Origin of the sequence: Ureaplasma ceti, from assembly GCF_040369755.1 — a bacterium.
GTDB classification, from domain to species: domain Bacteria; phylum Bacillota_I; class Bacilli_A; order Mycoplasmatales; family Mycoplasmoidaceae; genus Ureaplasma; species Ureaplasma ceti.
Window position 1 is genome coordinate 1 of the sequence record NZ_BAABQM010000002.1, and the last position, 57671, is coordinate 57671.

Annotated in this window: 44 protein-coding genes and 5 tRNA genes (1 of these 49 running past the window's edge); 13 read left to right on the forward strand and 36 right to left on the reverse strand. The window is 31.4% G+C overall.

Features of this window, described 5'->3' with window-relative positions; all coding sequences use genetic code 4:
- Positions 1–167: 167 nt before the first annotated feature.
- The 12 genes from ABWU82_RS01325 to ABWU82_RS01380 form a co-directional block, all read right to left on the reverse strand.
- Positions 168–482 carry a heavy metal-binding domain-containing protein gene (locus ABWU82_RS01325; RefSeq protein ID WP_353289715.1) on the reverse strand — a complete coding sequence of 105 codons (315 nt, stop codon included), beginning with the start codon at positions 480–482 and terminating at the stop codon, positions 168–170.
- A 189-nt stretch (positions 483–671) separates the two neighbouring features.
- Entirely contained in the window at positions 672–3035 is a 2364-nt protein-coding gene (gene pheT / locus ABWU82_RS01330; RefSeq protein WP_353289716.1) for a phenylalanine--tRNA ligase subunit beta, read from the reverse strand.
- Between the two features lie 14 nt (positions 3036–3049).
- Complete coding sequence (locus ABWU82_RS01335) at positions 3050–4054, reverse strand: tRNA ligase subunit PheS family protein (RefSeq protein ID WP_353289717.1); 1005 nt, start codon at positions 4052–4054, stop codon at positions 3050–3052.
- Between the two features lie 316 nt (positions 4055–4370).
- Entirely contained in the window at positions 4371–5114 is a 744-nt protein-coding gene (gene nadE, locus ABWU82_RS01340) for an NAD(+) synthase (RefSeq protein ID WP_353289718.1), read from the reverse strand.
- A complete protein-coding gene (gene obgE / locus ABWU82_RS01345) occupies positions 5104–6393 on the reverse strand; it encodes a GTPase ObgE (protein WP_353289719.1) in 1290 nt (429 codons plus the stop codon). The genes nadE and obgE overlap by 11 nt, the downstream gene beginning before the upstream one ends.
- Before the next feature lie 146 nt (positions 6394–6539).
- Positions 6540–6625: transfer RNA gene (locus ABWU82_RS01350), tRNA-Leu, on the reverse strand.
- 33 nt (positions 6626–6658) lie between these two features.
- Positions 6659–6733: transfer RNA gene (locus tag ABWU82_RS01355), tRNA-Lys, on the reverse strand.
- A 98-nt stretch (positions 6734–6831) separates the two neighbouring features.
- Positions 6832–6906: transfer RNA gene (locus ABWU82_RS01360), tRNA-Gln, on the reverse strand.
- A 3-nt stretch (positions 6907–6909) separates the two neighbouring features.
- Positions 6910–6993: transfer RNA gene (locus tag ABWU82_RS01365), tRNA-Tyr, on the reverse strand.
- 165 nt (positions 6994–7158) lie between these two features.
- Complete coding sequence (greA, locus tag ABWU82_RS01370; RefSeq protein ID WP_353289720.1) at positions 7159–7641, reverse strand: transcription elongation factor GreA; 483 nt, start codon at positions 7639–7641, stop codon at positions 7159–7161.
- Positions 7642–7742: 101 nt separating this feature from the next.
- Positions 7743–8954 (reverse strand): peptidase U32 family protein, encoded by a 1212-nt coding sequence (locus ABWU82_RS01375; RefSeq protein ID WP_353289721.1) that lies wholly within the window; start codon positions 8952–8954, stop codon positions 7743–7745.
- Positions 8938–9867 (reverse strand): U32 family peptidase, encoded by a 930-nt coding sequence (locus tag ABWU82_RS01380; protein WP_353289722.1) that lies wholly within the window; start codon positions 9865–9867, stop codon positions 8938–8940. Before ABWU82_RS01380 ends, ABWU82_RS01375 begins: the two co-directional genes overlap by 17 nt.
- 98 nt (positions 9868–9965) lie before the next feature.
- Here ABWU82_RS01380 and ABWU82_RS01385 point away from each other — a divergent pair, with 98 nt between their 5' ends.
- Together ABWU82_RS01385 and ABWU82_RS01390 are read left to right on the forward strand one after the other, a co-directional pair.
- The gene (locus tag ABWU82_RS01385) at positions 9966–10820 is read left to right on the forward strand and encodes an alpha/beta fold hydrolase (protein WP_353289723.1); all 855 of its coding nucleotides are present in this window, start codon (positions 9966–9968) and stop codon (positions 10818–10820) included.
- A gap of 114 nt (positions 10821–10934) precedes the next feature.
- Positions 10935–14318, forward strand: a complete 3384-nt coding sequence (locus ABWU82_RS01390) for an AAA domain-containing protein (protein WP_353289724.1) — start codon at positions 10935–10937, stop codon at positions 14316–14318.
- Positions 14319–14362: 44 nt separating this feature from the next.
- Here the strand turns inward: ABWU82_RS01390 and ABWU82_RS01395 are convergent, their stop codons facing one another.
- The 4 genes from ABWU82_RS01395 to ABWU82_RS01410 all read right to left on the reverse strand — a co-directional run bounded on the left by ABWU82_RS01395 (position 14363) and on the right by ABWU82_RS01410 (position 16124).
- Positions 14363–14623 carry a NifU family protein gene (locus ABWU82_RS01395; RefSeq protein WP_353289725.1) on the reverse strand — a complete coding sequence of 87 codons (261 nt, stop codon included), beginning with the start codon at positions 14621–14623 and terminating at the stop codon, positions 14363–14365.
- A gap of 10 nt (positions 14624–14633) precedes the next feature.
- Positions 14634–14912 (reverse strand): hypothetical protein, encoded by a 279-nt coding sequence (locus tag ABWU82_RS01400; protein ID WP_353289726.1) that lies wholly within the window; start codon positions 14910–14912, stop codon positions 14634–14636.
- Positions 14913–15611, reverse strand: a complete 699-nt coding sequence (udk, locus tag ABWU82_RS01405; protein ID WP_353289884.1) for a uridine kinase — start codon at positions 15609–15611, stop codon at positions 14913–14915.
- A gap of 66 nt (positions 15612–15677) precedes the next feature.
- The gene (locus ABWU82_RS01410; protein WP_353289727.1) at positions 15678–16124 is read right to left on the reverse strand and encodes a hypothetical protein; all 447 of its coding nucleotides are present in this window, start codon (positions 16122–16124) and stop codon (positions 15678–15680) included.
- 246 nt (positions 16125–16370) lie between these two features.
- Here ABWU82_RS01410 and rpmF point away from each other — a divergent pair, with 246 nt between their 5' ends.
- From rpmF to ABWU82_RS01430, 4 genes are all read left to right on the forward strand, one after another.
- Positions 16371–16544: a 50S ribosomal protein L32 gene (rpmF, locus tag ABWU82_RS01415; protein WP_353289728.1), complete on the forward strand. Its 174-nt coding sequence runs from the start codon at positions 16371–16373 to the stop codon at positions 16542–16544.
- Positions 16545–16552: 8 nt separating this feature from the next.
- A complete protein-coding gene (locus tag ABWU82_RS01420) occupies positions 16553–16726 on the forward strand; it encodes a hypothetical protein (RefSeq protein WP_353289729.1) in 174 nt (57 codons plus the stop codon).
- A 28-nt stretch (positions 16727–16754) separates the two neighbouring features.
- Positions 16755–16840 (forward strand) — tRNA-Leu (locus ABWU82_RS01425).
- A 131-nt stretch (positions 16841–16971) separates the two neighbouring features.
- A complete protein-coding gene (locus ABWU82_RS01430) occupies positions 16972–18810 on the forward strand; it encodes an ion channel (RefSeq protein ID WP_353289730.1) in 1839 nt (612 codons plus the stop codon).
- A gap of 64 nt (positions 18811–18874) precedes the next feature.
- On the opposite strand, the gene ABWU82_RS01435 is transcribed toward ABWU82_RS01430, so the two are convergent.
- The 3 genes from ABWU82_RS01435 to dnaJ form a co-directional block, all read right to left on the reverse strand.
- On the reverse strand, positions 18875–21664 hold the full coding sequence (locus ABWU82_RS01435) for a DUF885 family protein (protein WP_353289731.1): 2790 nt from the start codon (positions 21662–21664) through the stop codon (positions 18875–18877).
- Between the two features lie 292 nt (positions 21665–21956).
- Positions 21957–22634: a nucleotide exchange factor GrpE gene (grpE, locus tag ABWU82_RS01440; RefSeq protein WP_353289732.1), complete on the reverse strand. Its 678-nt coding sequence runs from the start codon at positions 22632–22634 to the stop codon at positions 21957–21959.
- Positions 22618–23799, reverse strand: coding sequence for a molecular chaperone DnaJ (gene dnaJ / locus ABWU82_RS01445; protein WP_353289733.1), 1182 nt, complete (start codon positions 23797–23799; stop codon positions 22618–22620). Before dnaJ ends, grpE begins: the two co-directional genes overlap by 17 nt.
- A 158-nt stretch (positions 23800–23957) precedes the next feature.
- Between dnaJ and ABWU82_RS01450 the strand changes: the two genes are divergently transcribed.
- Positions 23958–24470, forward strand: a complete 513-nt coding sequence (locus tag ABWU82_RS01450; protein ID WP_353289734.1) for a ferritin-like domain-containing protein — start codon at positions 23958–23960, stop codon at positions 24468–24470.
- A 138-nt stretch (positions 24471–24608) separates the two neighbouring features.
- On the forward strand, positions 24609–25418 hold the full coding sequence (locus tag ABWU82_RS01455; RefSeq protein ID WP_353289735.1) for a transposase: 810 nt from the start codon (positions 24609–24611) through the stop codon (positions 25416–25418).
- 99 nt (positions 25419–25517) lie between these two features.
- Here the strand turns inward: ABWU82_RS01455 and ABWU82_RS01460 are convergent, their stop codons facing one another.
- The 10 genes from ABWU82_RS01460 to ABWU82_RS01505 form a co-directional block, all read right to left on the reverse strand.
- On the reverse strand, positions 25518–26384 hold the full coding sequence (locus ABWU82_RS01460; protein ID WP_353289736.1) for a hypothetical protein: 867 nt from the start codon (positions 26382–26384) through the stop codon (positions 25518–25520).
- Between the two features lie 33 nt (positions 26385–26417).
- Complete coding sequence (argS, locus tag ABWU82_RS01465) at positions 26418–28085, reverse strand: arginine--tRNA ligase (RefSeq protein ID WP_353289737.1); 1668 nt, start codon at positions 28083–28085, stop codon at positions 26418–26420.
- Between the two features lie 15 nt (positions 28086–28100).
- On the reverse strand, positions 28101–29021 hold the full coding sequence (gene zapE, locus ABWU82_RS01470; RefSeq protein ID WP_353289738.1) for an AFG1/ZapE family ATPase: 921 nt from the start codon (positions 29019–29021) through the stop codon (positions 28101–28103).
- Between the two features lie 2 nt (positions 29022–29023).
- On the reverse strand, positions 29024–30292 hold the full coding sequence (locus ABWU82_RS01475) for a replication initiation and membrane attachment family protein (protein WP_353289739.1): 1269 nt from the start codon (positions 30290–30292) through the stop codon (positions 29024–29026).
- A 306-nt stretch (positions 30293–30598) separates the two neighbouring features.
- Entirely contained in the window at positions 30599–31423 is an 825-nt protein-coding gene (gene mutM / locus ABWU82_RS01480; protein ID WP_353289740.1) for a DNA-formamidopyrimidine glycosylase, read from the reverse strand.
- A gap of 2 nt (positions 31424–31425) precedes the next feature.
- Positions 31426–32325, reverse strand: coding sequence for a 5'-3' exonuclease (locus tag ABWU82_RS01485; RefSeq protein ID WP_353289741.1), 900 nt, complete (start codon positions 32323–32325; stop codon positions 31426–31428).
- Positions 32326–35241 carry a DNA polymerase III subunit alpha gene (dnaE, locus tag ABWU82_RS01490; RefSeq protein WP_353289742.1) on the reverse strand — a complete coding sequence of 972 codons (2916 nt, stop codon included), beginning with the start codon at positions 35239–35241 and terminating at the stop codon, positions 32326–32328.
- Between the two features lies 1 nt (position 35242).
- A complete protein-coding gene (locus ABWU82_RS01495) occupies positions 35243–36211 on the reverse strand; it encodes a DHH family phosphoesterase (protein WP_353289743.1) in 969 nt (322 codons plus the stop codon).
- A complete protein-coding gene (gene thiI / locus ABWU82_RS01500) occupies positions 36183–37394 on the reverse strand; it encodes a tRNA uracil 4-sulfurtransferase ThiI (RefSeq protein WP_353289744.1) in 1212 nt (403 codons plus the stop codon). Before thiI ends, ABWU82_RS01495 begins: the two co-directional genes overlap by 29 nt.
- Positions 37394–38233 carry an MPN551 family DNA-binding protein gene (locus tag ABWU82_RS01505; RefSeq protein ID WP_353289745.1) on the reverse strand — a complete coding sequence of 280 codons (840 nt, stop codon included), beginning with the start codon at positions 38231–38233 and terminating at the stop codon, positions 37394–37396. The genes thiI and ABWU82_RS01505 overlap by 1 nt, the downstream gene beginning before the upstream one ends.
- Positions 38234–38296: 63 nt before the next feature.
- Between ABWU82_RS01505 and ABWU82_RS01510 the strand changes: the two genes are divergently transcribed.
- Entirely contained in the window at positions 38297–39256 is a 960-nt protein-coding gene (locus tag ABWU82_RS01510) for a DUF5378 family protein (RefSeq protein ID WP_353289746.1), read from the forward strand.
- A gap of 38 nt (positions 39257–39294) precedes the next feature.
- On the opposite strand, the gene ABWU82_RS01515 is transcribed toward ABWU82_RS01510, so the two are convergent.
- The 5 genes from ABWU82_RS01515 to holA form a co-directional block, all read right to left on the reverse strand.
- Entirely contained in the window at positions 39295–41037 is a 1743-nt protein-coding gene (locus ABWU82_RS01515; RefSeq protein ID WP_353289747.1) for an APC family permease, read from the reverse strand.
- Between the two features lie 221 nt (positions 41038–41258).
- Positions 41259–43046: an APC family permease gene (locus ABWU82_RS01520; protein WP_353289748.1), complete on the reverse strand. Its 1788-nt coding sequence runs from the start codon at positions 43044–43046 to the stop codon at positions 41259–41261.
- A 16-nt stretch (positions 43047–43062) separates the two neighbouring features.
- Positions 43063–44196 carry an ECF transporter S component gene (locus tag ABWU82_RS01525; protein ID WP_353289749.1) on the reverse strand — a complete coding sequence of 378 codons (1134 nt, stop codon included), beginning with the start codon at positions 44194–44196 and terminating at the stop codon, positions 43063–43065.
- 104 nt (positions 44197–44300) lie between these two features.
- Positions 44301–45662 (reverse strand): hypothetical protein, encoded by a 1362-nt coding sequence (locus tag ABWU82_RS01530; RefSeq protein ID WP_353289750.1) that lies wholly within the window; start codon positions 45660–45662, stop codon positions 44301–44303.
- Positions 45663–45671: 9 nt separating this feature from the next.
- Positions 45672–46583 carry a DNA polymerase III subunit delta gene (gene holA / locus ABWU82_RS01535; protein WP_353289751.1) on the reverse strand — a complete coding sequence of 304 codons (912 nt, stop codon included), beginning with the start codon at positions 46581–46583 and terminating at the stop codon, positions 45672–45674.
- A gap of 60 nt (positions 46584–46643) precedes the next feature.
- Between holA and ABWU82_RS01540 the strand changes: the two genes are divergently transcribed.
- From ABWU82_RS01540 to ABWU82_RS01550, 3 genes are all read left to right on the forward strand, one after another.
- Positions 46644–48158 carry an alpha/beta fold hydrolase gene (locus ABWU82_RS01540; RefSeq protein WP_353289752.1) on the forward strand — a complete coding sequence of 505 codons (1515 nt, stop codon included), beginning with the start codon at positions 46644–46646 and terminating at the stop codon, positions 48156–48158.
- A gap of 93 nt (positions 48159–48251) precedes the next feature.
- Entirely contained in the window at positions 48252–50228 is a 1977-nt protein-coding gene (locus tag ABWU82_RS01545; RefSeq protein ID WP_353289753.1) for an MFS transporter, read from the forward strand.
- 112 nt (positions 50229–50340) lie between these two features.
- Positions 50341–51459, forward strand: coding sequence for a restriction endonuclease subunit S (locus ABWU82_RS01550; RefSeq protein WP_353289754.1), 1119 nt, complete (start codon positions 50341–50343; stop codon positions 51457–51459).
- 15 nt (positions 51460–51474) lie between these two features.
- Here ABWU82_RS01550 and ABWU82_RS01555 read toward each other — a convergent pair whose 3' ends face one another.
- A complete protein-coding gene (locus ABWU82_RS01555) occupies positions 51475–52632 on the reverse strand; it encodes a restriction endonuclease subunit S (protein WP_353289755.1) in 1158 nt (385 codons plus the stop codon).
- A gap of 165 nt (positions 52633–52797) precedes the next feature.
- Between ABWU82_RS01555 and ABWU82_RS01560 the strand changes: the two genes are divergently transcribed.
- Entirely contained in the window at positions 52798–54759 is a 1962-nt protein-coding gene (locus tag ABWU82_RS01560; RefSeq protein ID WP_353289756.1) for an MFS transporter, read from the forward strand.
- A gap of 43 nt (positions 54760–54802) precedes the next feature.
- Here the strand turns inward: ABWU82_RS01560 and ABWU82_RS01565 are convergent, their stop codons facing one another.
- Positions 54803–57671 carry the 3' portion of an ABC transporter permease gene (locus ABWU82_RS01565; protein WP_353289757.1) on the reverse strand. The gene runs 1535 nt beyond the window's last position, so only the last 2869 of its 4404 coding nucleotides appear in the window; its start codon lies beyond the right edge, outside the window; its stop codon occupies positions 54803–54805.

The following is a 57671-nucleotide window of genomic DNA, read 5'->3' on the forward strand; positions in this document are numbered from 1 at the left end:
AATACATTAATTATTACAATAACAAACGTATACAGAAAAAACTCAACTGACTTTCGCCAATTGAGTTTAGTTCTTGTGTTAAAATTTAAAACCAATTAGTGTCCCATAATCGGTTCCCACTGTACATAAAGAAGGTGGATTTTTCTTGTTTATTAAAATAAGAACTTCTATTTGAATTTGATCATTGTACCGTAAGCTGTCATTCCTACAGCTTCAATAGCACCCATTTCGCTCACGTCGAATCTTACGCCGATAACAGCATCAGCCCCAGCTTTAGCAGCTGCTTCTTTTAAACCAGCAATCACTTCTTCACGTAGGGAGATGTATAATTTTTCTACCCCACCAATAGAGCCACCAAAGGTACTTTTGAAAGCAGATCCCATTTTAGAAATTACGTTTCTTGCTTTTACGGTTGAGTGAAAAACTAAATCAATAACTTCATATTCTTTACCAGGGAAATCCATAGTTGTTAATAATTTCATATTCTAATAATCCTTTTATTCTTAAATATGGATAGATCTTTTTTATCTATCACCCATATCATAACACCACTCGTAACTTTAGTTATAAAAAAACAAAGATGTTTTTACCTTAGTTTATGAGTTTGTCTTAATTATTAAAAATAAAAAAAAATTCTGTAATTTGAAAATTACAGAATTGAAAAAAGTTAATTAACGTAATTCTAATTGTGCGTTAGTTAAAATTGTTTTGACTTGAGTTAAGATTGCATCAATTTCTTCAGAACTTAAAGTTTTTTCCATTGCTTCAATTCTTAAAGAAATTGTGTATGACATTTGGTCATCTTTTTTGAAGGTATCAATTAAGTTGACTTCTTTCACATATTCAATAGTTTTTAAAGCTGTTCACACAGTATCTAAAGCTACTTTGTGAGGGTTAATGAAACTGAAGTCTTTATATACTGGGTTGAATTCACTTACAGCTGTAATCTTTGTTTTCTTGTCCGTATTTTCACTTAAGAACATGTCTAAGTTTAATGACAACGCTAATACAGGTTGCGTTAAACCGTATTCTTTAGCAATCGTTTTCTTGATTGTACCTAAGTAACCCATTACTTCATTGTTAGCATTTAAAATAGTTAAACTATTTTCAGCCGTTAAACCTTCCACGTTAACAGGAGCGTAACTGAATTGTACTTGTTTGTTTAAGTTTGATAATAAACCACAGAATAAGGCCTTTAAGCTCATCGCATCGCTTTTTACTTCAAGATGGTTTAATACATCAGTAAATCAAGGTTGTGCTAAAACTACTGTTAAGTTATTGAACGCGACTTCTTTATTAACTTGAATTTTTTGAATTTCAAAGATATTTCTTAAAGCTTCTTTATGGTTTAAGTTGTAAGTTAAGACTTCTAACATTTGGTTTAATAATGAGTGTCTTAAGAATTGTCTTTGGTTAGACAATGGGTTCACAATTTCAATTTCTTCTTCAATATTAAATCAGTTAAATAAGTTGACTTTTTCTTTTGAAGTTAAGTTGTAAGTCTTAGTTTCTAAGAATTGGTGGTGAACTAAGTATTGTCTAATTTTTTGTAAGTTTTCGTAAGCTTTATTTTTGTTAAAGCTTAACACTTCAGAATAAATTGGTTGTACTGTGAAGTGGTTAATGTCGATAGATTTTAAAATTTCTTCACAAATATCGGCCACGTTATTAATGTCTAAACGGTATGAAGGTACAGACACTGATGTGTTCATTCTTTCAAAACCAGTTAATCATAAAATATCAGCAATTTCTTGGTCAGATAATTGTAAGCCTAATAATTGGTTAATTTCAGCATTAGATACTGTTACTTTATTAGCTTCTCTTTTTTGTACTAAGTGAACTGGTTTTAAGCTTGTAGCTACAGATTGGAAAACCACTCCATGAAGTACTTGGTCAAACGCAACTGCTGTAATTGTTTCTGATAATGGTTTACTAAATAACACACTTGATGCACTACTAATTTTGTTTGTTTTTGCTAAGTTTCTGAAGTAATCTGAGTTTACATTAGCCACTTCTAATAAAACATTTTTAGTAGTTGCAGACACTGCGTGTTGCTTTGAACCCATTAAACCAATTGCGGCAACAATTTCATCACCACTCATAGTTACTAATGTTCCAGCAGCTAATTCGTATTCTTTATTGTCTAAACCTAAGAATTTAGTTTTAGCTTTTAATTCAGTAACTTGTAAAGTGTTGCTTACTAAATCTCTGTCAAATAAATGTACAGGGTTAGCGAATAATAATGTTAAGAAGTTACCGTAGTCAGCTAAAGTGTTAGTTACATGAATACCACTGTTTACTAAGTATTTCTTTAAGTTTCATCTTGTATAGTCATATTCATGAGCTAATGTCATTGCGATTAAACCGTATTGGTTTACTTTATCGGTGTTAATTTCAACATTGATGTCAGCTAAACCAGTTACTAATTCTGCTGGATTTAATAATTCGGTATTAAATCTAAAGTATGCGTTTAATTCGTATGCTAATCAGTAAGCCCCATTTAATTCGTTTCTATTTGATGGTAAAGATAAATCTAATACAGTATCGTTTAAACCTAAGAAATCGTATAGATCGGCATCAGTTAAATTAACTTCTGGATCGATTCTCACTAAACCCTCAACTTCTAATTTATCAATAGCATCTACGAATTGACTAGTGATTTCGTTGTAACCACACATCATTCCTTTAGAAACTACTCCTCTTAATTTTCTTTCGGCAATAACGAAATCTTCGCTAAATTTGTAACCAATAGGAGCTACTACGACTTTGTAACCTACAGGTAAATTAGGAGCACCACACACGATTTGTGTCATTTCTCCACCGCTTAATTCTACTTGACACACGTTTAAGTGGTCACTATCTGGGTGTTTTTCTGCACTAACAATTTTGCCTACTCTTAAACCAGGGTTAGTCTTGTGTGTAATAATTTCTTCAACTTCTACACCAATAGCGTTTAATCCTACAGTTAATTCTTCGTTACTTAAAGTCGCGAATTTAGGATTAATTTTGTTCAATAAATTTCTTGATAATAACATAAACGCCACACTCCTTATTTTTTAAATTGTTTGTTTACTGCGAAGTTGTTGTTGTACAAGTTTCTGATATCAGAAATACCATATTTTAACATGGCTAATCTTTCAATACCGATACCACCAGCAATACCTTTTTTACCGTGAATATTTGCAGCACTTAACACATTTTCGTGTAACATACCAGCACCTAACACTTCGATTCAACCAGTTTTCTTACAGATATTGCATCCGTGTCCATGACATTTGAAGCAAGTAACGTCTACTTCGAAACTTGGTTCAGTGAATGGGAAGAATGATAATCTATATCTTGTTTTTGATTCTTCACCAAATAAGTATTTAATGAATGAGTCAATTACTCACTTCAAGTTGGCTAAGTTTAAATTTTCTCTAATTCAAACAAAGTCAATTTGAGTAAATTGGTGACTGTGAGTTGCATCATCGTCATCTTTTCTATACACGTTACCATATGACAACACTCTAATATCATTGTTTTGGTTATTAGCAATGTTTTGTGCAGTCGTTACTGTACAGTGCGTTCTTAACATATATTCAGTATTAATGAAGAAAGAGTCTTGCATATTTCTAGCAGGGTGGTTTTCGGGAATATTTAATCTTTGGAAGTTGTATTCATCAGTTACCACTTCATTACCGCTAACAATGTCAAAGTTTAAAGTTTTAAAGAAGTTAATTGTATCGTTTAACACAATGTTCAATAAATGTTCATTACCAACATTTAAGAATGGATTATCTAAACTTAAATCGATTAATTCATCAGAACTTAAAGCATCGAAAGCTTGGTTTAAGCTTGCGATTTTTTGTTCTAACATGTCATCAATATTTTTCTTTAATTCGTTTAAAGCTTGGCCAAAAGCTCTTTTATCTTCTGCTTTACCAAGTTCTTTGTATAATGGAGCAACGTGTTTTTTACTAAAAATGTTTTTAATTTCGATTGCTTGTTTTTCGTTCTTAGCGTTGTTTAAATCATTTTCTAAAATCGCTAATAATTCAGAATAATTACTCATTCTCTTTCTCTCCTATATGAAGAATTTTTTTGGTTGTTGTTTTAATCTTGTTAAACATTTCCTTTCGATTAGATAGATAAATGAAAATGTTTAACAACGAGAAAATAAACGTAAAGCCACATATTCCAGTTAACAACCCACCTAAAATATATTCGTTATAACTACCATGGTGTGCGTCAGCGTAGCCTAAAATGCACGCTCCTCAAATCATTAAACCTAAGCAAACACCAATAAAAATGAAGGTTAAGATGACTAAAATTCATCTGACTTTCATTTTTTGACTTTCGTTTAAATTTTGAAATCATTTCGGCATAAATTAATCTCTTTTATACGGAAAATTTTCTAATAATCAATGATTTAAAACGTGTTTATGACGGTTTTTGTTGTGTCATTGTTGAATGATAACTTCAGCGTTAAGATTCACACTTTCATGTCTTAAATAACTATCGATTACAGGATAGTGAACACCAATTTCCTTTTCATCACTTTGACCAATTATTAAATCAGCAGAAGGAGTTTGATTAATAATATCTTTATGGATTCCTAGCGATGAACTTAAATCATAGATATCACTTTTCAATAAATTAATTAATGGAAATATATCAGCACTACCATCACCAGTTTTAGTGAAGTAGCCTAAATAATATTCGTCGTAATTAACATTACCCACAACAACGCCATTACATTCAAAGGCTTGGGCTGACAAAAATAAACTTCTAATTTTGGGTTTTTGGTTACTAATGTTATTTGCGTTTTGAATTTCTAGTTCATCAGTGATCATAGTTCATAATTGAGTTAAATCTACAGTATCAATATGAACACCACAGCATTCTTCTAATTTAGAAATTTCTTCAAACTTATTTTGAAATTCAATTGGTAAATAGTAGGCTTTGACTTTTTGTGGTCCTACTGCATTCACTAACATTTTTAAGGTTAAAGCACTATCAATTCCACCACTCACCCCAATAATATAGTAGTCTTTATGATTTTTATCTAAGAAGTCACGTAAATAATTTATTTCATACTCATAAACTTGTTGAGCTCATAAATTATTCTTCATATTCAATTTGAACACCATAAATATCAACCATATCTCCAGGTTCAGCGCCAGCTTCTCTTAATTTATCTTCAAGTTGAACTGTGGCTAATTTTTGGTTGAATCTAATTAAGTTGTCAGGAGTATTAATTGGAACTCTGTGAACTCAGTATTCTAAGAAATCACATTGTACTACTCACATTCCATCTTCGTTTTGAGTAAGAGTTAATTCTCTACTTAATTTACTGTCTCTTTCAACTCTACCTTGGTTTCAGTCTACAATTTCTTCTTGACTGAACGTTTCATAAGCTACTAAATCGTTGTATTCATTAATAATGAATTCTTTTAGTTCATCAATACCTTCGCCTTCTAGAGCTGAAGTGACGAATAATTGGTATTGTGGATAGTGTTTTTTGATTAAAGCTAAGTTTTCTTCAGCATCTAATGCGTCAGATTTGTTAGCGATTAAAATAATTTTCTTGTCGATTAATTTTTCGTTGTATTTCTTTAATTCGTTAAAGATTGTTTCGATTGAGTATAGTACGTCCGGATTATCATCACTGTCTAAAGAAATAACGTGTGCTAAAATCCGACATCTTTCGATATGTCTTAAGAATTCGTGACCTAATCCCACACCTTCAGATGCTCCTTCGATTAATCCAGGAATATCAGCGATGATAATTTTTTGATCACCATTATCAATAGCACCTAAAATTGGAATTAAAGTTGTAAATTGGTAGTTCGCAATTTTTGGTTTTGCGTTAGTTAATTTAGAAATTAATGTTGATTTACCAGCATTTGGCAATCCAATTAAACCAACGTCAGCCAATTCTTTCAGTTCTAACATTAATTCGAAGTCTTGGCCTTTTTCACCACATTCGTATAATGTTGGTGCTTTGTTATAACCAGATTTAAAGTGTGCGTTACCATGACCACCTAAACCACCTTCAGCGATTAAGTATTTTTTACCGTCAATAGTAATGTCTGCCAACACTTCTTTAGTTTTAGTGTTAGTTACTGTTGTTCCTAACGGAATTTTTACATACACGTCTTCTGCGTTACGACCGTGCATATTTTTAATGTCACCTTTTTCACCAGGTTTTGCTAAGATTTTTTTTGTATATTTTAAAAATTCTAAGCTTGTTTCGTTGTGGTCGCCGATAAAGTAGATGTTTCCACCGTTACCACCGTTACCACCGGCTGGTCCGCCCATTGGTACGTGGGCTTCACGTCTTCATGACACAATCCCGTCACCACCGTCACCAGCTTTTACGTATAATTTACATTTATCAATAAATCCCATAAATCCTCCTTCTTGATTTAAAAGATACATAATAATTAATTATAAATTAATTATTGCTTATAGATAGCACCATTTCTGCTTATCTGTTAATTCGTGTAAGCACAAAAAAACTTCTTATCATAAGCGATAAGAAGTTAGTTTTAAGATGGTGCTGGAAGAGGGACTTGAACCCTCACGTCCTCGCGGACACGGGATTTTAAGTCCCGTGCGTCTACCATTCCGCCACTCCAGCATACCTAAGAAATCTTAGGATTTTCTTAAAAGATGGTGCCCCATACAGGACTCGAACCTGTGACCCCTTCATTAAAAGTGAAATGCTCTACCACTGAGCTAATGAGGCATAACTTAGGGATAAACCCTAAATTAGAATAATTGTTTAGTTAATTTAAGGAATTGCACCTTATTAAGATGTTTTACTAAATAAACTAAATTAACATATGGCTGGCCTGGTAGGGATCGAACCTACGCGTGGAAGAATCAAAATCTTCTGCCTTACCGCTTGGCTACAGGCCATTATGGTGGACAGGGTTGGATTCGAACCAACGAAACCTGAGTGGCTGATTTACAGTCAGCTGCGTTTGGCCACTTCGCTACCTGTCCATTACATATTGCTGAATTAATTATAACACATTAAATTAATTTTTTTAAATTAATTTAAATTAATTTAATTTTGTTAATTAACAACAACAATATATATATTATCAAATAAAAATTAAAATTGCAAGACTTTTTTAAAAAATTTTTTAATTTTTTTAAATTAATGAATTATTTCTTAGAAATCTTCTTAACTTTAACTTTATAAGGCTTTTCAATACCTTTAACTTCAACAGTAGCACCTACTGTTAAACCTAAAATTGATTTGCCTAATGGTGAATCGTTTGAAATTTTTCATTGTTCAGGATCAGAACCTTCAGAACCAACGATAGTAAATGTGTATTCTTTATCATCGTCGTAATCATGAATTGTTACTTTTGTCCCAATTGACACTTTACTTGTATCAATTGCGTCCTCACTAATAATTTGAGCATTATCTAATTTTTCAGTAATAACTCTAATTTGTTCAGAGATACGACCTTGTTCTTCTTTAGCTGCACTATAGTCAGCATTTTCAGACAAGTCACCTTGAGCTCTCGCTTCTTGTAATTGTTTAATAATTTCAGGAAGAACATTATTTTTAAGATCATCTAATTGTTCTCTTAACTTATCGTAGTCTTCTTGAGTTAATAGTTCTTTTTCGTTAATTGCCATAAATTCACCTTTGAAATGTATTTACTTTACTTAAACTAAATTATTATATACAAAAACTAAAATATTGTATAGAAATATTTCATTTTTTTATAAAGTTCCGCTTAAAGTACAATTCTAGCAATATCTGGGTAGTCTAATTCCACATCTGTATCAAACTTCACTGTTAGTACGCTCATTGGTGTTGGACAAACTTCTAAAACTTCATTATTCTTTGTTTTCATTTCAGTAATGTAGCAGTAGACATTGTCGTGGTTTGGACCAATGATTTCTAAACGGTTAGATTTGGCTAAATGGTTTTTTGTTAAAATTTCGTAGTAACCATTGCCCAATTTCTTTTGGATAACAAAGACATAGTTTTGGGCTAATCTCTTTGTTTCATCGTGGTATAACATCTTTTCGTAACCTGGGTTACCATCCATTCATGCAGTATCTGTATCACGGTTGGCCGCTTTCTTTAATTCGTCGCTTAAAGCATCGATACTCATATCCATATTATTATAGTATCTGTCCATAGCCTTTCTGTAAGCGTTAACTACGGTTGCCACATAGTGCATTGATTTCATTCTTCCTTCAATTTTGAAAGAAGCTACACCTAAATCCATTAGTTCTTGTACGTTTGTAATTTGTACCATGTCTTTTGCTGACATTGTAAAGAATTTAGATTTGTTGTCGATGTCTGTATTTTCGACAGTATATTTTCATCTACATGATTGCGCACAACCACCAACGTTTGCATCACGTAAACTAAAGTTGTTACTCATCATACATCTACCACTATATGAAATACATACTGCACCATGAATGAAAATTTCAATTTCCACTCTATTATTTAAGTTTTGCATTAACGCTTTCATTTCATCAAACGCTACTTCTCTCGCTAATACAACTCTAGTGGCAGAGTTACGCTTTCAGAATAAAGCTGCTTTTGAGTTACATACTGATTGTTGAGTTGAAATATGAATTTCTTTTTGTGGATATTCTTTTCTAAGTAAGTTAACTAAATACGGGTCGGCTGTAATAAAGCCGTCTGGATCACATTCTACTAATTTTTTAATGTATTCTGGAGCCGCTTTTAATAAGGCATTGTGACACAAAATATTAGTAACTAAATAAACCTTTTTATTTTGTGCATGAGCATAGTCAATAGTTTTTTTAATATCGCTTAATTCAAAGTTAGAAGCATGTGCTCTTAATGAATAAGCTTTGGCACCTAAAAAGACTGCGTCAGCACCATAGTCTAAAGCAATCATTGCCCTTTCCATGTCACCGGCTGGAGCCAATAATTCAGTTCTCATATTATCTCTTGTTTTCATAGTGTTTAATGCTCAATGGCCCTCCGATAAATCCAGAACTTATTTTCTTATCTTTTGCTAATTGTTCTAGTTCTTTGTAGTATTCGTCTTTTTTAGCAGCATAAGTACCATCACTTAAACTGTTTAAAGCGTTTTGGTAAATGTCTAAGACTTTTAAAGCATAGTTAGGATCGTCGTTCATCACGTTATCCAATCTAATGTAGTCTAATTGAGCATCGTTTAATTTATCTAAGAATTGAACTAAACATAGTTCGTAACCACTAAACATGTGTGTTCCATGTCTATCTTCATAAATAACGTTTGGTCATTCTCTAGATTCTTCTCTAATATAGATCATACGGTTTCTGATGTATTCATCATCTTTATCAGTCACGTAATCTCTAAAGTTCGTAACCAAGTTTCAACGAGAGTGCATAATAAATACAAAACCGTGAGCTTGTAATGCTAATTCTAAACCAGCTGGTTTATTTTTTAACATGGTTAAGACTTCTGGTAGGAATAATTCGTTTGCTAAACTAGCAGATTTAAAGTTATTTTCTAAATAAAATTCAAATTGACCGTATGAAGTTACTAAAGTGTTAGGGTCATAGTGTAAATTTAAATTTAAGTTTTCTTCAAAATCAATTTGCGGTACAGCATAATCATTAAAGACTACTTTATCAATGTTTAATTTGGCTAGTTCTTTTAAATAGTTAGTTAACGCTTCTAAATCTTGTTCGTAAAAGAATGCGTTTACAGCTACTCAAATTTGAGTTTGTTGCTTATTGGCAACAATTTTTTTTAGATCTTCTAATGAACAATCATAGACGTTTCTCACACCGAATTGAGAATCAGTGACTAATAAAACGTCAGTATGATGATTAATTAGGTCTAATGCATTTTGATAGTCTGCGGGACTACTTATAATTTTCATTGAAACTCCTAAATATCTAATTTTATAATTTACTTAATTATATTAAGTTATTTAAAAATGCTTTGTGCAATCCCAATTTTTTTTGAAAGGAAGAAATTATGTTTACCACACAATTCCAATTATCCCCTGATGACCTTCAAGAACAAAGTGATATTTTTTACATCAAAGCGAAGTCAGAACATCCTAAAGGAACCATTTTATTTATTCACGGGTTTACCTCGTCATATTTATTGCACCATTGGTTTATTTTGAACAACGTGTTCGAAGACTACAATTATTTAGCCCTTAATCTCATTGGCCATGAATTTAATCGCCAAGAAGAATACAAAACCCTGAAAGAAGTAGACTTATACACCTATGTACGCCAATTAGAAAGTTATATTGAGACCCATCATATCTATAATTTAATTTTAATTGGTCATAGTATGGGTGGCGGAGTCGCAATGCTACTGTACGACAAGATGAAAAACCGGATTAATAAAATTATTTTAGTAGATGCTATTAATCCAGCCATTTACCACAGCAAATTAGGACCTAACTACTTATTACAAACCTTATTAAATCATTCTAAAAAATTGATTTCGTTTCAATTTTTAAAACATCATCCGCAAAAATCAGTAGAATACGATTTATCTGAAGATTACATCAATTACGAAGTCAAACGTTTTTTAGACAACAAGAATAACTATTTAGCCTTAGGCACAAAATTAATTGAACCTAAATTACAAGCAGAACTCCACCGGATTTATAAAAACATTAATATCCCTGTTCTATATATAATGGGTGAAAGTGACCGAATTATTCCTTATAAACAAACCAAGAAATACATCCAAAAATTAGACAATAAGAGCATCTTGTTCCGCACGATTAATAATGCGGCTCACGTACCATTTATTGATAATTTTGACCAATATAACGAATATGTCTGGTGATTTATTAAAAAAAGTTACTAATTTTTTAGCAGGAAAATCGCGATTAGTAATATAACATTTACATGGACTTAACGCCCTATTTTTAATTAAGACATTTAAGTAAGATTCAATTTACTATTAGGGAGAATATATAAAATGAATGAATCTTCATCACTAAAATCAAAGCTATTATTAGCTTCTAAATTACAAAATGATAATTCAATTACAACGAAGTTAAACGATAACAATACCGATCTAAAAAAATGATCATTTGATCAAGATATCTTAGACTTCTTGTTAGATAGTGGTGTTGATGTATTACCTGTAGATAAATACATCAACCCTAACGAAATCACATATAAATTAGAAAACAGTCAAAACGCAGAAGAGTTTATTAAGTTAGCAAAAGAAGCTAACGTCTACATCAAAAAAGATGAAAAAGAATTATTGAGAACCGATTTCTTAAACAACAAAAACCAAGTCTTCTCAAGAATTTCTGATGACATCATCTTAGGTAATAAAAGATTCTTAAGAACCAAAAGAGAAGCCGACAGAAGATATAATGATGAATCTGTCTGATACTTGTATGTTGCCGCTTATTTCTTAAAAGGCAAAGCAGTGGATGGTACAATCATCAACTCACCATTACTACTTTACAAAGTAGACGTTACTGAAAAGAACGGCCAAATCATCATTATTAAAAAAGAAAAAGTCCCAACAATTAACGCTAAATTAAACCTATTCTTAAACAGAACTTATGAATTAGGTTTAGGTACATTCGATGACGTGGAAAACTTTGAAATTTTAGTAGAAGAGTACAGTCCCTTCTTAAAAAACATCATCGGACAAAACTTAAAGGATATTGTTGATAAAGAAAATTTAGTGGAATTCAACAACTACGATTTATCTGAAATAACCTTCCAAATCGAGCCAAGTATTGTGTTCGGATTAATGGACCCTTGTGGTGGGATTGTTTTATCTGACTACGAAAAAATCGTCAAGTCTGATGAAGATCCTTTCAAAGAAATTAGTGTTATCTCTAACACTAATGTTTATGAAGAAGAAGTGATCGAAAAAGATGACATTGTCATGTTTGACCGTCCACTTAACATTTACCAAAAATATGCTGTGAAATCTGCTTTAGGTGAATCAACCTTAGTCTTTGGTCCTCCGGGAACCGGAAAATCACAAGTAATTTCTACAATTATTGCCAACATCTTAAACAACAATAAAACCGTCTTAATGGTTTCTGAAAAGAAAGCTGCGTTAGATGTTTTAGAAGAAAGATTAAAAGCCATCGAAGACATTTGTTTATTTGCTTACGATGACCAAGACGTGAACTACTTCTACGGTAAAATTAAAAAATTACACGACTTGTTAAACAATGACTTGAACAAAGTAGCTTTAGCAAACTCTGAAGGTACTTACAGTAAGATTAAAGAAATGTACAACGATCTAAGAACCATTTCTAGTTTAACTGTCAACAATAAACATCTAGAAGAAATTAACTATATCGACAAAAAAGACTTTAAACATGATTTAGACATGATTATGTTTGCATCTGATATTTTAAAATTATCAAAACAATCAAGTTTAAACGTCTTGTTCCAACAATACAGTGATTTATTCAAAACTCTTTACGATAAAAAAGAATATTTCCCTGACGTCATCTTAAAAGCGGAATTAATGGAATTAAAAGCGTTAGCGAATAATTCACACGATCCTAACTTAGTTTACAAACTTTTCTTCAGCACTCACAAAGTGAAAAAACCCAACTTATTCAGTAAGTTTAGTATCAAAATGATTTCTGCTCTTGAATTAGACCACTTAAAAGAATATGTCGACAAATTATTAGAATTGAACATTGACCAATTATCAATGTCTCAAATCTACAAAATCATTTCTTGAAATAATGAAGATTTAGTGAGATTACAAGATGAAGTGGAATCTTATCTATTATGAAAAGAAATCAACAAAATTGATTACTTATCTAAACCATTATTAGATACTGTTGCTACTAACTATTTAAATAACCAAAAGAGAATGGTAAAGAACGTAGATATTTTCATTAGAGATAACTATTTAAACAACTTGAGAGATTGAATTAAAGAAGTAGAAAGTTCTGATGATCAAGAAACAAAGAACCAACTAAAAGAATTATTCAGAATTGCCTCATTAAAGAAAGCTAAATCTATTAATGCTACAATCAAAAACTTTTACAAAGTTTTAAGAAAATTATTCCCAATCTGAATTTTAAACCCAATCCAAACTTCACAAGTTATTCCGTGCGAACCACAAATCTTTGACTATGGTATCTTTGATGAAGCTAGTCAAATGTTCTACGAAAATTCTTATCCATTAGTATACAGATGTAAAAATAACATTGTGTCTGGGGATGACAAACAATTATCACCAATCGGTAACTTCGTATCTAAAGCATTTGATAATTACGACAATTATGATGAAGATGGTGATTCATCAATCGTATCTTTATTCGAAAAAGCTACTACATTATCATGACCACACTTCCAATTAAAAAACCACTACCGTTCATGAAGTGCTGACTTAATTAGTTTTGCTAACAGATACATTTACAATAACGAAATGAAAATTGTCACAATTAATGGCGACTTCCACAAAGTAGTGAAAACAATTGATGTCAACGGTTATTTAGATGATACTACTTTGACAAATAACGCTGAAGTAGACACTGTTTTAGAATTAATTAAGAATGATTACGCTGATAGAAGAGATGTTACTAGCTACACTACTTTAATCGTAGCTTTAAACAACCAACAAGTAGACTTATTAGAAGCTGAATTCAACAGCAAGATGCCATTAATGTGTCAAAACGCTGTTGATGCTTACAACACTGGTACTTTATCATTTGGTACAATCGAAAACATTCAAGGGGAAGAAGCAGACAACGTTATCATTTCATTAACTTACGCTAAAAACAAAGACGGTAAGTTAACTACCGACTTCGGTAGCATTGCTTCTGAAAGTGGTACAAGCAGAATTAACGTAGCTATTACTAGAGCTATCAAATCTATGACAATTGTGAAGAGTTTATCATCAAGAGACACAATTATGGCAACGAACCCTGATTTAAACATCTTCTTTAAATTCGTTGCTTGATGTGAACAAATCAATTCTAAACCTTCATTAAACGATATCTTATTCGATAACATTGACAGTTCTAGTCAACCGTTAGAAACACCATTCGCTAACAAAGTGTTAAACGAATTAAAACTACTTTACAACAACGATAGATACAACGTATTAACTAACATTTGTTTAGGTAGTCGTTTAGTAGATATTTGTATTGTCGACAAAGTAAAACGTAACGTAGCGCTTTGCATTTCTTTAGACGACGACAGTTACAATTACGGTCTAAAGAAAATGATTGAAGAAATCGACAGTCAAAAATTATTACAAGACCGTGGTTATAAAGCTATCAAGATCATGATGATTGACTGAGTCGTAAGAAAAGACATGGTCTTAAACGAAATCGAAAATGCATTAACTAGCAACAATTAAGAAATAAAAGTCAGAGCCTTAAGAAAAGGTTCTGACTTTTTTATTTAATACACTAAGTTTACTTCGATGGTTGGTTCAATGTCATCTCTTAAAATTTCTTGTAACCCTTGTTGGTAAGTGATATCAGTCATACCACATCCTACGCAAGCTCCCATCAATTTCACTGTTACGATATTGTTTTCGACGCCGACAAATTCAACGTCACCACCATCTTGTTGAATGTACATTCTGATAGTGTCAATAATTTCTTTAATTTCGTCAACTCTGTCTTCAACATTGACGACTATTGGTTTTGTTTCGTTCATATTATTTAATCTAATAGTAGATCCTTTTTTCTGGACTCATCGGTTTAATTGTGACCACTAAATAATTAGTTTTAGTGACTAAAGCGTAAATTCGCTTGTTACCGTCTTTACCTAAAGGATAGTAATAATAATATGCATCAGTAAATTCTCAGTCTTTTCGGTCTAAAATTTCTTTTAATTTGGCTTCAGCAATTAAATCGCTTTCCTCTTTGAACCCTTTGACTCTTTGTTTAAAACGCACTAAGGCATGGTGTGTAACAATAAATTTACTTTGATAATAGTAAGACATTTATTCTTCTTTTAACATGCCACATAACGCATGTGCGACAGCATCTAAAGCCAGTTGGCTGTGGTTACTTCATGGTACGATAATATCAGCTGTGAATTTTAAAGGTTCAATAAATTTATTGTACATAGGTCTCACAGTGTCTCTTCATTGGTTAATGACTGAGACTAAACTACGACCACGTGAATTTACATCCCTTTCCAATCTTCTAATTAAACATTCATCTTTTGGTGTGTCAACAAAGATTTTTAAGTTAGCTCATGAATTAATTTCTTTATCATATAAAGAATAAATTCCTTCTAAAATGATGACGTCTAAGTTTTCGACTCTATCAGCTTCATCAGTTTTGACACAGTGATTTACGTAATCATAAATAGGTAAATCAACAGCCTCCCTATTTAATAACTTCATTAAATCAGTTCTTAAAGCATCTCAACGGAAAGCGTTTGGGTGGTCATAGTTGAATTCCACTCTATCAGCTGTGTTGTGGGCTGAACTTGAATCACAGTAGTATCTGTCTTGACAAATAATAGCGTAGTTGACATCGCTTGATAACTTTTCAGCGATTTTGGTTGAAACAGTAGTTTTTCCTGAACCACTTGCTCCATCAACTAAAATTAAAATGGGTTTAAATTGAGACATATTGTTACTATTCCTTTGAATTATATTTTTATCTATTATATAGTTAAGAACGCATCAGATTTGAGAAAGACGCGTCTAACCATGAAAAAAATTTAACCGTTCGGTTAAATTTCTTTATTTATTATATTAAAGAACGTGAGTTGTTACAGTTTCTTTTACTGTTTTAGTTTCTAGTGTCTTTTCGTGACGGTAGTATGTTAATTCTGCACTGTAGTATGTAAATGGTGCAAAAATAATTGGCATAAAAATCATCATGACAGAAAAAGCTAATAATTCATCGCTAGTTCTGAATTTATATTTACGTTTTAAATCTACTGCTGTAATAATAGCGATAATTGCTAAGGCTAATACTGCAGCTCACACGAATGCAAAGAATGCTAAGAAAGCATCTCCTGCTTTAATGGCTGATACATTGCCGTATAGTGATCCTTGACCTACACAAATAGCTCCGATAAACATGAAGACAAATCACACAATACCTAAAATTGTGTTTAAGCTTGCGATAGCCTTTAAAGTTCTTAAACCGCCGGTTTTACTTCTGTCTTCAAGATTAAAGTTAAAATTGAATTTCATAAGTTCTCCTATTAAATTGTCGAATGTGTTTAAAAAACAACATTATATAATTCTAACAAAATTAAAAAATATTATAATTTAGTTATTAATTGATGTTTTTTAAGATTTCCAAAAATAATTATTGAAAATCACTATATTTTGTTTTAGAATTTACATTATTGTATAAAATAAGATAAGTGTATTTGTCTTAGATACATTCATTCAATAATATTAAGTTATTGCCTAATTTAGAAGGTAGGTGAAATTATGGCTGTTCAACAAAGAAGAGTAAGTAAATCACGTAAAGGTATGCGTCGTAGCCACGACCACCTTGAAGTTACTACAACTGTAGTTTGCAAAAACTGTGGTGTTCAAACACAACCTCACCGTGTATGTCACGCATGTGGATACTACAAAGGTAACAAAGTTTTAGATAAATAGTTTTTTCTATGAATCGTAAAAACGATAATTTAGAAATTATTCAAGAGATTCCTGATGCAGAGAAATATCAAGACAGCAAGATTTCTAAAAAATCAAGTTGGTTTAATAGTTCAATTGCATTAATGGTACTCGTATTGTTTATCTTAATTGGTGTCATTATAGCAGTAGCTGTTTCATTATAATAGTAGTTAGATTATTCTAACTATATCTGCCCAGATGGCGGAATGGCAGACGCAGAAGACTCAAAATCTTCCGGTTTTACGACCTTAAGGGTTCAAGTCCCTTTCTGGGCACCATTTTAAAATTACCTCTTATCAGTTTGATAAGAGGTTTTTTCGTGCTTTTCAGAGCTTTAAACTCCTGCTTTAATTTGATAAAATTAAGAGATAAGCTCAAACTTATAATATTTCTTACTTAGAAGGTAAATATGGTAAATTCTCCAACTTGTGAAAATACCGTCTACTATTCTAGAGGAAACACTCGAAGTAGACGTACGTTTGCCTGGTTAGATTACTTAAATCGTGGTCAGTATTGGTTATACCGCTTAACCGATATCAACGCAAACCGTAAAAAGTATTTAAACTATTGCTTTTATATTGCGCTGGCCTACAACGTTATTATTTCGTTGTTGCCTATTATCGCAATTGTACCAATTATTATCAACTTTATTGCCAACCCTTATGATGCTGGCCAAGTTGATTTATTAAATAAACTCAACTACATGATGGCTAAATACATGTATGTTGAATATATTTTCTGTTTTATCTTAATTTCAGACTGAATTTTAAGATTCTTATATACAGAATATAAATATCCTTTTGTGTCTAACAGATGAAAGTCTAGAATTATTTATCTGTTTAAACCTGCCAATTTATACCAATTAACTAGCATTGTAATTCTTATCGTCTTGTTTAAAGTCTATGGTCACATCGATGCACACGGCTGATGAATTGATTACAATGTCTTAGGTTCTAAATATGTAGATGAAACAAAATTAACTACAGCTCAAGCACTATTCTACCGTTGAAATCCTGGTGAATTAATTTTTGTTACTTTATACGCGGTAAATATTTTTGGTTTAATCCCTAGATTAGTTACAGCCTTTAAAGACCAAACCATCTTAACAACTAAAACTGGTTTATGAGCCATCATTAAAAAACGTTGAAGAACACCAGTAGTTGCTACAATTTTCTTAATTATTTTATTCATTATCTTCTCATTCTTAATCTTGAAGACTGAACAAAGTTACTATAATGAATGAAGTTTAAGTCACCCTGGACAATCATTAGATAATGCTCCCAATTATTCTTCAAGCCCTAAAAACGTTTGACAAAGTTTATGATTCTGTTTAGTCACTATGACAACCGTTGGTTATGGACAAATTATTCCTCAATCACCTGCCGGTAGAATCATTTGTATTTTCTTAATTATTATTGGAATTAGTTACTACTCTTTCTACACTGTATTTTTCGTTTCTATCTACACTAAATTCTTAGATAAAAAAGATCAAGAACAACAAGATAAAGAAGAAAAATTAGTGAAAGAGGAAGAAAAACGCGCTTTAATTAATGACATGAAAAAAGAATTCGTGTCCGAGTTGCTTAAATATGGTGTAATCGAAAAAACTAATTACAATCAAGTGCAATTTGAAGAACGTCAAAAAGAACTAAAACACGAAAACATTACATTCTTAAAATCTAACGAAAAGATTACTAAAATCATTAATCGTCATGAAGCTTTAATAAATGCCAAAAATTCACTACTTGTTAATAATACATCTTCAGATTCGTTAACAACGGATAGCAAAACTGCTAACATCTTCTTAAGTTCTAACTATAATTACAAAGCAATTATAAGTCCCAACTTAAAGAAAAACCACCAAATGATTATGCTGCAATTAGATAGTGACGTTGTCTCAGCAATTTTTGCCAAAGAAGATGCTCTTACAGTTTCTGCTTTCTTTAAACCCGTGGCTCCTATTTATAAAACTACTAAAGTAGTTATTGTAGATAAAGTTACTAACATTGTAGTGGGTGAAGTAAGTGTTCAAAATGTTGTGACAGGTAAAACTAGTGTTGTTTGAAACAAATACGGAGCTCAATCCGGCATCAAAGAACAGTTCTATCAATTTAAATTTGGTAAAGATAATTTAGTTTGTGCTTACATTATTGATAAAGTTCAAAAATATAAAGAACAAAAATTGTTATCTGAATTAGAAACCGAATTATCTAACGAATTAAGTAGTTCTTTTGTCTACTTGAAATAACAAAAAACAACCGATTCAAAACCGGTTGTTTTTTTATTTAGTAGGAAAAATTAGTTGTATGAACTTATTTAGTGTAGGTTCTGTTCACTGGGAACATCGGTGCGTCCCCAATGACATAATCAATCATTTTCTTTTCTGTAATAACATCTTTTAAAGTGTCTACAGGAACAGATCCATCTCTTAAATATAAATCAAATAATTTTTTAATAACTTTTTCGTTAGTAAAGATTTGTTCACCTGGATGTTCTTTTTGGTAAGCAGCGTTAACAGTTTCGTATACTGTTTCCATTACATGTTTACCAGTCATGTAACTTGCAGCTTGGCCAGGGAATGATAAGTAACGAATAGATTCATTACTAATATCCCCAACACCTAACGCTGATTTATTATGTAAGTAATTTCTTACATCAGCAATTGAAGCACCTTGACCTAATGAACCATCAGTAGAACTAAATTTGCCGTGGAAGGCTGTATCTACTGCTTGACGCATATTTCTTAATTGGGCTTCGTTTAAGAAACCGTAGTATTGAAGCATGTTGCCTAATTCAGTAGCTACACCTCAACCAGCTTTATTATCTTGAAGTTTGAAAGTACCGCTATTTGCTTTATCTCAGTAAATACCATTTTGGAAGTTTTTAATTTGTTCTGCTGGTAAACCGTGAATGTCTCCAGCTACAAAACCTTGAGCATCTTCACCTTTGAAACTTACAGGTAAACCACTACTGTAATTTACATTATTTGGTTCACTAGATTTCACTTGTTTACCGTAAGCACCAATTTGGTTTTCGAATCATTCAATAAAGACTGCTCAACCTTCGTGGTAAGATGTGAAGGCGAAGGCAGGACCTTTTTTATTGTTTACTTGAGCACCGTATAAAATTTCGTAAGAACCTTGAGTACGGTGGCCTAAAATGGTTTCGTGTGAAGTGAATGAAGTTTCGCTTCATTTTTGTAAATCATTATATGGGTCAACGTTTAAATAGAATGAGTCGTCGCCAAAGTAACCTTCTTCACCAACCCCAGCCACATCTCTTTGGTTGTAGTAGTATGGCACAATCTTAAAGTTATGTGTTTTTTTAGTAAAGTGACCATTTTCGTATTTGTTTTCGTATAAATCGGCTAACATTCTGTAATCACGGTATTCAGTGAATGTTGAACATAAAATAGATTTTTTAGGGTAAGAACCGTATGTACCATCTTGATTTCAAGCAGTTCAGTAGCCTTTTTCTACTAATTGTTGTTTTCAGTATGTGTATTGTTCTACTGTAATGCCGTATTTATTTAATTGGTCTTGTGTAGGAACTTGAGCACCTAGTAAGATATCGTAGTCAGCTTGACCGAATTTAGATACATTATTACCAGTTTGTTCTCTACCTCAGAAGAAATCTTCATCATTTAATCATTGGTTAAAGCTTAATCAGTTTTGCTTTCATTCATTAGCGTTACTGTCAGTTTTTTGACCTAAGTATTTAAAAGTTAATTGTTTTTCTTGTGGTAAATTTGGACCCACACCATCAGTATCAATTTTAACGTTAGTAGTTCAAGAGTCAGTAGCTTTTAATGTACCTTGAACTGCATCAGCATCAACATATTTATGACCTGTTTCTAAATCGACTACGGCGTTAGCTAAAGCTTGCATGTTGTCGATACCAGCGTTAGTATCTTTTACCCCGTTTTGGAACACTTGTTCAGGACTTAAACTACTTGTAGTAGAGAATTGTAATAAGTGAGTGTAAATCTTTTCACCTACATCACTATTTTTCATTCAAGATAGCCCAACATTTTTAGCATTTAAATCTTCAGCAGTTAAACCTAAACCGTATAACTTATTATTAGTAAGAGGATCAACATAAGTTCTTTCGGTTTCAGGTTCTACTTTTTGAGTTAAAAAGGCTCTTGTTGTACCACCGAAGCCATAACCACTGCCTTCTTTAATTGCGCCAGCAAAATAAGTACCTACAAAATAAGTTAAGAAAGCATTTAATTGAGTTTGAGCAGCTTCTGCAGCTTTTTTATAAGCATCTTTTTGTTCTTGTGAAGCGCTAGAATTTTCGACAGTTTGTACGTTTTGTTCTAAATAATTAGTTTTAGGATAATCAGTTGCGTCTTGAGGTCCATTAATCACTTCGTCAATAGTAATATGACCGTCTGTGTTAGGAGATTTATGAGTTGGATTAGCTCAGTAAGCTAATTCTTTAGAGTATAAATTTTTTAACAAGTCGGCAATAAACAATCTTTGTACAATAATAGATTGTGCTACACCGTTTTTAGCCCCTGTTTCAAAGTTAGTTTGTAATTGCAATAAATAACCTTTGAATTCGTTTAAAGCTACAATAGATTTAGTTAAATCTTTATCTACTGTAATAGAAGCGTTCGCATTATCTTTTACATAATCACTGAAGGCGTCACAAGGGTATAACTTAGCGTTATCAGTTGGCACACCACCTAATCAGTCAATATGAGTTGTGTAATTTTCTAATTCTTGTTCTAAGTTAAATAAAATTGAGTTGGCTCACACCACTTGGTCTGAATTTAGTTTTAAACTTTCGCTGTCGCCAGCAATTTTTTTAAACATACTAATGTATTTTTCGTTTAAATTAATTAATTTAGTAGCGGTGTCAGAATTAACTAAACCGTAATTAGAATTCTTCATTAATTCCTTTTTTTGATCACTGTATTCTTTGTATGCATTTAATACAGGGTTGGCTTGTGTAGTAGGATTAGCAGTTGTTTTATCAGTAGACTCTGCAGTTGAACTACATGAAGATAAACCTACAGCTAATGGTACTACTGTAAGTGCAGTGGCAAGCACGCCAAAAGTAGAAAATAAAATTTTCTTTGTCACTTTTTTCATAATAAATATACCTATTCTAAGTTGAGTCGTCATCTCAACTTAGCCTTTTCTTTTCGTCATCGTTATTAATCAAAATAACACTTTAATTATAAAAAAATTACAATCTCGTTTTTTGCATAATGTAAGGTAAAAAACGACAAAATCACATCGAATTCATCACTTTAGTGAAGTTTGGTGAATTTTTTCTAATATAGTATTTTCGGCCTAATAATTTCTATTTATAATAAAAAGATATTCACTAAAAATATGACAAGAAAAAAGTTCTCACGAAGAGAACTTTTTTTCTTTTGGTTTATTTTTGTACTTTTACTACAGCGTGTTTAATAATTGCGCCTTTGTATTCGTAAGCGTTAGAAATTACGTAAGCTACCGCTTGAGAGGCTACCGCACCGTCTTCTACTAACTCAAAGGCTTGCATAATATTTTCATCAAACGGTTCACCAACGTTCACAACAATTTGGTGAATGCCTAATTCAGCTAAACCGTTTTGTAACATACCTAAAATCATTTTAAAGCCATACACATAGTTTTGAACTTCACTTGAAGCTACCGGAGCGTTCACTACCTTAGTTAATTGTTCGATTGCGTTTAATAAAGCATCAAATTTTGATTCGATTAAACGGTCAACTTTTCTTTCAACTTCGGCTTTAGATTTTTCTTCTAGTTCTGCATATTTTTTGTCGACTAATTCTTTGGCTTCTTTAGCCTTTAAAGTAACTTTAGTGATGTAGTCTTCGTTAATCTTTTCAATTTCTCTTTTTAATTGACTAGTTTCTAAAGTTAATTTATTCACTAAGTTTTTAGCATCATCTAACTCTTTAGTTAATTGAGAATTAGTTTCGTTTAATGCTGCAATTTGTGCATCAGTAGTATTTGCTTGTGATACAGTTTCTTCTACTGGTGTAGTTTCAGCGTGAGTTACATTGTCTTCGTGTTGTTTATTGTGATTGTGTTTATGATGCTTGTCCATGTTTATTTACCTCTTTCATCACTTTTTCGTTTCATGAAATTGTTTCTTTATTGTCACCTAATTCGTTCATTAATTCTTTTAATTGTTTAATTTGGTCTTTTGTTAATGAATTAGCTTTTGCAATTCTCACAACAACAACTAAATCACCCTTAGTCATTGAACTGATTGATAATAAAGTTTTCTTCTTTTCGATGTGAGCACCATAACCATGTAATTTAATTTGGTCATCGTGTTTTGTACCGGCAGGAATATCCATTTCCATTTCACCTCAAGGTGTCACCACTTTAGTTTTTCCACCAACAATTGCAGTTAACGGATCAATTCATGCAATGGTGTAAATATCATTACCGTGTCTTTCGAAGAATTGACTTGGAGCCACTTGCATAATTAAATAAAGGTTACCAATTTTACCATCGTATTCGTTTCCTTTATTAGAAACCACTAAGTGTTCTCCATTATCGATTCCCATTGGAATAGTAACCGTTAAAGAAACTTCTTCTTTAATGAAGCCATTTCCTTTACATTCAGTACATTTATTTTTAATAGTTTTGCCTTGACCACGACAATCAGGACATACTTGTTGACTTCTCATCGTACCAAATGCTGTATTACGTTCAGTAAAGACAAAGCCTTGGCCGTGACAAGTTTTACATTCTGTAACGTCATCAGGGTTTTGACCACCTGTACCGTGACAATGAGAACAAGTTTTTTCTCTTGTAAATTTAATTTTTTTATCAGTACCTTTAATTGATTCAATAAAGCTTAAGTTAACCAACAATTCGATATTGACTGATTTTTGTTGTTGGCTTTTTCTAGATGAAGAACTAAAGCCGCCACCCATACCACCAAACATTTGGCTAAAGATGTCACCAATGTCGCCAAAACCTTCAAAGTCACCGAAATCCATGTTAGAGTAGAAACCACCTTGGCCACCACCCATTTGTGGTCCGTCAAAGCCGAATCTATCATAATTAGCTCTTTTACTTTCGTCGCTTAAAACTTCATAAGCTTCTGAAACTTCTTTAAATTTTTCTTCAGCATCAGCTGCTTTGTTTACGTCTGGATGGTATTGTTTTGCTAACTTTCTGTAAGCTTTTTTAATCTCATCACTAGAAGCAGTTTTGCTAACTCCTAGCACTTCATAATAATCACGTTTGTTTGCCATAATAATCCCCTTTTCTAAATATTTTACCATATCAATTAGCAATATTAATGTTAGAGTGCTAATTGCTAATTAATATCTAAATTCTTTTGAAAAAAACACAAAAAAACTATGAGGAAACAGACATAAAGTGTAATAATATAAATACAAGATATTTATTTATGGAGAATATAAAATACATGAAGAAATCAGAATTAGTTGTAAAAACTTTAAGTGAACACTTCTTTAGAAATGTTCAATTAGGTATTTACTACGTTGACTTAGCTTCTCAAGCTAGCTCAATGGGTATGGTAAGCTTTGCTAAATACATTAAGAGCTTATCTGACGATAAAATTACTATTCATAAAGACTTAATTTTCAAATACTTAACTTCAATCGATCAAGAATTAATTGGTAACTGTAAAGAAGTTGAATTCAAAAAATTTGACAATGCTCGTCAAATTGCTAAAGAATTATTAGAAATCGAAAGAACTATTAGAAGTGAAGTAAGCGAAATTGCTGGAATTTGCTTAAAAGAAGACGACTTTGAATCATTCAATTTCTGACAATGATTCGTAAAAGATGGCTTAAAAGACTTTGACGAAATTCAAGAAATTAACAGTGCATTCGACGCATCTGAAGACTTATTATTAATTGATAACACAATTGATAAATTAATTTCTGAAAACAAATAGAAGCCTGATGACACCAAATTCAAAATAAGATCCAATCTTATTTTGAATTTTCTTATTTTATTCGTTAGTAGCGACAGTGCAATAAGTTGCTGACGTCCTGTTCAAGCATAAAATGCTTAGAAAGGAATTCAGAACACGATGTTAAACCCTTTAAAAAAAGTCTCAAACAAGCACTTATCCAAAGTAATTTCTAAACAAGTAATGAAAGATTTTAAAGCTTTCTTAGAAAGTTCTAAAAAGGATGGTATCCCACAATCCAGAAATGGGTATTATTACAGAAACTTGTTTACTTTAAACGGAGTTTTAAAAGTTAAAATTCCGCGTACCAGATCTGGAGATTTTTCAAGTAAAATCTTAAAAAAATTCGAACGTTCTAATTATGATTTTGAAGCTTTAATTGCTAAATTATTACAAGCTTTCATGTCTTATGATGAAGTTGTTAAGTATTTAAAAGAAAATTTACAAGTTACTATCGGTCACTCAATCATTAACAAAATCGCTAAGCAATTAAAAAGCGAAAAGTTTATGTTTATCAAAACCGACGAACACTTTGACAATATCATCTTAGATAGTTGAGAATACAAAATCAGTTATTGAGAAGATGTGCACACTAATACAATCATTAAAAAATCAGTTCGTGGTATCCGTAATAAAGAAAACATGGTTTTCAAAACAATTGCTAAAACCATTTATACAGTAACTGGTATTGATGCAGACGGATTCAAAAGACTATTATTATTCCAAAGTGTGGAACGTAGTAAATTAAATGACTTTGATTACAGATGCTTTGCAGCTGTTCACAGAGGCTTAAATAATTCACCAAGCAATATCTACATTGGTAAAAATTTAACTCTAGAACCACAAAGATTACAAGAATACTTCCCAGAATCTAAAATTCAATTTATTCAATCTAAAGCCCACAAATTAACAGCTGAGCTAGCCGAATAATTTATAATCAATAATCTCAATAACCAGGCTAATCTTTAGCGCTGGTTATTTTTTATATACAAAAAAATCAAGAGTCGTTTAAAACTCTTGATTTTTCTATTATTCTTGGCTCTCAATATTAGTTTTGAATCCGTGGGCTTCCATAGCCTTTTTGTATAATTCCAAACCATAACGAGAGTTTTGGATTAAATCATGTAGCATTTGTAAATGTATTACTTTGACATTAGTCAAGTTAGCATCGCTACGAACAAAGACGTTTAAGAAACCAAAATCTTTATCCGAAATTTTGAAGTAGTTATTGTCAGAATGTAACCAGCGGTCCAATTCTTCTACTTCCTTACTAAACGCTTTTAGTAAGTTTTTATCACGACGGAAGAACACTGTTGATCCTTTGTGATTTAACTTGGTAATCTTACTCATCATTTTGTCCCGTTGTTCGTTAGATAGACCGGGTGATGACACTCTTTCTTGGAGAATAATAATTCTTTTAACAATTCTTTTTAGTTTTCTGTTACGTGCTAATAAATCTTTATAAGCATCGATTAATTTAGTAATTCATTTTAGTTTATCACGGACATCTTCCTTAAATAAAGCTAACGGATTTTCAAACGCCGTTTTTACGGTAGTTTTAGTATATTCGTAATACTTGTTCACAAAGGTGTTGGATAAGATAGTAAATTCTTTATTAATCTTTTTGGTGTGGTAAGCGTGTGTGAACACTTTTAAGAACATATTCTTAGAAGCATACCCTAAGATCTCGTTCACATAATCAGCCACCAAACCGTTTTTAAAAGTTTGTTTTTGTGAAACCACTTGTGTTTCAGTCACTTCAGATTTATCTGTTAACGTCTTAGTTTCTGAAGTTTTTGTTGTTACTTCTTCAATCACTTCATTAGTGTCATTAGAATTATTCAACAATTGTTTAAGAACAGTAACGTAAGCTTCACTTCTTATATTATTATTCATATCTAATCTTTCTTATTCATTCTAGAACCGAGATTACATATTAGTGTAAGCATCAATGCCTAAGATACTTAAAGCATTGTGTAACACAACTTTTACAGCGTGAACTAAAGTTAATCTTTGAGTTGTTAACGCTAGGTTAGTTTCGTCGATTAATTTAGTTGTACCGTAGTAACCATGGAATGTTTTAGCTAAGTTGTAAATGTAGTTAGCTAATTTGTGTGGTTCAAAGTTATTAGCTACATTGCTTAAAGTGCTCTTGTAGAAGTTAAGTTGTGCTAATAAATCTTTTTCTACTTCTTCAGTTAATAAATCAGCTTTAAAGTCAGTGGCACTGTTGAAGTATTCTTTACCTTTTTCTAAAATACTTGAAGCTCTTGCGTGAGCGTATTCAACGTAGTAGATTGGGTTGTTGTTGTCTTTTTTAGTAGCTAAATCTACGTCTAATTCAATGTGTGTTTGAGAAGATACAGAGATTAAGAATCATCTTGCAGCATCTTTTCCAACAGCGTCTACTAAATCTCATAAAGTTAATGATTTACCAGAACGTTTAGACATTTTGAATTCTTCGCCATCTTTAACTAATCTTACCATTTGCATACATAATACTTTTAAAGCTTCTTCTGGGTAGCCTAAGCAACGTAATGCAATTGACATTCTTGTGATGTAGCTGTAGTGGTCAGCCCCTCAAATGTTAATTAATTTTGTTGGTTTTGGTTCACGGTTTAATTTAATCATGTGGTAAGCAATATCTGGCATGAAGTAAGTTGGCATACCGTCAGATTTAATTAAAACTCTGTCTTTGTCATCACCAAATTTAGTTGTTTTTAATCAAGTAGCTCCATCTTGTTCGTAAACATTATCTCCTAACATTTCAATTGTCTTAGGAATTAATTTGTTCTTGTGGATTTCTAATTCACTGTAGTAAATTTCGATGTGAGTACCTAAAGCAGCTAAGTCATCTTGAATTTGTTTTAGTAAGTAATTTCTAGAGAAAGTTCTAATTTCTTGGTTAGCTTCTTGGTCTTCAATTACAAAAGTTTCCATGTTAATTGGAGTATTGACAAATTTATCACCGAATTCTGCTTTAAGATCTTGAGCTACTAATTTAATTTCTTCACCATGATATGAGTTGTCTGGTAAAGCGATGTCTTGACCAAATAATTCTTTATAACGCACTAAAACTGATGAAGATAGCATGTTCATTTGGTTACCAGCATCATTCACGATGTATTCAGTCACAACATCGATACCGACTTTTCTGCTTAAAGCAGCAATTGCATCGCCAAATACAGCGTTTCTTGCGTGGCCAATGTGTAAGTAACCTGTTGGGTTAGCAGATACGTATTCCACGTTGTATCTTTCGTTTCTCTTTTCGAATACTGGGAAGTCATCTTTTTCAGCTTCGATTTGTTTAAATAATTCTTCGTTTACTGCTGGAGATACGTAGAAGTTAATAAAACCTGGTCTTACAATTTCCACTTTTTCAAATAAACGTTTGTCCATGTTGTCGTAAATTTCTTGAGCAATATCCATTGGAGATTTGCCTTTACCTACGATTGTTTTAGTTAATAACATTGCCACGTTTGTGTTGAAATCACCAAACTTTACACTCTTAGATTTATCTACTGTAAAGTTTACTTCTGGATAACTTAATATAAGCAATGCTTGTTTAATTACTTTATTAATTTTTTGAATAATCATAATAGTCACCTGTTCCTAATATCTTAAACTTTTCCCATAAAGTTCGAAAGTACGTGTCTGAGTTAATGATTTAATACTATCAATGAACTTTTGGATGCTTAATTTATCTATTTTTTTCTTACCGAAATCTTTTCTAGTAAGGTAATAATTGGTTAAATCTTCGATACTTCTATTAGATACGAAATATGTTGGTAATTCGTTATCGTATCGATGTAAAAAGACACTTAATAAAAGAGTCATGTGGAAATATTGGCTAAATTCTTCTAAACCAAAATCATCTAAGAACAATACGTCAACCGTTTTTAATTTATTCACGATTTCTCGGATTTCGTATTGTCCTTCATCTCCACTATTAAAATATTCTTTAATTTTTTCGATTAAATTTGTGATGGAAATAAAACAAATTGTTTTGTCGCTCTTTGCTAACTCATTAGCAAAACCAGCTAATAAATAAGTTTTCCCCACTCCCATGTCGCCATGAAGATAGAAACCTCGATACTTCTTTTCTTTTAACTGTGACCTAATTTGTAAAATCAACTTATTCCTGTAAGTGTTCCCACGAATTGTCATTACATCGTTTTTGTTAATACCGATGTGTTTGTATTTAGCTGGTAAGTCACTAATTCAAAAGTTTTGAGCGGTATGAATGTCTTCGTCAGCTTGTAGTTTTTTCTCACAAATCCTGAATTCGGTTTGTAATTCGCCTGATTCATCTCGGTAGAAGTGCTCGTGATATCCATTGGCCGGACAAATACCAGTTGTATCTTTTTGACATTCCTTTCAACTAGTATCAATGGCTAAAATCTTTAGCAAATGCTTATCAATTTCCGAGTCAGTAAAAGAAAGATTGATAACAAAATCAATCTTTTTTGCTTCTTTGAGTAATTTCTTTTTTGTATCTGAAAACGATTTATGGGTTGTTTTAGCTTTAGCCATGACTAAATTTTTCCTCATGGATCATCTAAATTAGCGTAAGTATCCGCTTTTGATCCTTCACCTGTGATACTAATAATTTTATCATTATTTTCTGATAATACTTTTGCATCATCTTTCGCATGATTTTTAGACATGGTTTTAAATAATTTTGTACTTGGTCTACGGTGGTTTGAGACACATTGTAAGTATTGAATAATTGCTTCTACAGAGTTAATACCTAAGTTGTTTACAGTTTTTGCAACTTTTTCAATGTATTTTGGGACTAAACGACCTGAGTTTTTAAATAATGAGAAATCTACAATGACATTGATGATTGGGTCAGGTAACAAGAATTTGTTTCTAATTCTGTTTAACACCTTAGTAGTTTCTAAACTTAAATCTTCTTTAGTAATTGATAAGATATAGTTTTCTGTAGTGATTTGTCTGTAATCATTTAAGACATAGTTAAAGTTGTCTAAATTAGTATCGTATGAGAAGATTTCAAAGTTTCTATTAATCTTAGTCAAGATTTTGATATCTTCTTCTGATTTCATGAACTTGATTCTTTCAATGTTCATTTGTAAAACAGAATATGAAATTTCGTAATGAGTCTTTGAATCAGCTAATACTAGACTTGCTTTAACGATTGCATAAATATCATCTTCAGTTAAGTTAAAGTTCTTGTAAATAGATAATAATTGAGCTTTAGATTCTGATGAAATAACCACGTTTAAATGCGTAGCAGAAATCAATCTGTTATATAAAGCGGTGAAGTCTAAAGCGTTTAAATGAGTGACTTCGTGATTTTCTAATAATCAATCAATACCAACACTGACGTCTTGGTAGTTAGCTTTAATTACAAAGTTATTAAATTTATAAACTAATTGTTTGTAGCCAAAATCAGTTAAACATTTCTTTAATAAGTTGTTTAATTCTGGTTTTTCAATAAATTCTCTGTACGACAAAGTACCATTTAAAAAGAAAACAGTGGTTTTACTTGCCACATCATCTTTTATAAAGGTTTTTAATAAACCAATAGATTCTAGTTTATGTCTTTCTTGGACGAATTCATCACGACTAATGCCTAAGGTATTGTAAAGTTGTTCTTCTGAAACTAAGTTTAAACTAGTATATTTTTGCAAACGTACTTGTTCAAACATAAACCTATAGATTGCCACAGCTTTTACGCCAATAATTGGCATGTATAGTTCATTTAAAGCTGAATCACTAAATTCTGAACCGTAGTTTAAGTAGATTTCGAATTTATCCATTTTTTTAAAAAAATTTGACATAGCAAAAAATGCTCCTTATTAATTTGAATTATTGATGACGTTTAAAAATACACAAAACCGTATTTCTATATTAGGGTTATCAAAGAAATGCGAATTGGTGGATATCTTAGTTTCTTGATGATTAGGCTTGTGTTAATATCTCATGGACCTAAGATGGTCAACAATTGAGACGACTAGTTAATTATAGCATTTAGACACTCGCTATAAAAAAGAAAAAACCAGATTTTTCTTAGGATTCTAAAAGTCAGTTTTCTCTTACAAAAACAGAAAAAAATTGTAGTCGAAACTACAATTTTTATCGTGTGATTATTTTTGACATTTAGGACAGAAATGTGTGCCCCGGCCGTTCACTTTTTTAAATTCAATAGTTGTATCGCATACCTTACAAGGTTGTTTAGCTCTACCGTGAATTTGTAAAAATTCTTGGTATCCCCCGGTTGATAATTCATTTACTTTAAAACTGTGAATTGTAGTCCCGTTGTGAGCAATTGCGTTTTGTAAAATTACTTTAGAGTGTGCCGCAATTGCGTTACATTCTTCTAAACTTACATCTTTACCTAAACGTTCAGGATGAATGCGTGCCGCGAATAGAACTTCATTTACATAAATGTTACCTAAGCCAGCTACCACTGCTTGGTCAAGTAAAATAGTTTTAATTTTTTTGGTTGATTTATGAATCTTATTGAATAAAAATTCACCAGTAAACTCTTCATCAATTGCATCGATAGCTAATTTATGTACAGAGGGTAAGAGTTCAGGATCGCTATTGTTTAAAATTTCAAAGGTACCAAATTTTCTCGTGTCGTAGTATCTTAAGACACAATCATCTAAATAAATTTCGGCACATAATTGTTTTAAACTAGGTTCGCTACCAATCGCTTGCACAAATAACTTACCTTCCATTCTTAAATGAACAACAAAGGTTTTATTATTAGTTAAATGGAAAATTAAAAATTTACCCTTCCGACTAATGCTAGTAAAAGTTTCACCAACCATAAATTCTTGAAATTGACTCACAGTAGCGTTTTTTAATAATTTAGGATAATGCATGTCAATTTTTGTAATTTTATGGCCTGGAACTTTTTTAGATAAATAAGTAATTACTGTTTGTACTTCTGGTAATTCAGGCATAATTAGAACCCAAACAAGTCAATTTGAGCTTGTTCTTCCTTTAGATATTTTTTTAAACCATTAATTTTATATTGGTCCATCATTTGTAATAAAGCAGCATTATTTACTTTTTTAAATTCAAAATCACGTACAGATAAATCAGTGAGTTGTTGACAGTCAATAGTAGCTAATTGTTTGCACATTAATGCCATTTCTTTACTCTCGTTAAACTTCTTTTGGTTAGTAACAGTCAACTCTGATAAGTTGTTGTAAATGTTTTCTAAAGAATCGTATTTTAGTAATAATTTAATCCCAGTTTTAATTCCGATTCCCTTTACACCCGCTAAATTGTCTGAAGAATCGCCAACCACACCCTTAAAATCAGGTACTTGGTTTGGTCTTAAACCATAGTTTAACTCCGCAAAATTCGCTAATGTATGAATTTGAATGTCTTTTAAACCTGATTTAATTAGATACACAGAAGTGAAAGCATTCACTAGTTGCAACATATCTTTATCAGAGCTGTAGACATCTACTTGCACATGATTTTCACTCATTAATTTACTAAATGATCCGATGAAATCATCAGCTTCAATACCTTCTTGTTTAATAACATTGAAGCCCATTAATTGTAAAGCTTCTTGGATTAGTGGCATTTGTTGAACTAACTCTTGTGGCATAGCTTTTCTACCAGCTTTATAGTCAGAAAACGTTTCGTGACGGAACGTTTTTTTACCGTAGTCAAACGCCACTAAACAGTAGTCATAATTACCACTTTCTTTAATTTTGAAACAAGTTTCCATCATAAGTTTTAATGCATTGACAGGGTATAAGTTATGTTCTGTAGCATATACCGCTAAATTATAAGTTGCATAAAACATTCTGTACGTTAATGAATTACCATCAATTACTACTGCTTTCATCTAATTTTCTCCTTTTACAATGTCTAAGATTAAGTAGGTATCTCTATAAGTTTTTAAATCCACAACTAAATATTTATAACCTTCAGCTTTTTGTTTTAAGTCATCAACGTTATCGAAGGAATATAACACATAAGGTTTATTATCTTCTACAACATTTCACTTTAACATTGGTTTACCTTTAGTAGTTTGCGACGCTATCACGTTAGTTACTTCTACTAAAGACTTGCATGTACTATTTTGGTTATCTTCTAAATGAATTAATCCTAACCGTTTAGCATACTGATCGAATTTTTCAATTTGGGGATTTTTAACAAAGCTAACCCCTAATAATTTATATTCGTAATCAAAGTATAATGTTTTATCTTCTGTCACTTCTTCGTTTAAGTCTAAATCAAACAAGAAGTTACCGTTTTTATCAATAAGGTTTAACTTACTGTTAGTGATTTTATCCATGTTAGCTAACAAGAATTGTCTTCTGTTATCCAAGCAATCAAACGCTCCTACTTTAATTAAGGATTCTAAAATTTTGTTTGAAACACCGTTATTAGACAAGATAGCTAAGGCTTTAACAGCTGAAGTAAATACTTGGTTTTCTTGTTGTTGTCTGATTGAGATAATCTTTTTCGCTGTTTCTTTACCCAAACCTGTTATTGAAGTTAATGAGAAAATGATACTCTTATTGTCAATTACAAAGTTAGTGCTAGACAAGTTAATGTTTGGTCTTTCAATTTGAATGCCTAGTTCTTTAGATTCTTTAATGTACGCCGCAACTTTTTCTTTAGAAGAATCCCCAAAACTCATTAGCACACTAATAGTTTGTAAAGGGTAATGAGCTTTCAAATAAGATAGTCAATAACTAATGTAAGAATATGCTAATGAGTGAGAGTGGTTAAAGCCGTAGCTTGCAAATTGTTCCATGTAGTTAAAAATTTCTAAAGCATCTTCTTCTTTGTAATTATTTTCAATTGCTGCAGAGACGAATTCTGACTGCATCGCTGCAATCACATCCTCTTTCTTTTTACTAATCGCTCTTCTAAAGTTGTCTGACTTAGAACCATTAAATTGTGCAATGATTTGCACTAATTTAATAATTTGTTCTTGGTAAATGATTACCCCATAAGTAGGTGACAATACTTCTTGAATTTCTTGGTTCAAGTATTGTGGCTGTTCATTAGCTTTACGTCTGTTTAAATACAAGTTAATGTTTTGCATTGCTCCAGGACGATAAATTGCAGACACTACGGAAATATCTTCAATGGTGATGGGTTTCATCCGTTTTAGAATTTTTCTCATCCCGTCAGATTCTAATTGGAAGATTCCGTTAGTTTCTCCGCGCGCTAATAATTTAAAGGTTGTTTCATCAGATAAATCGATGTCAAATAAATTAATGTCAATATTTTTAGTGTATTTTATTAACTTTAAAATATTGTCTAAAATGGTTAAATTTCTTAGACCCAATAAGTCCATTTTAATTAACCCTAGCTCTTCTAAATACTCCATTGAGTATTGACACATACTCCGATTATTTAACCCGCTTTGAATTGGTAACACTTCTGTTAACTTAGTGTTAGATAATACAATTCCAGCAGCATGGGTACCAAATTGTCTTGGAATGCCGATAATTTTTTTAGCCAAATCAAATAGGTGGGGATTTTGTACATATTCTTGCTGTAAAACCTTACTTTTTTTAATTGCCCCATCTAAATCTTCTTCATACTGTAAACCAATATTTTTACAGATTTTATCTACGATGGCTAAGTTAGTACCTAATACTCTCGCAGAGTCTCTAATAGCTGTTTTAGCTTTAATTTTTGAGAACGTAATGATATGAGCCACATGGTCTAAACCATATTTTTCAAATAAATAATCAATTACTTCTTCTCTTCTAGAATCCATGATATCAGTATCAATATCAGGCATACTTAATCTTTCTTTATTTAAAAATCTTTCAAAAATTAAACCATTAGTGATTGGATCAATGTCGGTAATTTTTAATAAGAAAGATACTAATGAACCAGCAGCACTTCCTCTTCCGGGGCCTACAATAATTTTGTTGTTTTTAGCTCAAGTAATGAAGTCTTGCACAATTAAGAAATAATCATTAAAACCCTTAGAATCAATCACGCTCAATTCATATTTAGCTCTATCCACATAAATTTGCTTGTCTAAATTTGGATGCTTAGTTAAATATTTTTTTAAATTGTTTTTAACTAAAGTTTCTAAATATTTTTTTGAACTTAATCCTTCAGGAACGGGGTATTGTAAGATGTTTTTAGAATGGTCTTCTTCTAAAACTAAATCCACTTGTTCCAATAAATGCGTTAAGTTGGTTAACGCTCTTTCTGAATAGTGTTTTTCCATCATTTCTTGACTGTACAAACACAAAGCTTCATTAGTTTCTTTAATAAAGTCAGGGTTTAATGTTTCGTTATTTTTGATAGCTTGTAATAATTGGTAAGCATCAAAATCACTAGGAGTTTGAAACCTTGCCTCATGGCACGCAATAACATTATCTTGCGTATCATCAATAACATAAAAGTTAGGGTGTGATCATTGAAAGTCCCCAAATAAGCAGATGACAAATAAATCATCACCTAAATACTGACTCAAGTCGTAAGATAAGTTAGTCATAATATTAGAAGAAATTTCTAATAATTTTTTATAACCGGCTTGGTTTTTAGCAATTAAAACCAGTTGTGATGCTTGATAAATGATTTTTAATCCTAAAACGGCTTTTAAATTATTTTGTTGGCATAATTTATAAAACTCTAATGCACCGTACATTACGTTTTCATCAACTAAGCAAGCTACTGGTCATCCTTGTTCTAACGAAAAATTCACAATATCGCTAGTTGATAAAGTAGACGATAAGAATGAGTAATGTGAATGGACATTTAAATTAGGATATAAATTCATGTTATTCTCCTTTAAGCATTTTTTGAATTTCAGCTTCCACTAATTGGCTATCTTCAAGTTTGTCTAACTTGAAACCACTAGCTAATCTGTGACCACCACCGCCAAATTTATTGGCAATTAAGTTCACAGGATATTCTCTACTTCTAATAGAGCATTTGTAAATATTTAAATCTTCACTATAGTAGATGTATAGTCAAATTTTGACTTCTATAAAATTAGCCATTAAATAAATTTTGCCTGATAAGTTAATGTCTTGGTAGCGTTCTTCAATCATTGGTTTATCAATGTATAAAGTAGCATAACCTTCTTCGTGAGCCTTCACATAAGTGAACAACTCATTATCTAGTTTAGCTTCGTCAAACGTTCTTAAATACAGTTGATTATGAATAGCTTCACGGTCAAAGTCGTATGTCATCATTCATGCCATAACTTCAAAAGTAATTTTAGTAGTGTGGTCATATAAGAAACGATTAGTGTCTGTAATTAAGCCAAAATACAAGGCTTGCAATAAACTCTCATTAACCTTTCAACCATTAGTTTTTAAAATCAAACTCACCATTTCACAAGTTGAAGATCTTGCATCTTCTACTCACTCATAATCTGCAATGGTTTCAATTTTAATATGGTGGTCAATTCTTAGTGTTTCTTGACATTCTTTATGCAATTGGCTTAAGACTCTAGCAGTATTTGCAGTATCACAAATAATACCTAAGGCTTCATGACAAAATTCTGCATCTACAGATTTTTGTGCTACTCTAAAAAATTTAGGTACTCTTTTTAATACATCTTCAGTTAAACCTGCAATCCGCACATCAATTTCTGGGAAATTTAATAAGATCGCTTGTTGTAGTGCGTAAGTACTACCTAACGCATCACAGTCCGGTAGTTCATGGGGGAATAGAACTACTTTTTTATAAACGGCCAATTTTTCTGTTAAAAAATTAGTTACGCTTTGTAAATTCATTTCCATTGTATGTTTCCAATCAAGTGTGTTTTTCTAACACATTTTCCATAATGCTATCAATTAAATCTAATGATTGTTCTAATTTTTCAGCTACTTCTAATTTAGGTTGAGTAGTTGGGTTTTTTGGTGCAAAGACAGAACAAGAATCGTTGTAAGGTAAAATTGATAAATCGTGTGTACCAAAGAATTTAGCTTTAGTAATAATGTCTTCTTTTTCGTAAGTTAATAATGGTTTTAACACTAAGAAGTCATCTAATACTTTAGTAATAACTTGCATGCTTTCTAAAGTTTGACTAGCTACTTGTCCAATTGATTCACCTGTAGCAATAGCACTTAACTTGTGTTCTAACGCAATTCTCTTAGCAATTCTAAAGAAGTAACGTCTCATTAAAGTAATTCTGTAACTTTCTTTTGCGATGTGTGTTAATTCGTGTTGCATACTTGAGAAGTCACATACATATAATTTTGAGTTACATAATCTGTTATCCATCGAAATTACTTTAGCTAAATCTCTTACTTTTTGTAAAGCTCTTTCACTAGTGTGTGGCGGTGTAATAAACGTAATAAAGTCTACAGCTAAACCACGGTTCATTAATAATTTAGCCGCTACTGGAGAGTCTAAACCACCAGAAAGTAACACTAACACTCTACCGTTAACACCAACTGGTAAACCAGATAACCCCATGATTCTACGACCAAAAATTACGGCCTTATGATCATTTTTAATTTCTACGTTTACTGTTAATTCTGGGTGGTGTAAATCTACCTTTAATTCAGTATTTTCTAAAATGTTTCCAGCAACAATGTTTTTAATTTTCATTGAATCTAAGAAATAATTTTTGTTTTGTCTTCTTGATTCTACTTTAAAAGTTTTGTAGCCATGTGTTGCAACTTCTTGTTGTGCCACGGCTAATGTGCAAGCTCTTACATCATTAATATCATCGCTCACTAAATGTGCAACATTAATTGAGTGAATACCAGGTACAAATCTTAAAATTTCGATAATCTTTTCTACGTCATTATTTGATAAATTAGAAATTTTCATGTTGTCGTAGAAATATTCGATATTTAATCCTTCAAAGTCGTGCAACGCTTGTTTAATGTTTTTGTATAACACTCTCACAAAAGTCATTCTGTTCTTACCTTTTAAAGTAAGCTCACCATATTTAATATATAAAATTGATTCCATTATTTATCCTCACTTTCAAATCATTCTCTATCTTCTAAACTAAGTTCTGGGCTGACACCCATTTTAATATAGTTGTCATATCATAATCTTGCTGAATCAACTCAGTATTTAAATTTATCTAAACTTAAAGTAAAATCTACTAACTGAATTTCTCTTTCAAACACATTACAACTATTTGGATCGATATAGTCATCTCTCTTTAAGAAACAAATTGCAAAAATTCCGTGATTAATATGTCTTAAGTAACAATATAAACCTAATTGAAATTTGTATTCATTTGGTACTAGTACATCATTATTAGAATTAAATCATTTTTGTCTCTTAGTTCCTTCTGACTTCACAATCGGATGACCTAATTCATCTTTTTGTAATACAAATAAGTTCTTTTCTTTTTTGTAAACAAAACTATCAATTGCAGACGTTTTAATTTCTAACATCGGACTGGTTGTATAATCAATGTCGCCTTGTGCGTTCAATGGTTCACCATCAGGGATACCACCAAACACAGGGTCTTCTTTAAAAACGTCAAATTTGACGGCCATAGGATTGTATTGCAAATACTTGATACCAGTTTTTTGTTCTACGTAATCTTTAATTTTAGGTTCAATAATATTGCCAGCATTTGCAATCATTTGATCCATAGGTTCAGTATAGATTCCTACCATCATCGCTCAAGTTTTTACTGGACTAGAAAAATTATTTAGTCCCAAAACAGAAGCCATTCTGCTTCCAGTAATTTTTTTAAATTTTTTTTGGTTTGCAGCTAAATATTTTGGAGTTAACTTAATTTGGTTATCTTCAAAAATAAAGTCTTCACCGTATTTTTTAATAAATGGCATGGCCATCTCCTCCGGATTAGTAATATTTAATTATATTAATATATTGTTATAAAATTTTTACATATGAGCAAATTTGGAATCAATTTAACAATAGTTTGTGCTTTTATTTTGATATTCATTTGCGTAATGCATCTCATAATTAAAAATAGTAGAAAAAAACAGTTTTACTTAAAAATAGGTTTAACATTTTTTAGTATTTTTTGAATTGCTTATTTTTTAATTATGCGTTGAGTACCCAATCTTGAAACGTTACTAAATTACGGTGGTTTAAAAAACCTTTACATGAATGTCAACGGTAATGAATACCAATACAGTTTCATTATTTCCAAAGTATTTTTAATGGACTTATGTCCTTTCATGTCAATTTTTTTACCCATCACTATTATTATTTCTAATCGGCAAATGAATATCGCCAAAATTTTCGCCCCAATCGGCTTTTTTTGCGGTTTTATTACCGTCTTCTTTGGCTGTACTCAAAACTCTTTAGGTAACAATTCACTCGGCCAATATATTTTTGCTGGTATCGGTATTAACAAATTGTATTTCTTAATGCACTTTGTTTTAATGGTCTTAAGTTTAATTATTTTATTAAACTATGCTAGATTTAATCTTCTAGATTATTTCTTAATGCTTTTATTCTTAGCCCTTTATTTAAGTGCAGTGGAGATTTTAGTACAAGTCTTCCATGTCACTAATAATGCGACTGGTTTAGTAAAAGGTGACTGGTTTAACTTCACAGTCGGAATTAACGTCATCGGCACCGCTGAATACGGAACAGTTGCCGACTTCTTTCCTAATGTTTCTTACCCTGGTTTAATGTATTTAAGCTATTTCTTAGTTTGATTAGCATTAAGCATTACGGTTATCATCAAATACTTCTTGACCTTCTTTACACCTAACAAACAAAGATTTATTAGCCTAAATATTACATGATACAAAAAATACCAAAAACACTTACAGCAACAACAATTATTATCTTCATTAACCACATCTCTAACACAAATAGAACAAAGAAAAAAGTAGGCTTCAACCTACTTTTTTTGTCTGTTATCAGACTTATTTTACTTTGCTTGTTGTCTATTCAACAACTCGTTTTTTAATTCTAATAATCTTTCTTTTTCGTGTTCTAGGGTTATTTTTTCGTTTTCTAGTTTGTAAATCTTTTGGTTTGTTTTATTTTTTCATTCAAAGAATGATGGAATAAAACAAATACTTAAAGCGAATAATAATACTGCAATTAAAGAAACATTATTAATAATTGAAGCTGGTTTATCGTGTGGATGTGCTTTATTTGCTGCAATAGTTAAAGCTAAATTGATACATGGTTGTAAGATTAAGAATACCATTACAATGAAGATAACAATTCCGGCAAAAATTCCACTGATAATGCTAACAATATCTTTAACACTGCGACGGTTCTTATTTTTAAGCTTTTTATGCGTAGACACCAAAATTGCTAACACAATAAAAGTGAATGAGAACATCGCTTGTCAAGTAGTAATTAAATTACAGAAGTTGTATAAGTTTGTTACTTCTTGTAGTAAGTAACCGTTACCTGCAACTACTTGCGGACCACCAACGTCGTAACATAATGAACCTACGACATTAAATACAACTACAAGAAGTAAAGCAAATGAAAGAATAAATATGGCACCACTTCATGGTTTTTTAATTTTTCTTAATCATTTAGAAAATGGGATTTCGCCTTCTTCAATTAATAGTGAATATAGTCTGACCCCTCACATTGAATAACCGTTAGTGATACCTAGAATCCCGAACGATAATAAAATGGCAATGATTGAATAAATTCATGATAAGTTGTGCTTACAGAAAAACTCAGAAACTTCTTCCCATTCACCGCCGTTAGCTCCAAAAGTTAAGCTTAAGGCGATTAGTAAATAAATACCAGTAATAATTAGTAAACCTACCAGTAAAGCAGAAGAAATCTTTTTAGGTTCTTTCATTTGGTTTTGCATTCCGGCTGCTACATAAAAACCATCATAAGCAAAAAAGATGGCTGATAAAGATAACGTTAACCCAATACCGGGGTTAAATGCATAAAATTTCTGTGGTTGGACCACGTGATTTACCACCGTTGCTGGCGGTTGTGGTTTTGTGTCTACCCATCAGTGGTTAGCGGGTGGTAATCCACCATTCACCCCTAGAATAATAAAACCAATTAAAAAAGCAAAAATTAACGGTACAAATTTGATGTACATGATAATTTTGTTTGTAACCGAACCAGCCTTTAAAGAAAAAGCGTTCATTATAATTAATCAAATATTAATGCTTAACGACACAATCAAGATAACTCACCAGTGAATGTTGCACACTTGCTGGCCAAATTGACTTAAAACAATTTGTCCATTTTCTCATCTTGACCCAATAAAAGCTAGTCCGCTTTGTAAGCTTTCAAAAAAGAAAGCTGTACTACCAAAAAATTTAATCGGAATGGTAAAGAAACAGAATACGTTTTTAGAGGCACGGTATAAAAACAATCCATTAAACCGTTTGACTCAACTTAAAAACCCCCGGTCATCTTTTTTAGCTTGTGCAGCCACGTCAACAATTGCTAGTGCAATTGCCACAACTGTGATGGCTGCAACAATTCAGCAGATTAACGACATGATAATGTTATTTTGTTCATTACCCATTACTACACTGGATTTGAAGAAAATCCCCGAACCAATACTGCTACCCATAACCATTAGTAAAGCAGCGAAGTAGCCGATTTTTTTCGGAGTGGATGTAGTAACTTGAACCTCGTTGGCATTAGTCATGCGTTGAGATTTTATTTTTTTCATAACATAAATTTTAGTTTTAAACTATTTCATAAAATAACTACGAGTCACGATACAGTCGAGTTGTATTATGATTATGTTTTAACGTAGTCAAGTTTATTTTATAAAAATACTTGAGAATAAAAATTTTAAAAACAACAATTATTATTTTTTTAAACAAAAGTCCTTTTTTTAGAAAAAAAGTATAAAAAAAATATGAGTTTAACTCATATTTTTCTCCAAAATTATTCAACTAAAGTGGGTTGTAATTCCGGTTGCATTTTTGTTTGTTTAGCAATCAAATCTTCCCTTTTATCTTTTAAATTTTCTAATTTAAGAGTTAAAGTTTGAAGATCGTTTTCTAACTTGTAAACTAATCTGTTTTTCTTGTTTAATCATTCAAACACTGAAGGAATGAAACATACTGAAGCCGCGAAAGCTAATACTGCAATTAAAGCAATATTGCTAGCGATTGGCGCAGGAGCTACTCCTGCAGGTCTAGCATTATTAGCCGTTACCATTAACGCCAAGTTAACGAACGGTTGAATGATTTGGAAGGCTAAGGCTAACATAATCACCGTTGATGAGAAGATTCCTGCAACGATTTCAGCGACAATCTTCTTAGTCTTCTTCTGAGTTTTATTTTTAATCTTTCTATCAGTTGAAGCAATAATTGATAAAACGATGAAAGTAAAAGTAAAGATTGTTTGTCAGTTTGTTACCAAGTTACAGAAGTTATACATGTTGCTTACATGACTTGACAAATAATATTTACCTACAACTGTTGTGTTTTTGCCAATGTTAAAGGCTAAAGCACCAATGATTGTAAATGTAATTACAATGACAATCGCGAAAGTTAAGATGAAGACGATTCCGCTTCATGGATCTCTGATTTTTTTCAATCATTTAGAGAAAATGATTTCATCATCTTTAATTAAAGTATTGTAAAGTCTAGTTGCTCACATTGAGTAACCATTAATAATACCTAAAATACCAAAGGATACTAATAAAGCCATTACACAGTAAATTCAAGATACGTTATGTTTACAGAAGAAGTAAGAAATATCTTGTCACTTACCACCATCTGCTCCAAGAGTTAAACTTAGGGCTACGGATAAATAAATTACTGTTACGGATAATAAGCCAAATAGTAATGCTGATGAAATTTTCTTCGGTTCTTTCATTTGTTTTTGTACGCCGGCAGCTACATAAAAACCATCATACGCAAAGAAGATGGCCGCAAGTGATAATAATAACCCAATCGCTGGACTGAACATCGCTAATGTTTTAGGATGTACCACGTTATTCGCATAAGATACTGCAGGAGCTTTAAAATCAGTTCATCAGTGGTTGTCCACTGGTAAATGTTGGTTTACTCCAATAACTACGAAGCCAATAATAAGGGCAAAGGCTAAAGGAATGAACTTAACGTACATGATAATTTTATTAGTGTTGATTCCTACTTTTAGTGAAATACCGTTGATAACGATAAATCACACATCTAAAACAAATACCACAATTAGAATTACTCATCATTGGATATTGCAGACATTTTCACCAAATTGGCTTAATACAACATGACCATCGGTCATAGAGCCTACCCAGTGAGCTCCTACAAAAGCTAAAGCACTTTGTAAACTTTGAAAGAAGTAAACTGGTAAGCCAAAGAACTTAATTGGCAAAGTAAAAAAACAATAAATATTTTTTGAAGAACGGTATAAGAATAAACCAGTAAATCTTTTGGTTCATCCTAATAAGCCGCGGTCATCTTTTTTAGATTGTGCAGCAACGTCAACCAAAGCAATTGCCATCGCCATAACCGTTAAAGCCGCAACGACTCACGAAATTAACGACATTGCAATGTTGTTTTGTAAGTTGCCCATTACTGAACCTGATTTAAAAAAGATACCCGAACCAATACTACTACCTAATACAACAAGTAAAGTAGCAAAATAACCAATTTTCTTAGATTTTGAATCAGTTACCTTAACCTCACGAGAATCAAAAATTCTCTGAGACTTTAAATTTTTCATGAATTAATTATAAAGTCTAGACAGTTTTATTGCAATTATTAGTTGCTTTTTGTTTTTGACAAGATGGCAATAATTTCAAATCAAATCCAGTGTTTTCTGGTTCTGGTTTTTTTGGTAACGGCGTTACTAGAATCACTTGTTTTTGCTTTTTCATACGTTTAAAAAGAGAACTTTTTTCGCTTTCATATTTATAAGTATTTTTTGCAGTATTTTGGATATGCTCAACAATCGGTAGAGCTACCATTAAAACTGATAAAAATAAAATAATATAAATAGGCGTTTTGACACACTCTTTTAAAACTCTTGGTAATAAGTAATACACAACTCCATACTTAAATAAACTCGTAGGAGTTCTACCATACATAAATTCGAAATATTTAATAGCTGAAACTGGTCCTAAAATAAACGAAAAAATGATGGTTGATAAAATACAGATAATCGATGAATACAAAAATAACGTAAACTTTAAATTATTTTTGTGTTGTTTTCACCGATAATATTGGTAAATCGTAATCCCCTCAATTAAAGCCGCAAATAAAATCATGGCAGCTAAAATAACTCAACGGAAAATTTCGTTCACCTTCACGCTCATTCTGCCGCTTTTAACTAAGTGTTGAAACGCCTTACTGTCCGGATTTGTATATGCGAACATAATAAAAATTGACACTGCAATGAAGGCAAAAATAAATAGTTGATTGATAATGACATTAATTAAAAAATGTCAATTTAATTGTTTAGCTAAACGAAATAAAGATCCTACGAATCCAGCAATAAAAGCTAACATTGGTTGCTGGATAGCGTATAGATAAAATCAAACCCCTCCATGAATTAAGAAGTTTAAGTTATCTACAATAATCCCTAACAAACACCCAACCACTGGTCCAAAAATTCAGCCAATGACCATTGTTGGTAATCATGCAAATGATAAATCAATTCCAAAAGCTGGAATTGGAATACTAAACAAATTTAAAATTAACCCTAAGGCAATTAATACAGCTAATAAAGTCATTAACCCGATTGATTTAAAAATCTTTAACGGGGTTAAAGGAAAGAAAAATAATAAGCAGCGTTGTTTGATTACAGCTTTTTTAGAAGTGTCTTGTAAACCAACTTGAACGTTGCTAGCTTTAACAATTGTGTTGAACTTCAAATACCTACAATTCTTAAGAAATAATAATTAATTAATTATTTAATTATAAGAAATAAGTGAAAAATAAAAAAGACTCTAACCTTGCAGTTACAGTCTTTTCTTATCTATAAATTATAGAAGAACATTCTACCAAATGGTCCGAATGGGTTGCCACCTAAATCATCTGAGTCTACTTGACCATTTCTGATTTCGTTAGCGTAAACGTTTAATAATTCTTGCATTCTTTGCATATCACGTTTAGGATTAAACACACCACCAGTAATCATGCAAATAACGATTGCTACGATTAATGCATAAATTACAAATTGTAAAATTCTTCAATCCACAATTAGTTTATAAGCGTATGAAGTTGTTTTATCTAACTGGTGACCGTTTACCATTACTAATCCAACTGTTGAGCCAGAAGTGTAAAGGTTAGGGTTCACTGCTCCACTGTGATTTGTAGCTGTAATCAATTGGTTGAAATTATCAAAGTTAAATACTAAAGCTTGTTGTACTCCAGAAGCGATTAATGTTACAAGTAAGATCATGATTACATAGAAAATCATTCATCCTCAAGAATAACGGAATTTAAAGTTATCATTTTTGTTATTCCGTAACATCGAAGATACCACCATGATTACAATGAACAGAATCATTAATAATTGGAATGGGAATGGAGTTTGTAACTGTACAGACTGTCAGTTACTTGTAATTTGTCCAGAACTTGAAATGCTTGTTGGAGCGTAAATAAATAGCTTATTGTTTGTGCACATTAATACTGCAAACGCTGCAATTGAGAATGCTAAGATTAACAACATGAAAGCGGTTGTTAATCATTTCATAATTGGAATAATTTTTGGTTTTGAAACAAAAGCATAAACTTTACCAGTTGCAATGTTTCTGTTTAACATGTAAGCCGCTTGTTGTTGAACTAATTGGTCAGCTACATCATGCATTGAATATCCGTTACGTTCAAACACATCTTCATCAGATTGAGGATTGTTTGATGCTGAATAACCAGCATTTTGGTCATCTTGAGCTTTTTCTTCTTCAGATACTCTTTCAGCTTTGGCTTTTTCTTCTTTAATAGCTTCTTGTTGTTCACGTTCTAATGATTCACTTTTTAATGAATCACCGATTTCAGTAACAGTTTTACCAATTAAATTATTTAAGAAGACATCAGTGTAATTGATGGCATCTAAGTTAGAGTCATCATCAGCGAATGCGCTAGCATCATCTGTGATTTCTACTCTTTTATTAGCATGGTAGTAGAAAGCGTTCATAAATTTATGTGCTTTCTTTTCTTCCACACTAAAGTTATTTTCGTAGTAAGCTACGATTTGAATATCTTTTGCAATGACATTTTGGAAAGACTCATCAAATTTTAATAAGTTAACCGTGTCAGGTGCAAGGAAAACAATGTCTAAATAATTAGACACTTTTTCATAGTTTTGAATTTGTTTTTCGTTTAATGGATTTGACATGATTGTTCCTTATGAGAAAATTAATAAACTTCTAATTGCCAAATTTTTATCTATAATATTTTGTTTGATTTGTAAATCTGTTAAATACAAGTTATTTAAAATATATTTTAACTGATTAAGGTGTTTATTCTTAATTAATTGAACCGAATTAGCCACGATAAAATTAGCGATGCCTAATTCTTTTGCAATTTGAAAAGCACTATAAGATTGCTCTAGCAATTGCTTAATTAAGTACAGCTGATTGATTTGGTGAGCCAACGTGGCAATGATTGTTGTAGGTTCAGTATTATTATCTAACATTAAGTCCAATAATTTTAAAGCTTTATCTAAATTGCCTTCAAATCAGTATTGTAAAATCTGAAAAATATTGTCATTTTCGTAGTCACAAATAACATTAGATAACACTTCATCAGTCACCTGACTATAATTTTTTAATTTATTTAGTTCGTTTTGAATGATAGCAGCATCCGGAATTAACTTATTACTTAATTTTTGTAATTGATTAGCAGTTAGTTTTAACTGCATCATTTTTGCCTGTGTATTAATATAGTTAGGCATAGTTCTGTTAGTAAGGCTCGGAAAATCAATTATTTCGCACTTAGTTAAGAATGTTTTAACTTCTTTAGCGCTTGATAATTTTTTATTAATTTCAATAAACACAAACGCTAAATCTTGGGTCACAATTTGTCCTAATTGCGTACTCACACTTTTAAATTTTTCAGACGTAGTGAACACATCAGAATCATAAACCAAATATAGCTTTTGTTCAAAAAATAAATTAGTTTGTTGAGAATCGCTGAAAGCTTCTAAAAAACCGGCAAAGCCTTCAAATTTTTCTATTTTTCAGTCTTTATGGTCTTTTATTATTTGATTAATGGTATCTTTTGTTAATCCATAGTCTTTACTTGTTAAAATTTTCATAGAGATACCCTCTCGCATTATTTTAAAATTCCAATTTAAAAAACATTATATTGTAGAAAAATGAAGTTATATTCAGAAATTAAAGCGGCAAGCAAATTCCATTCTGCCACCTTAGAACAACTGATTAGGGATAATTTTAAATTTTTAAATTTTCTACCAGAATTATCTGAAAGAGAATTCGCAATCATGAGAATTTGCGAATTCATCAAAAGAGATTGTGATAAAGTTTTGATCGCAGAAACCGAAGATAAGGAAATTGTGGGGACAATTTTCTTCAGTTCTAAATTTTCTAAAAAATCATTATTAACAGCTAAAGCTGAAATTAACGAACGGACTGGCATTGAAACCAGAACGATGTTTAATAATTTAATTAACATTAGAAATTTAGCGAACATTTATAAATTTGAATTAAATGAAAGAAAACAAAAATACGTGTTTGTAGATTATATTTTGGTTAACCCAAAATATAATGAACAAGAAGTTAAACAATTTTTAAGACAACAATTTATCGACGAAATTGTGTATGACGGTCATCAAGACTTTTTTATCATGAACATCAACAATACTTTCTTTAACTTCTTTAAAGATTTGAACTGACATATTGTTGATCGTCAATACGCGACACACACTTATTTCAAAGTCTTCTTTGAAATGCAACTCATCCACGCTAAGTTACACACATCACTAGACGAAGAAATTCTTTATAAGAACGATAACTACGTTAATATTTTTAGTGATCACATTGAATTAGATAAAATTTATCACCAATCTTATCCAGCTTATAACCAAGATTGCACAGAAAGAATTTTATTAATTCACGGTACCGCCTCATCACACCAAACGTGAAATGAATTAATTCCTATTTTAAGAAATATTGCCAACATTGAAGTAGTGGATATGCCACTTCACGGTGACTCTAATAACGAACACTACAACAAGTATCGCTGAGATATTTTAAGTTTAAGTTTATTTATGGCTGCCTTTATTAAAAAACAAGGTTGAGATAATTTAATTCTTTGAGGACACAGTTTAGGTGGCGGAGTTGCCGTCAACTTAAAAGAATTAATTCCAAATAAAATTAAAGGATTAATTTTAGAAGACCCTTACAATTCAGGTGCTTTAGAAAACTCAACTAAACTCATTGGCTATACTTTAAAATTAAGTACTTCTTCAATGAGAAAAAGACCAGCAAAGCAAAGTAATTTAACGGCACAAGAGAAATGAAACTTTGCTATGAACTCTTATAAACCATTCACAAAATACGTAGTTTTCTTCTTAATTAGTTTATTGTCTAAACAAATTATGAATTATTTAGATTGAGCTTACTACAACAATAATTCGCCAACTTTAGTTTGCTTCGGTGAAGAAGATGTGGTATTAAATCCCACCCTTTCAAAAAGATTCTTCGACAGATTCAACAGCCACCATTATACTTTTGTAGAAATCCCTTCATCAGGACACTCATTACACCACGATAATCCCGTTAAATTATTAACGTGTGTATTTAACTTTTTACACGAAAAATTCGGTATTGAAGTTGAAAGTGGTTTCCATGAGTTGTATAAGATAGCATAATATCTATTTATTAATACCATTTATTAAACATTATTTATAAACATTAAATAAAATAGAATTAGAAGTTCTATTTAATGTTTAGAAGATAATATAATGAATAAAATAATACAAACAAAATCTAAAACATTAAAGAACTACGATGCTACTAAATTCGTGGTTCTTTTTGCGTGTTGTTTGATTAACATTATTAGTTATAGTATTCCACAATATGGGACTCCTTTAACCTTATCAAGCTTGTCTGAATTCGTTACAGACAACAAAATGTTTTTAATTGGGTTAATGTTCCTGGTGGCATCACTAATCAATTTATTGATTAGTCCTTACGTAAATAAGATCTTCAGATTTGTCAATATAAAAGCATTATTCAGTATTGGAATTATCATTAATGGATTAGGTTTTATGTGCTTTGGTTTAGCGCAATTTGCCACACACAATTTGGGTGCAGGGATTGTTACGATTTATACCGCACAAACTTGTGTCACAATCGGTTCTATGATTTTTTCAACCATTTCAATTCCGTTAGTCATCAACCAATGATTTAGTACAAAGCAAAAAGGTATGGCTATCGGTCTATCGACCAGTGCAATTGGCGTTGGTGCTATGATTTGACAAGTAGTCATCCAAAATTGTTTAAAAAGCAAAGCCTTAGGATATGACTCAGCCACTAATCACCTAGCCATTTGAAATGTTTACTTTATTTTTGGGTCTATCATTATTATTGCTGGTATTTTAATTACCGTTACGATGATTAAAGTGCCTAAAACAGATGCATATAAAAATGCTGCTGACCAAAAAAACTTTGTCTACAACGAACCAAAACATGAAGATATTGGCCCGGGTTATCAAGTGCTTAAAAGAAACCCTTGATTCTGATGCTTCTTATTCGGATTCTTTTTAACTTCTATTGGAATCGGAACCTGAGGTAACATGTACGTTACTTTCTTAGAAGATGGTTTAGGTTGAGATGATAATCCTAAAAAATATGAAATTATCGGTTATGTCGGATTCTTTTTTGCAACCGGCAACATTATTGGAAACTCTATCGGTGGGACTTTATTCGATAAGTTTAAATCTTCCAAAATGTGAGCCTTTGCGTGTCTAATGAGAATCTTAGGAATGTTCTTATTATTAGTTTCCGCAGTAAAAACTTACGCTATTTTTGGCGCAGGTTTCTTCTGTGGATTGGGAACATTATCTTATAGAACCGGTAGATCGTTTATTGCTATTGATTTGTTCAAGAAAAAAGATATTAGCAAAATCTTGTCTATGGTGGCGATTTCGTTTAGTTTAGGTTACTGCATTAGTTTACCTATCTTAAACGGTATTGCTGACTCTGGCAGCACATCATATCTTTTTGGTGTGCAATGTAACAGACAATGAGAAGGGGCGTGAATTTTTGCCATTTCTGCCTTGTCATGTGGAGCACTACTAACTTGAATCATGATTAAAAGAATCAATAAACTCGGAACAAGAGGGATGCAGTACGATACCGTTAACCGTTATACCCTCTTTGAACAAAAAGAAAAATTCTGATTTAAATTTACTTCTTGATTTTTCTGATACATTGGTTATAAAGAATCTCATTATAAAAAATGGTACAGACACCATCTGCAAAGACTTGTAGACGCTGTCTATCGGGTGAGTGAACCTAAGAAGAAAGAGTTACTAAAAAACACGATTCAAAATTTAAGAAATTTAATTGGTGAATGTAACAACAAGAAAAATTACTTAAAATCTAAACAAAACAAAAAACTGTCTCGTTATAGATTACAAAGTATAAAAATTAAAACAGAAACTTTCTTAGATGACGTTGATTACAGATTAAAAACGTTCGACTTTAACTATAATAAATTTTACGCTTACTATACTAATCCGTGAAAAGTGATCTATAAAGAAATTTTAGAACAACTGACGATTATTTATGAAGGTAAAGTGTGAGAACAACACATGTTGTACAAACTGAGATTAAGATCTCGTAAACATAAATCTATTAATAAGATTGAAAAATACTACAACAAGTTTAAAAAACTGAAAGCAGTGATTCTTCATCTAATTGATACAGAAAATTAATAATAGCCCAGGTTTTTAAACCATGGGCTTTTATTAATCATTCTTTCAGGAAATTAATCGGATATTATAAGACTGAAGTATGAACTTTATGACTTTTAAAAGAGGAAAAACTATGAACAAACAAGTTCCACAAATTAGATTTAAAGGGTTTGATGAAAATTGAGAATTCAATAAATTAAATCAAATTTGTAAATATAAAACATCTTCTTTAACATCAAAAGATATAGATAAAAACGGAAAATACGATTTATACGATGCAAACGAAATCATCGGAAAAACAAATAAGAAATTTGAAAAATGTGAATATATAACTATCATTAAAGATGGTTCTGGGGTTGGAAAGGTAAGAAAATTGCCAGAATATACAACTTTTATCGGTACTATGGGAGCTATTTATAGCGATATTACTCAACTCGATTTTTTATATGAGTTACTTAAAAAAATGGATTTCAGTAAATACAAAACCGAAGCCAATATTCCTCATATTTATTTCAGTAATTATGGAGAAGAAATTATAGCTTATACAAATATTAATGAACAAAGAAAAATTGGAAACTTTTTTGTTTTATTGAATAACCTTCTCGCTCTTTATAAGAAGAAGTGTGAGAAGCTGGAAAAGATAAAAAGCACTTTAATCAAAACACTTCTCGATTCATCGGATTCTATTTTTGTTAAAAACGAAAAATATAGTTTTGATAGACGTTTAATAAACGAAGTAATATCAGTTATTCCATTTAAAAAATTTATTTGTAATAAATTAGATTTAAATGGCTCATTCCCAGTTATTCAACAAGGTGATAATCCTTTAATTGGCTATTCAAATCAAATGCCTTATATGAAATATGAGGATGTAATTGTGTTTGGAGATCATACTTTATCTTTATATAAACCCACATCTCCATTCTTAGTTGCGACAGACGGTGTAAAAATCATAAAAAACAATGATTCATATATTTGCAAAGAATTTTTAATTTATTTATTAATTAATAATTTGCCTAAATCAGAAGGTTATAAAAGACATTTCCAATTACTTAATGGCAAAGAAGTTAATGTAATTACTAGTAAGAACATTCAAAAAATATTATCTAATTTATTTTTTTCTATGGATAAATCAATCGCTCTATGTAAGCGAGAGTATTGCTCTACTTTAAATCATAAAATTCATAAATTACGTATAAAAAAGCTCAAGAATTTAATTGTCTTGAGCTTTTATTTCGTCTTTTTTCTTTAAAAAATTAGATTTTGATTAGATGAACATCTTTTCCAGCAATGATTTCTTTATATTTTCTAGTTTTTCGCACTTACGCTTACATAGAGTAATGTTATAAGAAATTGTATTTAATAAAATCCCTATTTTTGTTTGTTCTTTCAATTCAGGTAATTTAATTTTTTGTTCTAAAAAATCTTTAGAAACTAAATTACTCATCATTGTAGTAGCTTTAGTTGATTTCATTAAAATATTTTTCATTATTTTTTCATTATTAATTAAATATTTTCAAAATCATAAATCATATTCAATAATTGGAGAAAATACTTCAAATACGTGAGAAATTATTCCGTCTCCGATTGTATTTTCTACAAATCTACCACATGTAAAGTTTTTACTTTTATTACCTTCAAAAGCTATATCACCAATTTTGAATATATTGTAAGTTTTTAAGTACTCTTCATTTGAAATTTTTACGTCTGATTTAAAATACATATTTGCAACAGAAATTACATTATTTTCGTCATATTTTAAATTAGAATTTTTGACAGTATTTTTCTTATATAGTTCAGAAAATGTTTTATTAATTCATTTTGAATTAAACTCTTTAAATCTTATATTAGGCTGATTAAAACCAAGATCAATAAATACATTTTCTATTAGAGATTTTCTTATAATTTCTAGTTTCTCACACTTCTTCTTATAAAGAGCGATAAGGTTATTTAATGTAAGAAAAAATTTTCCAATTTTTAAAGCTTCATCATTATCAATTTTTGGTATTTGAATATTGTATATAGATTCCGAAGAAATAGAACTAGGGATTGCATTATTATTCACCAAAGAATAAATATACAATTGTTTACTAAGTAAAAAAGAGTACATAAAATAGTTGTCTATAACGTTTTTAGTGTCTATGCAGTAGCACACATCATTTGCTCAAAATTTTTCTTTTTGTAAATTTACAAACCCAGCACTTCCATATTGAGCAATGGTAATAATGTTTGGATTACGATTAAAATCTTTATAATATCCAAATATTCCTGTACCACCACTAATTATTGGATATCCAGAGTTTTGAACTGACTTTTTAGTGATTCTTTCTCCTCTAGAAATAATTAGCATATCTTTCAGTATGCAAAAATTTCACTCTTTAGAAAATTCTTTAAATCTAATCTCAGGAACTTGTTTATTATTCATAAAGTTCTTTCTCTACTTTCTAGGTTACTTCAGTGATTTTATCTTCGTATTAATCATACGCAATTATTATTTATTGCAAACATTTTCTTTTCTTCAATCCTAGATTTCTTTTCTGGGTTTTGTAGTATTTTAGAATAACCGTTATAATAGGTTTAGAGATTACTTATGAATAAATTACATTTGAAAAGCAATGCTTCAAAGAACTATGATATTGCGAAATATGTAGTTCTTTTTGCATGTTGTTTAATTAATATTATTAGTTATAGTATTCCTCAATACGGAACTCCGTTAACTTTATGAAGTTTGTCACGTTTCGTGACAAACAATAGCATGTTTTTAATTGGGATGATGTTTTTAGTTGCATCTATTATTAACATGCTGGTAAGCCCTTACGTAAACAAGATCTTCCGTTATATTAACATTAAGGTCTTTTTTAGTTTAGGGATTGTAATTAATGGTTTCGGCTTCATGTGCTTTGGGTTAGCGCAATTTGCGACTCACGCATTAGGAGCTGGCATTACAACCATTTACATCGCTCAAACTTTAGTCACTATTGGCGCTATGATTTTTTCCACTTTAGGTATTCCTTTGGTTATTCACCAATGATTTAGTGAAAAGCAAAAAGGTTTAGCTATTGGGATTGCTACTAGTGGTACTGGAGTGGGGGCCATGACTTGACAAGCAATTATTAATCCGGCGTTAAAAAGTCCAGCTTTGGGTTATGTACCTAATACCGCTCATTTAGCCGTTTGAAATGTCTTCTTTATTTTCGGGGCTATTTCTATTGCAGTCGGTTTAATCATTACGTTAACAATGATTAGATTACCTAAAACTGATGCTTATAGAAATACCACGGACCAAAGAAACTTTGTCAGAGACCAAAAACAAAAAGAAGATATGGGACCTGGATACCAAGTTTTAAAAAGAAACCCTTGGTTCTGATGATTTGTTATTGGTTTCTTTATCACCTCATTAGGTGTTGGCACTTGAGCTAATATGCATTTTGCCTTCTTAGAAGACGGTTTAGGCTGAGCTTATAATAAGTATAAATATCAACTAATGGGTTATATCGGTTTCTTCTTTGCCATTGGTTCTATTATTGGTAATTCTATTGGTGGTACTTTGTTTGATAAGTTTAAATCAGCCAAAATTTGAGTAGTGGGTTCCACTATGAGAATTCTAGGCTTATTCTTATTACTGTTATCTGCTAAAGCTACTTACGCTATTTTCGGAGCTAGTTTCTTTTCTGGTTTAGGTACATTAACTTATCGTACCGGTCGATCATTCATTGTTATGGATCTGTTTAAAAAGCGTGACGTCTCAAAAATTTTATCAGTTGTTGCTGTCGCTTATAGCTTAGGTTACTGCATTAGTTTACCAACCTTAAACGGTATTGCTGACTCTGGTGAAGTTTCTTATATTTTTGGCATTAAATGCCACCACCAATGAACTGGTGCTTGAATTTTTGCCATTGGTGCTTTAGGTCTAGGAGCCATTCTGACCTGAATCGCTATTAAAAAGATTAGTCATTTAAAGACCGAAGGTTTACAAACCACAACCTTTAATAAATTCAACTGATTTATGTGACAAGATAAATTGCAATACCAATTTATGATTTGACAGTTCTGATACTTTGAATCTAATTTAGACGCCTTGCAAAAGAAATACCAACAAAAATTACAAAAGCGTTACACCAAATTACTCTTAACCCAAACAGACAATTTATCGAAGTGTTACCAACAAACCGTTCAACAATACCAAAAATTATTAAAGGTTTGTCAAGCTAAACAAAGTTCATTACAACACAGACAAACTAAACGCTTGTCTAAATACCAATTGAGTCAAATAAAGTTTAAACATAGTGAGTTTTTACAAAACTTAACCTACCAGTTAGAAACTACTCGTTATAATTACGAACAGTTTAACCAGTATTACCGTGACTACTTATACTTTAGTCAAATGCAACTTCTACAACAATTGACATTAGTCTATGATCATCACGTGACACAAAAACGGTTAACAAGTAAATACCAAACGAAACGTTATAAAAAACAAGCTGGTCACAAGATTGAACAATACTATAACAAGTATCGCGCCATTCATAACACCATTATGAACTGACATTAAAAAAATCCTTCTCCCAAAACTACATAGGGAAAAGGATTTTTTCTTATCATTTTAAGACTTCTACAATATTAATCTTTTTAAAGAATGACATTCCGGTAAAGAAGATAATTAAGAAGATGACGGCGATACCTAATTCAATTAACGCGAAGATTCATCAGTTAATTGGAGCGGTAATTAAGACTCCAATATTAGCAAAAGCAAATGTTTTGAAGATGCTTAACGCTAACATTGATAACGGAATTGTAATGATTAATGAAATAATTCATGTTGGTACAAAGGCGCTGAAGAAGTTTCAGCCATTGCTCATGTTTGAGTAACCTAATGTCTTTAAGACAGCGGCTAATTTCAACATGTCTAAGACAATGATTCAAGCCAATAGAACCACAATAATCATTGATAACACAATAATTAAAGCAGATACAATTCCTTCGATTTGGTCAAACGTATTTGACACGATTGCAAACATTGCTGCAGCTTGTTTTACAGCATCTGCTGATGTAGTAATTGAAGCTAAACTCATCTTACCGTAAATATCAGAAATACCATCAATAATTGCGCCAATTAAAGCGTTTTGAGTTTCTTCTGCAGTAGCTTTTGGATGTGCTTTCAAGTAGTTATTTTTGAAAGTTTGACTAGCTGCAGTGAATTGGTTATTATTCATATTTAAAGCGTTCGCAATATACGCTGTTTGATAAGGTGAATTTAACGCGTTTTTCACTAACGTAATCATAGTGTTATTTTTTTCTCAACTATCACTACCAGGGTATAAACCATTTGGTGAATATAAGTCGATGTTTGAAGTTAACACGTTTGGCTTTACTTGTGAAGTAAACATACCGTTGAAACCACCAAATGTATTTCACTTATTATTCATACCAACAGATAAAGCATAGTTATTATCTGCGGTTGGTTGTTCAGTTACGTTAGTTTTGTTTTGGTATTGTTCAGCAGTAGCTAAACCTAAAACATTTTGAGCTGAAGTCATTGAAGTAAAGAATTCAGCGTTATGACCAGTATTGTTAATACCTACCACTGTAAACGTTTGTTCTCAAGGTTGGTATAACTTTTGTGGTGCATTTGGATCAGTTAAGATTTGTTCTGGATTTGCTGAAGTGTATCTTCAAATTGTGTTGTTTGGTGTGAATTGGAATTCATCCCCAATTTTTAATTTGAATTTTCTTGCAGCATATTGGTTCACAATTAATAGGTTTGGTGCAGCATACAATTTGTTGTTAATCTTTTTACCAGTTGTACTACTGTATAGATTAATAAACTTAGAATCTGGCACAATACCTTTAATTTGAATTGGTGAGTTTTTCCCTACTGAACTATCAACAGTAGCGTCGATGTAAGTGTAAGGTTCATCAGTTGCTTTATTGAAGACAACTTGGTTGTAACTGATGTTGTAGAAACTATCAGTGTAAGCTGGATCCATATAAGCGTGTAAGAAGAAGTTAATGAAGTTTAAACGGTACGCTAAAGCAATCGGACCTGTATTAGTCATGATGTTTGGTTCGTAACCGTAAGTGGTTGTATTTGCAAATGGATCTAACACAATGTTACTTGTGTTTGTATCACTGTTAATAGCTACACCTTTTTCTAAGTACTTCATGAACATTGATCTTGTAGTTAATAAGTAAGGTTCACCGTTTAGTTGTGTGTTTACATCAAATAAGACAATGTTCTTATTATGTGGCGCTAAACGAACATTACTAATTACGTTCTTATGGAATAAAGTTAATGGATAGTACTTTTCTTGTAACATTTGACTTGGAGTTTGTGGTCAATTATTATCATTTGAATATGTACTGTAAGCTTTATTAATTAATGTTCCAATTTCGTTAGGTTGCATTTTAAGGATTGCTTCTGGTGAAGTTAATCCTGGAATTTCTGGAGCAGAAATTACTCCATATTTTTCGCTATAACCATTAACACCGTAACTTAATTTTCAATCACTTGGATTTTTTACGTTAAAGTTTTGAATTGCTCAAGTTTTAGGGAATGGTAAAGCGTTATTAGCGTCTGGTAAGACCTTACCAGTACCATCTGCATTTGCGCCCGTGTTGAAGAAGAAAGCTTCGTTGTAAGGACGCATATCAGTCATTAATCTTTCACCATATTCTTTACACATTTGGTTTGAAGTATTAATTTGGTCAGTTGGCATTACTGCTAACGGTACATTTCATGGAACTACCGATTCAGAACCAACCCCAAATCTATTCATCAATAATTGTTGCAATTCGGTTTTGTTCTTTAAGAATAAAATGTCATTTGCATATTGGTGACTATCTAAAGCACTTGGTCAGTGTAAAGCTGTATATTTTCTAAACGCTGGTGAGTTATAGAAAGCTGATAAGTAGAATAAGTTTTGGTCATAACCTTGATTATTTAGTTCACCATTATTTGGTTGGTGGTATTCATGAATAATCCGTCCAACCATATCATTAGCAATTGCTAAATATTGACCACTTTCTACCGTTGGAGTAAAGTAATTAATTGCAAAGTTTGAAGTATTACTCTTCAAGTCATTTTTATTTACTTCATCTAGTTTGCCACTAGATGAAGTTACAAAGGTTAAAGTTACCCCTGTAATAGTTGTCATGACAATTAATGTCACAATTTTCATTAAAGAAGCAAAAGCTAAAGAGCTTCTGAATCTCAACATAATTGGACCTCAATTGAAGATTGACTTCACAGCGTTAGCTAAGAAACCAACTTTAATTGTGCCGTTTTCTTTCATTAAGGCAACTAAGTTACCTCTTAACATTCACATACCAATGAAGAAAGTTAAAATAGCAAAGACGATTGAAGTAGCAAAGATGGCTAAGAACATTCAACCGACGTTAAAATCATACATCGGCGTTGGAATCATTCAGTATTTTGAGAAGATTGATAATGCAGTACCTTGTAAG